Genomic DNA, 57406 nt, shown 5'->3' with positions numbered 1-57406 from the left:
ATAAAATTTTGAATTGAATCGGGAAGAGGAAGATTGAGGGTCATATTTTTTATCCTTCCTGATGTGTGACCTTGGCATATTTTAACCATTATAGGGCTTATGCACGGGTGGTCAGAAACCGGGTTTTTTTGCCCAGAAGACGGGCTACAGACCACAAAAACTGCAAAAAACCCGGTTATGAAGGTTTTGATGCGTCCAGGACTATATTTATAAACCAGGTTGAAACCGCCAAGCCTTAAAAGAAAAATCCTCGCGGGAGACTACTGTACAGCAACGGAAACCGGAGACTAGGCGGAAACCAAAGCCACGCGAAAACCGATGTCTGAGAAACGATCGCCCGCCAAGTTGCTAAGACGATACGCACTGCGACAATTCACCGCAGTGTCGTTCCAGGAACCGCCACACCGCACCCGGCGATCGCTTCGATCGTTGTCGAGATGACTGCACCATTCCCAAACATTTCCGTGCATATCATAAAGTCCAAAAGCATTGGGTGAAAAATTCCCGACCTCAGTTGTTTGTTTGCGGTAAAGTCCCTTCGATGCCCCAGCGTAGGGATTATTGCCATTATAATTAACTAAATCCGGGGTAATTGTTTCACCAAAATAGAAAGGTGTTTTAGTTCCGGCGCGGCAAGCATATTCCCATTCCGCTTCTGAAGGTAAGCGATAAGTCTTGCCTGTTTTTTTAGAAAGCCGCTTGCAGAATTCCACAGCGTCATTCCAGCTTACTTTTTCCACAGGAAGTTTCGCACCTTTGAACTCAGAAGGGTTATTTCCCATCACCGCTTGGTATTGTTCTTGAGTTATCTCATATTTACCCATAAAAAAAGCAGGCATATTCAGGGTAGGCTGCGCCCCTTCATAGCTACTTCGTCCGGCTTCCGTATCCGGGGAACCCATCAGGAAAGTGCCGCCAGGAATTGCTACCATGTCTAGAGTAATACCATTCCCAATATTTTCTATAAAAGCCTGTGCTTTTCCTTGACGGCGGTTGGCGATTTTCCCCGTTGAGTTGACTGTCACTGTTTCAAAAGTAAAGCTTTTTAAAGCATTGGAATATGGCTTAGGTTTTGGAGTTTCTGGTGGGGGTTTTGGAGATGGTTTTGGCGATGGACTTTCTGCTACAGATTGTGGAGATGGTTTTGGGGATGAACTTTTGGCTGTAGTTTTTGGAGATGATTTTTGAGCTGATGATTTAGGAGATGGCGGCTGCTTGTTGGATGAAGGTGGAAGATTCGGTGAAGATGAAGAAGATTTGTTGTTTAACAAACTTTGACTCAGCAGGGCTAATGCAAATCCTCCCCCAGCAAAACCCGCTAATTGCAAGAAACCTCGCCTTGTTGTGTTAGTTGGTAACGGCAAAGAGTGTTGTGGAATCACAGGAATTGTGGGAGGTGGTGTCGGTGCGGGAGTTTGTCTTGACTGACGTTGAAAATCTATTAAAACTTCCTCGGCTGATTGATAGCGCTGTTGGATATCTTTTGCCAACAACTTAGATAAAATCACTTCCAATCCCTTGTCTATGGGACTCTTCAAATGTTGCTGCCAATTTCCTGTCCAGCTATAACCGTGTTCCGTCCACAAACCATAAGGATGTACCGCCGTCAGTAGATGAAAAGCCGTCGCCCCCAAGCTAAACAAATCGCTGGCTGCATAAGCTTCACCCCCTTGCATTTGTTCAAGCGGTGCATAACCATGCGAACCAATTTGCGTTCCCCGTCTTGATATCACTGTTCCCGACAACTGTTTGGAAACTCCGAAATCAATCAGCATTAACACACCGTCCCTGCGACGGCGCATAATATTCTCAGGCTTGATATCTCGGTGAATGATTTTTTGTTCGTGAACAAACTTGAGAACAGGTAGAAGTTCGAGTAATAGTTGCTTAACTTGGTTTTCTTGCCAAATTCCCTGATTGTGGAAAAGCGTCAACAAATTATCCCCATCCACAAACTGCTGTACGAGATACAAATATTTGTTGTCTTCAAAGTAGGCATCTAGTGATGGAATTTGGGGATGTTGTCCTAGCTGTTGCAGTTGTCTGGCTTCTTGCTGAAATAATTCTACCGCTTTGCTAATCGCCCAAGTTCCCTGGACATCTGGTGCTAATTGTTTAACGACACAGGGTTGATTGAGTCGATCAATATCTTCTGCTAAATAAGTTCTGCCGAAGCCACCTTGACCGAGGAGTTTGATCATGCGGAAACGATTTCGCAGGAGGGGTACGAGTTCCAGGCCGCAACTGATGCAATATGTTTGTCCGTCGGGGTTTTCGGGTTTTTGACAGTCGGGATTGATACAGCAAATCATTTGTTTTAGGAATGATATTGTTTATATTGTATAGTGTGCAAGAACCCCGACTTCTGTAATAGGTTTTTGCCAGAATCGTGAATTTTGTAAGAAGTCGGGTATCTCAGGTGTGTCTTTAAACCCGGAGATCCCCCCTAGCCCCCCTCTTAAGAAGGGGGGGACAAGAGTATTCAAAGTTCCCATTTTTAAGGGGGATTTAGGGGGATCGAAACTTCATGTTGTCAAACAGATGCAATCCGACGCTCGATCGCATTATAGAATCGATCGCCCATATCACCCATCGAAACCTCAATTAACGCTTGATTGTCAGCACTCACAACCCGGAAAGGTGATTCAGCACAGCAAACTAAACCAATTTTCTGCCACATTTTTGTCAAATGTTCTTGCAGGTAAGACTCCCAAATTTCTTGATTTTTCGGTGCGACTGAAACTACAATGCAGTTGCCCATTTCACCAAACAAGATTTCATCCCAGCGGCCCACCTTCTCCGAATTGAAACTGAGATGGATTTCGGCACCCATTTTAGCAGAGATACAGCATTCTGCGAGGGCGATCGCAATTCCACCTTCCGCACAATCATGGGCAGAACCTACCCAACCTTGCCGAATTCCATCGCGACAAACCGATTGCACTTTTCTTTCTAACTCAAAATCTATCCTTGGCGGTTTCCCCGCTACAATCCCGTGAATTGCTGCTAAATATTCCGAACCCCCGAGAGTAGGAGAAGTTGCAATTTTTGAGCTTTCAGATGAAAGTTTTGAGTTTTGGGATAATTCCCCCATTCCCAACACATAAATTAAATCACCTTTCTTGAGCCAAGCTTGGCCGCAAATCTTCTTCAAATCGGGAATCAACCCCACCATTCCAATTACCGGAGTCGGATAAATTGGTTGAGGGTTTCCCTCAGCATCAACAGTTTCATTGTAAAGAGAAACATTGCCGCCAGTCACAGGCGTTCCCAACTCGCGACAAGCATCAGCAATCCCGCGACAAGCTGACGCTAACTGCCAATATCCGATCGGCTTTTCAGGACTGCCAAAATTCAAATTATCAGTAACTGCGAGAGGTTCAGCACCCACACAACTTAAGTTTCTCGCTGCTTCCGCTACGACTGCTTTTGCACCTTCATAAGGATCGAGATAAACATAACGAGAATTGCAATCAACCGTTGCAGCAACTCCAGGAATCATCCCCAGGGGCGCTTCCTCCTTGCTAAGGGGGGGAGAAACTTTTGGAGTTTCCCTACCTTGTGCCTTTGTAAATAGAGGAATTACTTCTTCTTCCTGTTTGCTTTCCGAAGCTAGAGAAACAGCATTTTCTCTGAGTAGATCCCCCTTAGCAAGGGGGTGTACTTCTAGCCCGTTACCGAGAGAAGATTGGCAAGGTTCTAGCGGACGCAATCTGACAACCGCAGCATCAGCGCCTCCCGGTAAAACAACAGTATTGTTTTGCACTTGATGATCGTATTGGCGATAAACCCAGCGTTTAGAAGCGATGGTGGGAGTATCTAAAAGCGTCAGCAAAATCTGACTCCAAGTTTGGAAATTGCCGTTAATTTCGATACCTGTAACTGTGGATTGTGGCAGGGAATCCGCCGTCCATTCCCATGCTTTTTTAGCATATCCTGGCGGCTCTGTCAACAGTTCTCGGTGATAAATTGGCGTGTTATCTGCCAAAGCAGTGGCGGTAATTTCGGCAGCGATTTCGCCTTTAAATAGAATTCGGACGATCGGCTGTTCGATCACTGTCCCCGCGACTACCGCGTGCAATCCCCAGCGGTGAAAAATATCGATTAATTCCTGTTCGCGTCCTTTTTGGGCAACAAACAACATCCGTTCTTGGGATTCTGAAAGCAGGTATTCGTAGGGAATCATGCCGCTTTCTCGGACTGGAACTTTGTCTAAATCAAACTCAATGCCAACGCCGCCTTTGGCTGCCATTTCTGATGTGGAACAGGTGATTCCGGCAGCACCCATGTCTTGGGCGGCGACGACTGCACCTGTTTTGAATGCTTCTAAACAAGCTTCAATTAAGGATTTTTCTAAAAATGGATCTCCTACTTGGACTGCGGGGCGATCGTCCATTGATTTGTCGGTCAATTCGGCACTGGCAAAACTTGCTCCTCCCATGCCATCTCTGCCAGTGGTTGAACCGACATAAAGCACGGGATTTCCGATTCCCGAAGCGCCGGATTTGACGATTTCTTGAGTTTCCATTAAACCCAAGGCCATGACGTTAACTAGCGGGTTGCCGGAATAAGCAGGATCGAAGTAAACTTCGCCGCCAACTGTGGGTACTCCGATGCAATTTCCATAATGGGAAATTCCCGATACTACGCCTTTGAACAATCTCTGAGTTTTAGCATCGTCTAAGTTGCCAAAACGCAGGGAATTTAAAAGTGCGATCGGGCGTGCACCCATTGTGAAGATATCGCGGAGAATCCCGCCAACACCGGTTGCCGCACCTTGGAAAGGTTCGACGGCAGACGGGTGGTTGTGCGATTCAATTTTGAAGGCGAGTTGCAAGCCGTATCCCAAGTCTACGACGCCGGCATTTTCTCCAGGCCCGACGAGAATTCGATCGCCCTCTGTGGGAAACTGTTTTAATAGCGGCCGCGAATTTTTGTAACAGCAGTGTTCGCTCCACATAACGCCGAACATTCCCAATTCAGCTTTATTAGGATGGCGACCTAGACGCTGAACGATTTCTTCATATTCTTCAGGTGTGAGTCTTTCACCGGCAATTTGTTCGGGGGAAAATGGGGATTCGGAGAAGGGAGACATGGAAACTCGTTATAAACCACAGGCTTTATTCTAAATGCCCTGTGCTTGGTTAATCTAAAATCTATAATCTAAAATCTATAATCCTAGGTCTTTGGGTTGCTAACCTAAAATCTAAAATCTAAAATCTAAAATCTAAAATCGAATGACTCAACCTCGAAATCTCAATTTTGCTAACCAAAACTTGCGGAACCGTTCTTTTAAAGGCCTTGACTTGTCAGGGGCGAATTTCAGCGGTTGCGACATTCGAGGCTGCAATTTCACCGGGGCGATTTTGAGGGGGGCAAATTTTCAGGGTGTCAGAACCGGACAAAGCCGCAGGCGGGTGAGAAATTTGATTGCTAGGGCTGGGGTGACAGCGGTGACAGTGACGGCGGCTGGGGCTTTGACTGGACTGATAGCCGGGGCGGATGCGGGGGCTGTGGCGGTGGCCGGAACGGCTGCTACGGCGATTGCTGCGACTCGGGGCGAGGCGGGAATTGTGGCGGGGGCTGTGGCTGGGGCTGCTGCTGCGATCGGGGCTAGCGGTATTGTGACATTTTTGGGCGGAGATACTATCAGGGGAATTGTCTTATTTTTGGTTTCTGGGGTAATTCTTGGGTTAACTGCGATCGGCTTTTTTATTGCTGTTGAAGAAATAGAAAAATTGTCGGTAACGTCGTTTAGAAAGGCTGATTTAACTGATGCTGTATTCGATCCTGGGGCGGTTCTAGATGCAGATTTTTCCGATGCGCGAGGAGTGCCGTGGTAGACTACACAATTACTGATTTTTTACCCATTCCCGGAATTCTCGCACTGCTGCGGTTGCGCCTGTAGTTTGACAGCGATTAATAAATTCGTCAACTTTTGCAGTCGGTAGCATCGGGAAAGCCCGGGAAAAATTGCACTCGGCATATTCGCCATTTTGCAATTGATAAAACTTGATGCTTCGTCCGTCGTACCGCCAAATTTCTGGTACGCCTAAATCTGCATATAAATCAAATTGATTTAAGGAACTGCTGGTAATATCAATTTCTAGTGCTAAATCTGGCGGCGGATCTTGAGCAAAGTCTAATTCTGTTCTCCCTCTGACCAGTGCTTCATTCTGGATATAATAACATGAATCGGGTTCTTTTCCGGCTGCTTTTTTGCGTTTCTTAATAGTCATCGATCCAAAGGGGTTGTACTCCAGATTGAGTTCTTCTATGAGAGTTACAATTAAGCGATCGATCAGCCTGTTGCGATTTTCATGTTCCGGTAGCGGCACCATAATTTCTAATTGACCTTGATGATAAGCAATTCTGGTGGAACGTTTGTTGCCCAGTTCCGCTAGCAGGCTTTCATATAAATGCCAACTGATATTTGGCAGTAAAACTCGCTGTTCGGCGGGCGTTGATATTGTTAGCATTTTACTGGGATTTTATAGTTTGAGAATATTTTAGTTTATCCTTTTTTTTTGCGAACACCACAAAAAGTATCTGCCGACAGCTACGGTCATGCGCTACTCTAGTTAATAATAGACTGTGGTCATTAGTCCTTGTTGTATGAAGCTGCGATCGTTCTTTTCTTTCCTCATTGCTGGCGTCTTGGCACTCTTAGGCTTGAGTGCCGGTGGTTTTTACTGGCTGACAACTCAAACTCCCCTGAATTTGCTCGCTGGCGGGCCGACAACTACTCCGGCTGCGGCTGTGTTTGTCTCGAAACAAGCACCTTTGTTAGCATCAATGCTGGTAAATCCCGATCGCCTCGAAGCATTGCGACAAGTTTTTGCCACTCCCGAAGAAAGAAGTCGATCGCACGCAGAATTTGAGCAAATCAAAAATAGTTTCCTCGCCAATACGGGCCTGGATTACAGTCGAGATATCCAACCTTGGATAGGTGACGAAATTACCCTCGCCCTCACAAAGCCAGATTTCGATGGCGACAGCAGCAACGGCCAACAAGCCGGGTTTTTGCTGGCCGTTTCCTCCCAAAATGTCGATCGCAGCCAACAATTTCTCGACTCCTACTGGGGCAAACAAGCTCGTGCCGATAAAACAGTTCATTCGGAAATATATAAAGGCGTGAGAATTAATTATAAACAAGCACCAAGAACCCAGAAAAAATCTGCTTCACTTTCGCCTTTTAACCCGTTTTCTCTGCCGACTTCAAAGTTGCCATCCAGCTTCGCAACAGCAGCCATCGTCGGTAATTTAAATTCTGGGAATAACCAAAATTTTGTTTTATTTTCCAATAGCCCGATTGTGATTCGAGATGCAATTAATAACGTTGAATCAGCAAACCTAAATCTCAACACTACCCCGGAATATCAAAAAGCTTTGCAGCAGCTAACTCAAGGCAGAATCGCTTTAGCATTTGTCAATCTCCCGCAATCAGCAACCGAGCAAAATCCCCAAGTTTCTCTTAATTCCCTCGCAGTTGCTGTCGGAGTCAACCGACGGGGATTGCTGGCTCAAACTGCTTTAGTGACATCGCGAGAAAACACAGCTTCTCCAACACTCTCCGAACCAGTGCAAGCCTTACAATACATTCCCTCAGCCAGTCCTTTCGCCGTCGCCAGCACCGATTTAAGGAATTTTTGGGCTGATTTGTCATCGGCGGTTTCCACTAATGCAGAAGTCTCAAATTTAGTCGATCGCACTCTCGCAGATATTCAGCAAGTTTGGGGCGTCAACCTGCCCCAGGATATATTTGACTGGGTACAAGGAGAATACGCTTTAGCAGTGCTTCCGAATTCGTCAAATAGTGCCGATTGGATTTTTGCCGCCGAAACATCTCCCGATTCCAAAAAGGCGATCGACAAACTCGATGAAATTGCCCGCAGCAAAGAATACAGCATCGGCAGCTTCACTCTCAGAAACCAGAAAATTACCGCTTGGACGCAGTTGACAACGAACCCAAATTATGGAATAGAAAATAAGAGAAAAAGTGCGATCGAAACTGAGGCAAAAGGAGTCCGAGCCACCGTCGGCAAATACGAAATTTTCACCACCTCAGTAGAAGCAATGGACGCAGCACTAGAGGCAGCAGAAACAGGCTCTTTAGTTGCCAATCAAGATTTTCAAACCAGCATTGAACCGCTACCGCCATCTAACGACGGCTATTTTTATTTAGACTGGCCCTCCAGCAGGGCAATTTGGGAAAAACAAATCCCGCTGTTGAGGTTAATTGAACTTTCGGCAAGACCATTGTTCGATCACTTGCGATCGCTCACTGTCACCAGTACGGGAGAAATAACAGGAATTCGCAAAGCTACAATATTTATGCGGCTGAATTAGTCAGAAGGAAGTTCGGCAACGAGCAATGTACGGGATGTAACGGATGTAAAGGATAGAAGGAAGAAGGAAGAAGGAAGAAGGAAGAAACTATCCCCAATTCCCCATTCCTCATGCCCAATGCCCAATGCCCAATAACTAAGGACTTATCACTACTGGCTGCTTCACCTTTTTCGGTTTCCCAAAATAAGCTTGAAATACCTCTTTGGCGATCGGGGCTGCGGCAACAGAACCATAACCGCCATTTTCCACAACCACGGCGATCGCAATTTCCGGCTTGGAGGCAGGCCCGAACGCCACATACAAAGAGTGATCGTTCTGTCCGATGACCTCGGAAGTCCCTGTTTTGCCCGCCGTCAGCGGAATCGTACCGTCATTCATCCCCTGTCCCGTACCCTCGGCAACCACCGCGATCAGTCCTTCCTTAACCACCTGAATTGTTGAAGGTTTCATCCCCGTATGTACCCGTTGAGTCTCCGGCGTGCCGGTCATAGAAGTCAAAAGATGAGGCTTCACCCGATAGCCGCCGTTAGCGATCGAACTCACCATCACCGCCGCCTCCAAAGGAGTCACCAACACCAACCCCTGACCGATCGACATCGTTACCGTATCACCCGCATACCAAGGTTCTTTATAAAGTTTCTCCTTCTCCTCCGGCGTCGGGATTTGACCGTGATCGCCGCCGCCTAGCCCCAAAAGATTCAAATCCGTATCCTTGCCAATTCCCAAGCGGTGTCCCCACTTAGAAATTTGCTCCGGCCCGGTACTAATCCCCACTTGATAAAAAAATGTATTGCTGCTGAAAGCCAAAGCATCCCGAAAGCCGATGTCGCCGTAACCGCCACTGTGTTCGTTAAAATCAATTCCCCCCACAGTAATGTAAGACGAAGTACCGAGAATTGAGTCCGGCGAAAATTTGCCCGACTCCAGGCCCGCGACGGAAGTCACAATTTTAAAGGTGCTGCCGGGGGGATAGCCTTGCATGGCCCGATTCAAAAATGGATTTTCCGGATCTTGAAGAGTTTCCCACTCATCTTTAGTGATTTTTCGCGTAAACAGATTGGGATCAAAAGTCGGGTGGCTGGCCATAACTAATACCGCCCCGGTTTTGACATCCATCGCCACTACTGCTCCCCGGCGGTGCCCCAAGGCTTTTTCGGCTGCTTTTTGCATTTCCAAGTCTATGGTTAGCTGCACCGCCTCACCGGGTTTGGGCGGTGTCTCTCCCATCAGCCGCAATTCTTGATTTTGGGCATTTACCTCGATCAGCCGATCGCCCCAAACTCCGGCAATCTTCTTGTTAGAGCTCGCTTCTATGCCCATTTGACCGACAATCATCCCCATCGGATATTCGGGATGATCTTCCAAGTCTGCTGCGGTAGCTTCGCCAATATATCCGATAACGTGAGCCGCCAAACTGCCTTCGGGATAGTAGCGATTCGCTTCTGGCCGCACTTCCACTCCCCGCATTTGTCCCACCTGTTCTGCTAGTGGCACAAACACCTCTGGCGGCATTGCTTGCTTGAGCCGCACCGGTCTGTAGGATAGAGGATCGACCTCTTTTAATTTTTTTAAAATTTCTGGTGCTGGGATTTTAACCAGCGGACTCAACTTTTCTGCAGTCGCTTTCCACTCTTCCGGCGTTTGTTCTTTCGGCCACAAATATACCGATCGAGCTAAATTGTTTGCCGCTAGCAACTTGCCTTTGCGATCGATAATATGTCCGCGATTCGCCGGCATTGGCACTAGGCGAACGCGATTGTTTTCGGCTCGTTCCCGGTGTTGCTTCCCTTGTATCAGTTGCAATTCCACCAGCCGACTAGCGTGCAGGCCCAGCAAACCTGTTGCCACCAGCATTAACACGATCGCCCGGTGTATCGGACGATCCTGTTTTTTAGGAGTTTCCCCCAGGGTTTTGTCAGAAGAGTGAAATCCTGAGATCGAATAAACTTGTCGTTGCATCATTCTATAGGTAGATGTCAAATCCTAGATTTTAGATTCCTGATTGTCAATTGTGAAGTATACATCATCAAACCGGGGCCGATCGGGCCTTGACCATTGGGGGAAGCGGCATTATTGAGAATTAACTTTTGACTAATAACTAATAACTCCTCACTCATGACTGCTGACTGTTGACTAATCCCCCAAGCACCAAGAAATAGCCAGAAAAATCAAGGCCAGGCTCACCCAATTAGGGATGTGGAGCCAGCCAGATAGACCTATAGGTAACAATACCAAGGCCTGTGTCAATAGGGAACCGATCGCCAACAGCAAGGCTAGGAGTATCAAATTTATCATCTTGACACCGTACCATTTCGGATATGAGTCGAGCGCCTGTGGCAGAAATCCGAGTGGCACAAGCGAGCGCGATCGTACAGGGATTGTCCTGATAGACATAAGGAAGAGAAGCCAGGAGGTTTTGAACTAATTTAAAAATTATTCTTCCTCCAGAGTTTGTATTCGAGGGACTGCGATGGGTAAATTCTGAGTTGTGATTTTAAGTTGTGACCGAGGAGTATTGCCATGTTGTTTAATCAGCGAGCCAATTTCAAAAACGGTGCGCTCTTGGCGGCGATCGCCGCGATCGCCGCCCTACCAGTTTTAGCAGAAACAGCCAATTTCGGCACTTTAACTTTATCGCGAGGTTTTGCAGCCCCAACAGCAGTTTTGAGAGGTTCCACAGGCGGATCGTACTCTCTATCTGTCATAGCCAACGCCGATCGCCACAAAAACAAATGTTTGGGTTTTGCCACCCCAACTCCAGACCACATCATAGTCTTGCAACAAAAATTTTCAAAACTCACACTCCAAGTCAACAGCGGAGGCAAGGACACAACCTTACTCGTACAAGGCCCCGGTAATGCGGTGCGCTGCGGAGACGATATAGGTCAGAATAAAGATGCTGGCATACTTGATTCTGACTGGCAAGCAGGCTCTTACAGGATTTGGGTAGGTACTGTCGAACCCGGAGTCAAGTCTAACTATACAATCTCAGTACAGGAATAGAACGCAGCGACGCTGTGGCCTAACCACAATAAAATGTCGTCAAATTCTACCCCACTCTCCCCCCTCCCGATCAACCGCTCACTTCCCCCATCCAGTAAAATGTAAAATCGAAAGTGGCGTGTTTAACCAAAATAGGTAACTCCGAAAGTGCTAAAGACTCTTAGAGCTGACTTCAGTATAATTTTCGATCGCGACCCTGCCGCTCGCAACTGGCTGGAAGTTTTGTTTTGCTACCCCGGTCTTCAGGCCCTAGTGCTGCACCGCCTCGCACACTGGCTTTATGTGTTGGGGCTTCCCTTCATCCCCCGCTTGATTTCCCACATTGCTCGCTTTTTGACCGGAATTGAAATCCACCCAGGGGCAACCATCGGCAAAAGCGTATTCATCGACCACGGTATGGGGGTTGTGATCGGCGAAACAGCGATTATCGGCGATTTTGCCCTAATTTACCAAGGTGTCACTCTTGGCGGTACTGGCAAACAAAGCGGCAAACGTCACCCTACCGTCGGCGAAAACGTAGTTGTAGGTGCCGGCGCCAAGGTACTCGGCAATCTGCAAATTGGCAATAACGTCCGCATCGGCGCCGGTTCCGTCGTGCTCCGGGACGTACCATCTGACTGTACAGTGGTAGGGATTCCCGGCCGCATCGTCTATCGATCGGGAGTGCGCGTCAATCCCCTAGAACACGGCAGTTTGCCGGATTCGGAAGCTGTGGTAATTCGCTCTTTGCTCGATCGTATCGAGTCCCTCGAACAGCAAGTAAAAAGTTTGCTTCCTCAAGCATCTGTCTCCTTAACTTCTGTTCCCAATTCCCACAATTTCCACTCAGTATCAGAAGCTTTAAACCAAGCCAGCAATGTAGCCTTAGCCGAAAAAACCCAACTAGCTGCAACCCCTAGCTGCAAGTTAAAAGATAAAGCCATTCAAGAATTTTTCGACGGCAGCGGCATCTAAAATTTGAATTGGGCATTGGGCATTGGGCATTGGGCATTGGGCATTGGGAAGAAGGCCCGCGCAGGGCATTGGGCATTGGGCATTGGGCATTGGGCATTGGGCATTGGGCATTGGAACTGACAACAAATAACCAATAACCAATAACTAATAACTAATAACCAATAACTAATAACTAATAACCAATAACTAATGACTACTGACTACTGACTACTGACTTCTTTTTCAAGGATTAACCGATCGCACAGACCAATTTCCCTCCCCGTCGCGCCGATAAAGCGACCGGTTCTGCGGTTCTCCCCGCAACTCCAAAAAATCCACCGTTTCCGGTTCCAACAACAGCAAGCAAAAATTAGGCAGCGGGTCGATCGCATTTGGGGAAGCAGAATCAAAAGCACTAGCCTCGGCTTTGTCATCCCCCGGATGTGGCCAAGCAAACTGTGCTCTAGCCGCCTCAGAAAGCTCCTGCCAAGTTGTGCGCCGGGATAAACAAAACTCTGCCTCTGGATAATCTGCCCCTACCAAAACTAGCTTTCCAGCAATCCGAAATTGTTCGCGAGTTTTCGGGAAATACCAGCAAATTTCCCCCCAAGGATAGAGGTTAATCTCCTCTGCCTTTTGACTGCGAATATCTGTAATAAACTTTAACTGATTAGTATCTGCTAAAAAGCCTCTAAACACCACAGTGCGGTTGGCCGGACGCCCGGTAGCCCGAACAGTCGCTAGTTGCAAGTAGCGAGCAAAAGCAAGACTGCGGTTGCGGTGGAGCGCGCGAGCTAAGGGCGATCGCCAAAGTGCTAAAGACATAATTAATAACCTATCATATGGGTAATTGGTAATGGGTAATTAGTGCATTTTCCCTTCTGCCTCCTGCTTCTCTCCCCTAAACTCACAATTTACAACTTTTAAAATCTTGCTATTGGTAATTTTATGTCAAATTCACTCTCAAAACTCAAAACTATTGAAACTCCCCACAGTGGCTACCACTGGGACGGTAGTTCCCGGCGCTTTTTTGAAGGCTGGTACTACCGAATAACCTTACCGATTCACGGACAATCCTTTGCATTCATGTATTCCATCGAAGACCCCAGAGGCGGTCTACCTTACAGTGGCGGTGCAGCTCAAATTCTCGGCCCGAAAGATAGCTATTTGTGTCGCACCTTCCCCGATGTAAATAAGTTTTGGGCGCACCGAGAAGGCTTGGCTTTCGGACATTGGGGCAAAACAGATTTACAAATTAAACCCGAATATTTAGAGCCGCAAGTATTCGACAGCCGCGTCGAAGAAGGCTATCAAGCTACTGCTACTTTGAATCAAGGTTATCTGCACGATCCGGGAAGTGGCAGCCACTGTTTTTGGCAGTACGAAATTCAACCTATTTATGGCTGGGGAAACTCAGAGGAAATCCAGAGATCTACAGCCGGAATGCTATCTTTTCTGCCCGTATTTGAGCCTGGATGGCAAATTTTAATGGCTCACGGTTTAGCCACGGGCTGGATCGATTGGAATGACCAACGCTACGAATTTAAAGATGCTCCTGCTTACAGCGAAAAAAACTGGGGCGGTGCTTTTCCCCAAAAGTGGTTTTGGATTAATTGCAATTGTTTTCAAGGGGAAAAGGATTTAGCTTTAACTGCTGGCGGCGGGAAGCGGGGCGTGCTGTGGTGGATGGAATCGGTAGCAATGATTTGTCTGCATTACCGAGGAAAATTTTACGAATTTGTGCCTTGGAATTCGCAAGTTAGTTGGACTATTGAGCCTTGGGGAAGCTGGAAAATGCAGGCTAGAAACAGTCAGTTTGAAATAGAGTTAATTGGCACTACAAACAGTTCTGGTACTTATCTGCGAGCTCCTACAGAAAAAGGCATGGCTTTTTGCTGCCGGGATACGACGCACGGCGAATTGCGCTTGCAACTGCGAGAGTTGTTGGGGGGGAATGTCGAAAAAAATGGCAAGCAGCGTTCTAGAATTATCTTAGAGGCTCAAAGTTCTTTATCGGGTTTGGAAGTTGGGGGCGGGCCTTGGGATGAAGTTTGGCGATCGAATTAAACCATTAGTCATTAGTGATTAGTCAGTTAATAGTAGTGAGAACAGCCATGCTCCATTTACTCGGTTGGCAATTAGCCAAATTCTACCCCAGCCAGCGGTTAGAAAAAACTTTCAAGGTGATTTTGGGGCTAATTTTATGTTTTAGTACAATTTTGATGCCGGCGGCAATTGCTAGTGCGGCAGGTGATTTGTCTCGGCAACCTGTCACCGAAATTACTATTAATTTAGGTAACGAAGCTGGGGAACTCAAATTCTTTCCCAATTTGCTAGAATTTGAATCGGGCAAGCGCTATAAATTACTGCTAAAAAATCCCAGTTCGCAGAAACATTATTTTACTGCTAAAAACTTTGCTGATGCGAGTTGGACTCAAAAAGTTGAAGCTGGGAAAGTGGAAATTAAAGGAGCGATTCACGAATTGGAACTTAAACCGGGCGCTATGGCAGAATGGGTGTTTGTGCCAATGAAATCAGGAACCTACAACCTGCGATGTACGGTAGCCGGACATACGGAAGCGGGGATGATTGGCAAAATTACGATCGCCTCTTAAATCCCAGTTAATACATTAACAGATTGACTAATTTTTGTGTAATACGAAAACCAGTCTGACGCTCAAAATGTCTGAACATCGGACTAGGATTTGCCTCTAAAAATACATACTCGCCCGTTGGCTTGAGACGCCAATCAATAGCAGTCCAATCGAGCATAAATGCCTTTAAGATTGCTAAACATTGTTGGTGAACAGAGTCTGGCAAATCTATCGGAATTAACTCGGACTCTAAATCTTCCCGAAAGTCCAAAGCTTGACTGCGAATTTCTGCCGAATAAACTGATTCACCAATCACATAACTGCGAATGTTTGTCCCAGGAATATACTCTTGTATTGTGATTGGAGAAATACTCAAAGCCAAGTCCAGCCGATTAGGTTCTAAATGTGCCTCTGTCACCAACTTGGTATGAGCGCCACCATAAACGGGCTTAAAAATTACTTTTTTATGAGATTGGAAAAACTCCCTAACTTGGTCTGGATTGTTACTGATTAAAGTTGCAGGAATTGTCACTCCTATTTGCTTTGCCAGACTCAGTTGTAGGGGCTTTTCTTTATGAAATTGGTATGCCTGCCAGGAATTAATCCAGCGAGCCGGACAAGCTTGCATTAGCGATCGCACTGTACTCATGGAATCGTTCAATGCAACTTGCTGTTGATTTGCATCTTTTAAAGGTGCAACGCCAACACCGGAAAAATTGCGCCAAAATACACTGTGAATATCTTGAAAATTCAACTGGCGACCTCCGGGTAGCGTCAAGCACCCTACCAGGGTATCAGGTTGCCAAGACAGACGTAACTGTCTTGGAAACTGATAGGTATCTAAATAATCTACTTCTGCACCGGCTTGGGTGAGAGCATCTTTTATATGAGCAGCATGAGCATCTGAATCGTTACCCAGAATTAAAATGTTCATGGGAATTTTGAAAATAAAAAATAGGCTACAATCAAGTACAAATATGAAAAGTCGCATCACTTGTTTTGAGAGTGTTGCAACTTTTTTTTATTGAAAAAAACACTGAAAAAACACACACGAATGAGGCTGAATCTTTGAAAGTCTTATTACAGAAACAAGCGGAATAGTTCAGGAATTAGGCAGAATCTCTACCATTGTCTGCACGAATGAGATTACCAATCAAGAGGTCCTCCACCGCCTTCAAACCAAGCTTTTGTGTAAGGTCCTCCACCCTCTTCACCTATAGCCAGAGTGGTCATTGGAGGGTCAATGGGAATAGGCTTGGGAGGAAATCCTCCTCCTCCTTCACTTCCCGGACAGGGAGCTGAGATACACTGTATCCCACCACCACCTTCTTCACCTAGAGCTAGAGTGGTAGCCCTTAATCCACCTCCGATGCGGGTGGCCTGTTCATCAGTTAGCGTCTCTTCAAAATCCAAATCAATTGCTTCGAGATCAGCAATATCTAGATCAAAAGGATGATTCATAAAATTATCCTACTTGAGTAAAAGATTAGGCTTGTTTACCCATAATCTAAATCAAGAGGATGAAGTGATGTTGCCATTTTGGCAAGTTTCAAAGTAAGTATTGTAACTGTCAGTTAAAAAAAGTTAAGCTGACTCTAGCGGAGCCATTGTCAGCCCCGCACGGCTCAATTGCATATGATAAAGTTCTGCTTGCTCTTGCGGGCCAACCCAGACTGTGGCCTGGCCTTCGTGGTGGATTTGGTTGGCGAGTTTCCAAGCTTGATCGCTCGTCATCCCCGGAATGTATTTCGTCAAACATTCCACAACGTGCTGGAATGTGTTGAAATCGTCGTTAAGAACTATTACCCGATAGTTGGGATAAGGTTTGCGGGTAACTTGACTCGATCGAACGGGTGCTATGGTTGGTGAAGAGGTCATCGCGCGAACAGCCACTAAAACTACAAAATTCGTAAAATAGTTACCTCTAAAATTATAACACAATTTCAAAATGTTTCAACCCCTACTTGGTATTTTAATCCGCTTCGGGGTTTATTTTCACAGCCAGGCCCTGCGTTAGATTTCTCCAGAAACTGTGGGGAGTAGAGGTTAGGCATCCTGTCCCCCATTGACAGGCTTTTCTGGAGAAATCTATTGCACCGCGCCAATTACACCAAGGTTAAGACTCGATTGAGTTCAGAAGTGTCTCCGCCAGAATACGCTTGCAGCAGAAGTTGCTTTAAATCTTCAATCAGCGGATAGCGGGGGTTAGCTCCGGTACACTGATCGTCAAAAGCGCGATCGGCCATTTCCTCCACGCGAGCAAAAAAGAAATCATCACTCATTCCCTGACTGGCAAGAGCCTCCTGAATCGTGCTAGGAAGATCTACCTCACGCTTCAGAGCTTCCACCGCTGCGATCAACTTCTCAACTTTTTCATCTTCTGTATCGCCGCCCAAATTCAGATAGTCCGCAATTCGAGCATAACGCCACTTGCTGTTAGGATACTTGTTTTGAGAAAAAATCGCTTGTTTGAACGGAACATCCGTTGCATTGTAGCGAATTACATGGGAAATCATCAGCGCATTCGCTAAACCGTGAGGAACGTGGCAAGTTGCACCTAATTGGTGAGCTACTGAGTGACAAACCCCCAGAAAAGAGTTGGCAAATGCCATCCCGGCCATCGTAGCAGCATAATGTACTTTCTCCCGCGCTTTCGGATCGTTAGCACCATTTTTGTAAGCGCTGGGCAGGTATTTAAACAGCAAACGAATCGCTTCTAAAGCCAAACCATTTGTATACTCAGAAGCCAACACCGAAACATAAGCTTCTAAAGCGTGAGTTAGCGCATCAATGCCGCCGTAAGCAGTCAGTTTCCGGGGCATATTCAGCGTAAGTTCTGGATCGACGATCGCCATACTCGGAGTCAGAGCATAATCTGCAAGCGGATACTTAATCCCCGATCGTTCATCCGTAACAACCGCAAAAGGCGTGACTTCCGAACCCGTTCCCGAAGTAGTGGGAATTGCCACCATAATTGCCTTCGATCCCAAAGGCGGCAGTTCGTATACCCGCTTGCGAATATCCATAAACCGCATCGCCAATCCTTCAAACTCAATTTCTGGATGCTCGTACATCAGCCACATTACTTTAGCAGCATCCATCGGCGAGCCACCACCAAAGGCAATAATCACATCTGGATGGAAACTATTGCAGATTTCTAAACCTTTGCGAACAGTAGCCAGCGAAGGATCGGGTTCTACATCGTAAAATGTGTAGTGATCGATGCCGATTTCTTCCAAACTATCTGTGACTTCCTTAGTCAATCCCAATTCAAACAAAGGTTTATCCGTCACGATCAAAGCACGTTTCTTACCTGCAAGATCCCTCAAAGCTACAGGAAGACAACCCGACTTAAAATAAATCTTGGGAGGAATGCGGAACCAGAGCATATTCTCGCGGCGTTCTGCTACGGTTTTGATATTAAGCAGGTGATGGGGTGTCACATTGACAGAAATCGAATTATCGCCCCAGCTACCGCAACCGAGGGTAAGGGAGGGATCGAGGCGGAAATTGTACAAATCGCCGATCGCACCTTGAGAAGAAGGCGTATTAATCAGCACCCGCGAAGTCTCTAGTTTACTTTCAAAATAACGAATGTGCTTCTGATTGTGGGGGGCGGTGTAGAGTACAGAAGTATGTCCGTGTCCGCCAAAAATTATCAGCGCTTCAGCTTTGTCTACTGCTTCAGTAAAGTCCTTGGCGCGGTACATTGCGAGAATCGGCGAAAGTTTTTCACAAGCAAAGGGTTCTTCTTTACCGACCCCATCCACTTCTCCAATCAAAACCCTGATGTTTGACGGCACTAAAAAACCCGCAATCTGGGCCACTTTTTGCACCGATTGTCCGACAATTTCGGGATTCAATCGACCATCAATTAATATTACCTGCCGCACTTTTTCCCGTTCTTCAGCATTCAGGAAATAAGCTCCGCGCTTGATAAATTCCAGTTGCACTGCATCGTACACCTCATCCACAACAACCACCGATTGTTCCGAAGCACAAATCGTGCCGTTGTCGAAAGTTTTGCTGAGCAAAATTGAGCTGACAGCCATTTGGATGTGGGCGGTTTCATCGATGATGGCGGGAGTATTTCCTGCGCCGACACCGAGGGACGGATGCCCTGAAGAGTAGGCAGCTTTTACCATTCCCGGCCCGCCAGTTGCCAAAATTAGTTTGATATCGGGGTGCTGCATCAAAGCTTGGGAAAGCGGCACAGTTGGCTCATCAATCCACCCAATAATATCCGGTGGTGCTCCCGCCGCTACAGCAGCATCGAGGATGATTTTTGCCGCCGCAGCCGTGCAGGATTTTGCGCGGGGATGGGGCGAAAATATAATGCCATTTCTCGTCTTGAGCACGATTAAAGACTTGAAGATGGTGGTGGAAGTCGGGTTAGTTACAGGAACGATTCCCGCCAGCACTCCCACGGGTTCGGCAATGCGTTCGTAGCCAAAATGCCGATCGGACTCGATGATACCGCAAGTCTTGTCGTTTTTATATTTGTTGTAAATCATTTCCGAGGCAAAATGATTTTTGATTGCCTTATCTTCGATGACTCCCATTCCCGATTCTTTGACTGCTGCCTTGGCTAAGGGAATGCGGGCGGCATTAGCGGCTAAAGCTGCTTGCTTGAATATGCGATCGACCTGTTCTTGAGTGTAGGTGGCAAATTCAGCTTGGGCTGCTTTCACTTTTTGAATGAGCGCTTCTAATTCATCTACATTGGTAACTTTCATGTTGTTTTTCCTAATGTTTATTTCGGGAAAATTATTGCCTCAATCTTTGATTGTAGGGAACCTGCTGATCGACGCAGATAATTTCAAGATTGTTGGTGAGTTGTGAACGCGGTCTTTTAATTATTATATACCGCTAGCTCCGATCGCATTTACCCCCCGACTGTGAAAAATTTCAACAGTTTGTTGCACGAGTTGCGGTGAAGCTGGAGGTGTATCCTTGAGTTCGTAATCCAGTTTTAATTGTTCCCATTTGTATTCTCCCATTTTATGAAATGGTAATACTTCGACTTTTTCCACATTGTTCAGATTGGCAATAAAATCCGCTAGTTTTTCTACGTTTTCGATGGCATCTGTGAGGTGAGGAACTAGAACGAAGCGAATCCACGTCGGTTTGCCAATTTCGCTGAGATATTTTGCCATTGCTAAAGTTGGCTCGATCGAAACGTTGGTGACTTTGTAATACAGTTCGGGAATGTAGGATTTGATGTCCAATAAAACCAGATCGGTCATTTCCAGAACCGGTTTAGCAACTTCTAAAAGACAGAATCCTGATGTGTCAAGGGCTGTATGCAATCCCATTTGATGACAGCGACTAAAGATTTCTCTGACAAAATCCGGCTGCATCAACGGTTCGCCGCCGCTGACTGTAACGCCTCCTTTCCGCAGGTATGATTTACATTTTGTAATTTGATCGATTAAATAATCAACGGTTACTTCTTTACCATCGTGGGAATTGTGGCAGTCGGGATTGTGACAGTAAAGACAGCGTAACGGACAGCCTTGGGTGAAGACGATAAACCGGATTCCGGGGCCGTCTACGGTACCAAATGTTTCGATTGAATGAATGCGACCAATTCCAGACATTGATTTGGTTTTGAATTTTGCTTGGCTTCAACTCCGCTCAGTCAGCCGTCAAGTTAAAGTTTTAGTTTGGGCTTCGATTCCGCTCAGCCAGCGGTTAAATCGTTAACGGAGCGAAGTCGAAGTTTGAGTTTGGGCTTTGCTCAGACAGCGTTTAGGTTGGTAGCTGAGCGAAGTCGAAGCTATACCCGTTCGTGGAATGTGCGTTTAATCACATCTAATTGCTGTTCGCGGGTAAGCTTGATGAAATTAACCGCATAACCGGAGACGCGAATTGTTAGCTGGGGATAGTTTTCTGGATGTTCCATCGCATCTAGTAATGTTTGCCGATCGAGCGCGTTAACATTAATGTGATGGCCGCCATCGTGGAAGTAACCGTCTATAAGACTAACTAGGTTGTTAGTCCGATCGTCCTCCATTCTGCCCAAGGCCTGCGGTAGAATCGAAAAAGTATTCGATATGCCATCTTGACAATCGCTGTAAGGCAGTTTTGCTACAGAAGATAAGGATGCGATCGCCCCACAGGAATCTCGGCCGTGCATCGGGTTAGCACCGGGAGCAAAGGGTTCGCCTGCTTTACGTCCGTCGGGAGTGCTACCAGTTTTTTTGCCGTACACTACGTTAGAAGTAATCGTGAGTACCGATTGAGTCGCTACAGCGCCGCGGTAGGTTTTGTGCTGGCGAATTTCGTTCATGAACCTTTGCACAAGTTCGATGGCTAGACTGTCAACGCGATCGTCATTATTGCCGTATTTGGGATATTCTCCTTCGATCGAGTAATCTACTGCCAAACCTTGCTCGTTGCGAAGCACCTTAACTTTAGCGTGTTTAATCGCCGAGAGCGAGTCCGCCACCACAGACAATCCGGCAATTCCGCAGGCCATTGTCCGGTAAACATCGCGATCGTGCAATGCCATTTCCAGGCGTTCGTAGCAGTATTTATCGTGCATGTAGTGAATGACATTCAGCGTATTGATATACGTTTTTGCCAACCACGCCATCATTTCCTTGAACCGGGATATTACCTCGTCATAATCGAGATATTCGGTAGTAATCGCTGGGAACTGCGGCGCGATTTGGTCGCCGGACTTCTCATCTTTACCGCCGTTAATCGCATAGAGCAAAGTCTTAGCCAAGTTAACTCGCGCGCCGAAAAACTGCATTTGCTTGCCAATTCGCATGGCAGAAACACAACAGGCGATCGCGTAATCATCGCCGTATTGAGGACGCATCAAGTCGTCGTTTTCGTACTGAATCGAACTCGTCTCGCTGGATACCTTCGCACAGAAGAGTTTGAAGTTTTCCGGCAAGTTTTCCGACCACAACACGGTGAGATTTGGTTCGGGTGCAGTACCGAGGTTGGAGAGAGTGTGCAAGAATCGGAAACTGTTACGAGTTACCAATGTTCTACCGTCAGTGCTTATACCGCCGATCGCCTCTGTTACCCAAGTTGGATCGCCAGAAAACAGATCGTTATAGTCTGGAGTTCGCAAAAACCGCACCATGCGGAGTTTCATTACAAAATGGTCGATCAGTTCTTGCAATTCTTGTTCGGAACTCGCGCCACTTTGCAAATCGCGCTCGAAATAAATGTCTAAGAACGTCGATACGCGGCCGAGAGACATCGCTGCCCCATTTTGTTCTTTCACTGCTCCCAAGTAGCCAAAATACACCCATTGGACAGCTTCTCGTGCGTTTGCCGCCGGACGGCCAATATCAAAGCCGTAGCTAGCAGCCATTTCTTTTAACTCAAACAAGGCCCGAATTTGCTCGGATAACTCTTCGCGCAAACGAATTGTTGCCTCGTCCATTGCGTCTAGTTCGAGCGATTCTTGCTGTGTTTTTTTATCATCAATCAGGCGATCGACACCGTACAAAGCAACGCGCCGATAGTCACCGATGATGCGCCCGCGTCCGTAGGCATCGGGCAAACCTGTGATGATACCAGAACGTCTCGCCAGACGCATCGAGCGCGTGTAGACATCAAATACACCATCGTTATGAGTTTTGCGATATTTAGTAAATATTTCTTCTGTTTGCCGATCCAGTTGATAGCCGTAAGCTTCTAAACCGGCTTTGACCACGCGAATTCCGCCAAAGGGCATAATCGCGCGTTTCAAAGGTCGATCTGTTTGCAAACCTACTATTTGTTCTAAGTCGCGATCGATGTATCCTGCTGCATGAGCCGTGATAGATGTGGGAACTTTTGTATCAACATCCAATACACCTTTTTCGCGCTCTTGCTTCATTAATTCCAGAACTTTTTGCCAAAGCTGCTGGGTTTTTTCGGTTGGTGCTGTGAGAAATTCTGCATTCCCTTCATAGGGGGTGTAATTCTTTTGGATGAAGTCTCTAACGTTGACTTCGTTTGTCCAGTTGCCTTCAGTAAAGCTGTGCCATTCTGCAAACATAGCTTGCTTTCACCTCAATTTTTTGTTAGCGATCGATCTTTTCTTCTTCGACCACTACATCTACTATATATTTAATTTCAATATTTTAACTACCCGGTTCGCTACTTGTTACAAAAATTGACTTGCTAATTTCGTGGGAAGAATTAAGATAGATAGTAGGCAGAACATCCTCGTGAATTGTTGAGGAATATCTGACCAAAGGGGTTCCCGAACTAACACTTTGACAACCGAAATGTTGTTTAAGGGCGGGTGGGTCGGAAACGCGCAATGAGATTTTTTGTCAGGAACCGCGAAGACCCGAAGAAGATGAAGAAAAAGCAGAAAAAAAGTTCGGATCGGATGCGGTAATTGTTATCGAAAGCCGAGCAATATTAATTGCTGATTAATTGAAGTAGGGTATTATGCAGATAAATTCAAGAAATCAAAGCACTGCGAGCGATCCGGCTCACGATATTTGGAAAGAACAGCGTCATCCGCTCGATCGGATTTTTGGGCCTCGCTCCGTGGCTGTAATCGGCGCAACAGAGAGAGAAGGAAGCGTCGGACGTACTCTGCTGTGGAACTTGATTCGGAGTCCGTTTGGCGGCACAGTTTTTCCGGTGAATCCGCAGCGCCGCAGCGTCTTGGGGCTCAAGTCTTATCCTGACATTGCTAGCGTCCCGGAAGTAGTGGATCTGGCGGTGATTGCTACGCCTGCTGCTGGGGTGCCGCAAGTGATCCGCGAATGTATCGCTGCTGGGGTGAAGGGAGCAATTATTGTTTCTGCTGGTTTTAAAGAGATTGGTGCGGCTGGGGAGGCTTTAGAACAGCAAGTTATGGCCGAGGCGCGTCGGGGCGGAATGCGGATTATCGGCCCAAATTGCCTCGGCGTGATGAATCCTGTGCTTGGGCTCAATGCTACTTTTGCAGGTACGATCGCCCGTCCGGGTAATGTCGCTTTCATCAGTCAAAGCGGCGCCCTCTGTACTTCGATCCTAGACTGGAGTTTGGGAGAAAATGTCGGTTTTAGCGCTTTTGTGTCGATCGGCTCTATGCTCGATGTCGGTTGGGGCGATCTGATCGAGTATTTCGGGGACGATCCTCATACCCACAGTATCGTTTTGTACATGGAATCTATGGGCGATGCTCGTTCGTTCCTGTCCGCCGCCCGCCCAGTGGCGATCGACAAACCGATCATCATTCTCAAGGTAGGACGTACCGCAGCAGCAGCAGCCGCCGCCGCTTCCCATACGGGAGCTTTGACCGGCAGCGATGACGTGCTTAACGCTGCTTTCCGCCGCTGTGGCGCCTTGCGGGTACATACGATTTCCGATTTGTTCGACATGGCAGAAATTCTGGCCAAGCAACCGCGACCGCAGGGAAACCGCCTGTCGATCGTCACCAATGCCGGAGGCCCAGGGGCGATCGCCACTGATGCCTTAATTAGCGACGGCGGTGCGCTGGCAGATCTGGCACCGGAGACGGTGCAGCAGCTTGATGAGTTTTTGCCGCCTCAGTGGAGTCATCACAACCCGATCGATATTTTGGGCGATGCTAGTAGCGATCGTTACGCCAAAACTCTAGAAGTGGTCGCTCCCGATCCCAATAGTGACGGATTGCTGGTCATCCTGACGCCACAAGCGATGACAAATCCCACCCAAACCGCAGAAAAACTCAAGTCTTACAGCCAACTCGGAAAGCCCTTATTAGCAAGCTGGATGGGCGGTGTGGAAGTGTCAGCGGGAACGCAAATTCTCAATCAGGCAAATATTCCGACTTTCCCCTATCCCGATACCGCCGTCAGGTTATTCAACTATATGTGGCGGTACACGTACAACCTGCGCGCTATCTACGAAACGCCTTCTCTCTCTGCTGATTGCGATGTCTGGTGTCCCGATCGATCGGCGGCCGCAAACATTGTGGCTTCTGCACGCAAACACGATCGCACTTTGTTAACAGAATACGAATCGAAGCAGTTGCTCGCAGCTTATGGGATTCCCACCATCGCCACATCCATCGCCACCACCGAGCGCGAAGCTGTGGAAATTGCCGAGATCCTCGGTTATCCAGTGGTGCTAAAACTGCATTCTGAGACGATTACTCACAAAACCGATGTGGGGGGCGTAAAACTAAATTTAGGCGATGCTAAGGCTGTAATTAGTGCCTTTGAGGCGATCGCCCAGCGGGTAAGGGCGATCGATCCTGCTGCGTTTCTCGGCGTAACCGTGCAGCCGATGGTGCATTTGGAAGGCTATGAACTAATTTTGGGTAGCAGTATCGACCCACAATTTGGGCCGGTGATGCTGTTTGGTTCCGGCGGACAATTAGTGGAAGTATTTCAAGATCGATCGCTGGCACTTCCGCCTTTAAATACCACCCTAGCGCGGCGGATGATGGAGCAAACGCGCATCTATAAAGCTTTGCAAGGAGTGCGCGGTCGATCGGCAATTGACCTGGTAAAACTCGAACAGTTATTAGTTCGTTTCAGTCAACTGATTGTAGAGCAACCTCAAATTGCCGAGATTGATATTAATCCGCTGCTGGTTTCTCCTGAAGGTGCGATCGCTCTTGATGCCCGCGTTGTTCTGCAAACAACGGAAAACGCCATTTCACCCGCGATTCGCCCGTATCCTACGCAATACGTTCAAACATGGTCAACTAATGGCGATCGTCCCATCACCATCCGTCCGATTCGTCCAGAAGATGAGCCGCTGATGGTGCTGTTCCACGAAGAACTTTCGGAAGAGAGCGTGTATTTGCGCTACGCTCACATGGTAAAGTTAAAGCACCGCATCGCTCACGAACGTTTGACCCGGATTTGTTTTATTGACTACGATCGGGAAATGCTGTTAGTAGCCGATCGTCAAGACCCGGAAACCTCAGAACACCGGATTTTGGGAGTAGCGCGTCTGAGCAAACTCCACGGCAAAAACGAAGCCGAATTTGCCCTGATCGTTAGCGATAGCTATCAGCAGCGCGGTTTAGGAACAGAATTATTGAGGCGGCTGCTGCAAATTGGTCAGGAAGAGAAATTACAGGCGATCGTCGGCTACATTCTCAATAGCAACTACAAGATGCAGAGCCTCTGTAAAAAACTAGGATTTGAACTCCAACCAGACCGAGGCGAAGGAATGTTGAAAGCTGTTTTTGTTTGCTAATAGCAAGTTTTGTTAAATAATATCAATTCCGGCTGCGCTGTAATGATATCAAATCCGCGTTTCATCGTCCAGAAAAAGTCGAATCAAGCTGCCGACAAATAATTCGCGCAATTTTCAGTTTTTTGATTCACCGTCAACCGTCAACCGTCAACCGGAATCAATATAATTCTCATTCATCACAACTTTCGTCCTCACTACAAACTTTATAGGTTTGTAGTGAGGACGAAAGTCCTCAAACTCAGATGCTACTAAGCCGCAGCCAAATTTGCTGCTGCGAAATCCCAGTTAGCCAAATTATCCAAGAAATTAGTAATGTAGTCGGGACGGCGGTTTTGGAAATCCAAATAATAAGCGTGTTCCCACACATCCAAAGTCAGCAACGGAGTTTGGCCGTGTGCAACCGGGGTGTCAGCGTTAGCAGTTTTGGTAACTTTCAAAGTGCCGTTGTCCACAACCAGCCAAGCCCAGCCGCTACCGAACTGAGTTGTCGCAGCAGTCTTGAATTCTTCTTTGAATTTGTCGAAGCTGCCGAAGTCAGCGTTGATTTTGTCAGCTAAAGCTCCTGTCGGAGTGCCGCCGCCGCCCGGTTTGAGGGAATTCCAGAAAAAATTGTGGTTCCAAACTTGACCTGCATTGTTGAAAATGCCTGCTTTGGATGGGTCTTTAGCAGATTCCTTGACAATTTCTTCAAGGGATTTGCTCGCCATTTCCGTTCCTTCAATCAGTTTATTCAGATTGGTCACGTAAGCAGCGTGGTGCTTGTCGTGGTGGAACGAAAACGTGTTGGCCGACATATGAGCTGGTTCTAGGGCGTCAGCGGCGAAGGGTAATGGTGCGAGTTCAAATGCCATTGTGTTCAATCCTCTCTGGATTACTTTTGGTTTTTGGGCTAACTTTCCGGCTTTTTTATGATTAAAGCCGAGAGTCGCTAGCTTGAGTTTATCAAGCTGTGGTCAATAATTCTTTACAATTTTCATATTTTATAGCAGTTGCAGCATTTTAGGATTTTGACTTCTGCTTTTCACGAGTCAAATCTACTAATAGCAGGTATGGAGTATCACAAACTTTGGCAAAATGTCAACCCGCCTGCGCGGTAAATAAAAGTTTATGGCAAATTGTCAACAGAGGGAATTTTTATAATGGTTATAAATAAATTAAACCGATTTTTTGTCAAAGATAAGCTCACTTTAACTTAAGCTGAAAACAAGTCAAACAGATTGCAGGAGCCGTCTATGCAAAACCGTTCAAATAACCAGATCAATCACCCCTCGCAATGGTTGAATCTGAAACTAATAGTCAGCGCTCTGGAAACAGTTCAAGATTTAATTGTAATTTCTTTGTGTATCGGTTTGTTTTGTTTCATGGTACTCGAACTGCGAGAAATGTTTTTCTCGCTGCTGCCTCCTTTGAATTTCCAGCAAGTGACGGCAGACATTCTATTTTTATTAGTTTTAGTGGAATTATTTCGGCTGCTAATTATTTACTTGCAAGAGCAGCGGGTTTCGATAGGTGTGGCTGTGGAAGTCTGTATAGTATCTGTTTTGCGAGAAGTTATCGTGCGGGGAGTGCTGGAAACTCCCTGGGTTCAAATATTATCAACAGGCGCTTTTTTGCTGGTTTTGGGAGTGTTGTTGGTAGTCCGAGTTTGGTTGCCGCCAACCTTCGAGGGAATTGACCCGGAACGCCGCCTTGCTAGCAGAAATAGAAAAATTTCCGAGCAGGAATTTTCTTCCGATTCTGTTGCAATCAAGAACCAGTTTAATTCTCACTGAGTATGGTGGCACAGCCGATTTTAGATTTTAGATTTACAACGTTTGTAGTGAGGACTAAAATCATCTGAAAATACAGAGGACTTTAGTCCTCACTACAAATACAAGCTTCATCAGCCATGCCCAATTATTAAAATCTAAAATCTAAAATCTAAAATCTAAAATTTAAAATGGTATTACCCGTTAGCCTGCAATTCCCCCAAACGAGCCAACACTTCTTTCGAGTGAATCGCCGGATTAATCTTCACAAAAGTTTCCCGTAAAACGCCTTCAGGGTCAATAATAAAACTGTGGCGCGCCGAGATAAAACTCATCCAAGAACCGTAAGCTTTACTCACTTTACCATCCGTATCAGCTAACAGCGGAAACTTCAAACCTTCAGAATCGCAAAATTCCGCATGGGAATCGACATCATCAGCGCTAATACCGATAATTTGAGTATTCTTTGCCAAGTATTTGGGCAAGTCTTCCTGAAATCTCCGCGCTTCGATCGTACAACCTGATGTAAAGTCTTTCGGATAGAAATAGACTACCAGCCACTTACCGCGATAATCCGACAGGGACACTTGTCCGTCGCCGCTGTTTGTCGGCAAACTAAAATCTGGCGCTGGTTGATTTACCGTCGGAAGCTTGCCACCGAGGGCCAATGCAGGTGCGGCAAAATTGAAACTTAGAACAACTAGACAAATGGCCAATAAAGTGCTAAAAAATTTGCGACGGGACATCATAAATTTAGAAGTAGAACTGTACTTAAGACAAGTTTACAGTTTTCTGATTAAATGGGTAGGGGCAATTCGCGGATTGCTTCTAAAACCCAAAGATCACTCACTCAAATAGCAATTTACCCATGAGCGCTGCACTCCCGTTAACAGGCAAAGCTATAGTAGTCCAGGTAATTAACGGTCAACCCGTTACGATCGAAGTAGACGGCACTAATGCCCCGATTACTGGGGGAAATTTTGTTGACTTAGTTGAACGAGGCATTTACGACGGGGTGATGTTTCACCGAGTTGTGCGCCAGCCAGATCCTTTTGTGGTGCAAGGAGGCGATCCGCGCAGCAGAGATACTACAATTCCCGCCAGTCAATTGGGAACGGGTAGTTTTATTGACCCGGATACCAATCAGCCGCGTTTTATTCCTTTGGAAATCAAGCCGCAAGGGGCCGCGCAACCTGTTTACAACCAAATTGTAACCCAGACGCCGCAGTTGCAGCACACTCGCGGGGCTGTGGCAATGGCTCGTTCTAATGCTTTGGATTCGGCTTCTTCCCAGTTTTATTTTGCTTTGGATGAGTTGCCATTTTTGGATGGTAGTTATGCTGTTTTTGGCAATGTTATTCAAGGCTTTGAAACAGTGAATGCGGTGCAGCAGGGCGATCGCATTTCGAGTGCAAAAGTCGTTGACGGCATCGTCCCGAGTCGGGTTTCTAGCATCATTACCGATGTTGATTTCCTTAACGATTCCATTAACATTAGCAATTTGGCAAATCTGCCTTTGCGACCCCTCAGATTGGCCAACACCCCGAACAACTATCAAGTCACTCCCCAAGACTATGAGCAAAATCCCGGCGGTGTAGTGGGAGGTAGCGCAAACGATCGCATCCTCGGTGAAGCCACGTATGGTGATGGAATTAACGGCAGCCAAGGCAACGATACCCTCACGGGCGAAGAAGGCGACGACTTTCTCAGAGGCGGCAAAGGTAACGACTCCATTAGCGGCGGTGTTGACGACGATATTATCAACGGAAATCTCGGCGACGATAATCTCAATGGCGATGCTGATAACGACGTTTTGCGAGGTGGCAGAGGAAACGATGTTTTAATCGGCGGCGATGGTAACGATGTTTTAATCGGCGATAGTGACAGCGATACTCTCATCGGCGGTGGCGGTAGTGATACGTTTGTTCGGGTTACGGGTGAAATTCTGGAGTTGGATGGGACGAGCGATATAATTCTTGATTTTAGGCCGGGAGATGGCGATCGTATTGGCTTGACCAGCCCTTTATCCAACACCTCATTCACCCAATCAGGCAGCAACACACTCATTCAATTTGGAGGAGCTACTTTGGCTGTGGTTCAAAATGCCACTCCTGCAGCAGTTCAAAATGCTGCTTTTGAAATTAACTTTTCTTCTGCTTACCTTGCCGATAACTTGCCCCCCGGAGACGCGGCCTTGAGAATTGGCTAACTTTAACAAGACTCACGCAATAAATATAAGGGTAGGGTGCACCGAAGAGCACCCTACCTGATTATCAATAGCCAATTCCCTATTCCCTATTCCCAATTGCCAAATTCAACTAACACCATAGCTTTGTAATTTGAGAAACTGCCTCTTGATAAGAATCCATTCTCCCCTGCTGCTTAAAAAGCCCTGCCGCCTTCTGAAAATCCTCAAATGCTCCCTGAACCTCTCTCAATTTATATCTAGTCAGTCCTCGGTTAAAGTAAGCTTTAGCAAAATCGCGATCGAGGCGAATTACGGACTCAAAATCAGCTAGTGCTGCCAGGGAATTTTCCATTTGCAGGTGGATAGCACCTCGGTTAAAGTAAGCTTGGGTTAAATTGGGGTTGAGCAGCAGTGCCGAGTTGTAATCTGCGATCGCCGCAGTATAATCTTTTAAACGAGTCAGCATAAACCCCCGATTGCTGTAATACTTTGCTCGGTAAGGATTGAGTTCGATGGCTGTAGTTAAATCTTCGATCGCCGATTGCTTGTAGCCTAATTTGTAGCGGGCCACACCGCGATCGTTGTAAGCTGACGCGAATTGCGGATTAATGTTAATTGTGGCTGTAAAATTTTTAATAGCGCCGTGCAAGTCTTGTTGTTCGAGATTTTTTAAACCCTGAGTGTAAAATTTTTTGGTACTAACTTTTAAATTTGCCTCTTGTCGGGATTCAGCTTGCTCCCCGGAAAATACGCCTGCAATATTAGTGAATCCCAAAGATTCGATCGAATTGAAAATAGTTGTGACAACTAATTGGCTTGGGAGAAGGGGGATAGTAGGCATGGGAGGAGTGGTGTTCAACTGTATGCTCTTATTTTCCTCCATACTTCAGCTACTGACAGTGATATCCGTAGTCTCAGGAACGTGATTAGTTTGATGAGATTTGGTGATGCTGGGGTATTGACTTGTGTGATGAAAGTTGGGCTAAGTTAGTGATGACGATCGCAATTTAGGAAAAATGCGTCTACAACCCTTTAAATATAAGGTTTTCAGGCTAGCTTGGCGGTTTCTTTCTTGCCATATTGACGGGATTGTTTGCAGGTATGCCCCTGGGAAAGCGATCGCAACTGCCTGCAGCAAGTATTACTTTGTAGCGATATTGCACTGGCAAACCTCGATCGAACTTGCGGTTATCTTATACCAGGTTTTTAGGAAAAATATTAGTTTGGCAGCGAGGCATTTGTGAAGCAACCGGGTTTCTACCTCAAAGCGCGTCTAAGACTGACTAAGTTAAGTTTGTACCTGCGTCAGCCCTGATTAACCTTTCACTACACTAATATTTTAGAGTAATCTTGCTGAGGAAAGTTGCAGATTATTTGCTATGCTTGGATTAAACATCAATAATTTATGGCGCAAATTAGTGTCAATGAAAAGAGTTATGAGGTTGAAAACTTTCTTCGCTGCCGTGTTGGCGATCGTCCTGTTCACTCTCTACTTAACTCCTCCTGTGATGGCTGCGAATGGGGAGGATGTGAGTCACCTATTAAAGGATAATTGGTGCGTCAGTTTTTTGTGGAAACAGTGCGATTTGAGCGCCGTCGATTTGCGGGGAGCCAATCTCCAAGAAGCCAATTTGAGCGGCGCTAATTTGAGCGGCGCTAATTTGTCCGGTGCTAACTTAAAAAATGCTGATCTTTCCGACGCAGACCTCACCGGCGCTAATTTAGCAAATGCTGATATTTTAGGCACGGATCTCAGTCGAGCCAATTTGACCGAAGCTAATTTCAACTGCACGAAGTTGTGGGATGCGAATCTGACTTTGGCAAATCTGAGCCGCGCCAATTTAGAAGATGCTAATGTCTTAGATTCTCGACTTTGGGGAAGCAATCTTACCGAAGCTAATTTAACGGATGCGACGCTGCACGGTGCTGACTTGCAATATGCTAATTTGGCCGACACTAATTTAACAGGTGCTGACTTGCACAGCTTCTTTTTCCGAGGTTCCAAACAAGTCACGAATTTGAGCAATGCTAATTTAGAAGGCGCTATTTTAACGGGAGCAAATCTCAGAGGTGCGGTGCTGGCAGGGGCAATAATGCCGGACGGGTCTATTAATGAAGAAAGTGGCTTTAATTTAAAGTAGAGTAAAATTAAGGTCTGCTTGAATAATTTCCACAACAGGCTTTAGGGCCGATTTCGCAGTCAATGAATTATCTGGGGTAGCGGCACCCGTTGCCAACAGCTTGTTGAGGATGCTGTCAAGATATCAATTTAAACCAGGGTGCGATCGACCTTTTAACTCTCAAGCTGCGCCCGTTGCCAACAGCTTGTTGAGGATGCTGTCAAGATATTAATTTAAACCAGGGTGCGATCGACCTTTTAACTCCGAACCAGTAAATTTCGCTGAAATCTTAAATCTCAAACCGAACCTGCGCGCATCTGTTACAATTTTCAACAAAGCCAGAACATCCCCGAACCTGAAGTCACCTGCCTAGGGATACCAGCCCCCGACAGGAGTCGTGAAGAGCAAAAATATTAGATATTTAGTTTAAACTCCCAGATTCATCTGTAGAGTAAATCTAAAATCTAAAATCGATCGGCTGTGGAGTCAATCTAAAATCTAAAATCTAAAATTTAAAATCTAAAATCGATCGGCTGTGGAGTCAATCTAAAATCTAAAATCTAAAATCTAAAATCTAAAATCGACTGATGGAAACCCTGCAAACTCAACTTTACGAACTCGCACAATTTGCTAATAATTTAGTAAATACTCAACTGACAAACCTCAGTCTAGTCAGCGTCGGAGTCATCTTTCTGGCAGGGTTGCTAACGAGCTTAACGCCCTGTATGCTTTCAATGTTGCCGATCACGATCGGCTACATCGGCGGATACGAAGCAAAAAGCCGCCTGCAAGCCGCCGCCCAGTCTGCGTGGTTTTCCCTGGGATTAGCCACCACCCTGGCGGGTTTGGGTATTGTAGCATCATTTGCCGGACAAGTTTATGGGAAAATTGGCCTGGGTTTACCGATTCTTGTCAGCATTATTGCTATTCTAATGGGGCTGAATTTACTCGAAGCTTTACCCTTACAAATGCCGTCTTTCGACGCTGTGGGGTGGGTGCCGAAAGATTTACCGGCGGGCGTGCGATCGTACTTATTGGGCTTAACTTTTGGTTTAGTAGCGTCTCCCTGCAGCACGCCGGTTTTAGCTACACTCTTAGCTTGGGTTTCCAAAACGGGAGATACAGTTTTAGGTGGTGTGTTGCTGCTGTTTTATGCTGCTGGCTACGTCGCTCCGCTGATTATAGCAGGTACTTTTACTGCCAGCATTAAAAAGTTGTTAGAATTACGTCGGTGGTCGAGTTGGATTACGCCTGTTAGCGGCGTTTTGCTAGTAGGATTTGGCGTTTTCTCTCTGCTTTCCCGAATCCTTCCCGCGTAATGCTTGTAGTAAGGACTTCAGTCCTTATTTAGAGATATAGCAATCACTACGGAATGCGTGAATTAAGTTTTTTTTTAAACGAACCGCGCAGACGGGAAGAACACGAAGGAAGAAAGAAAAGAGAAAGACTTCAAAATTGATTGAGACTTTCTCAATAAAAATAATAATATTTTTTCATCTGTTGTTTTTCCGTCCTTTTTCTTCCTTCTCCCTTCTTCCATCCGTTACATTCGTTACACAATCCGTTGCCGAACTTCCTTCCATCCGTTACAAAATCCCTTGCCGAACTTCCTTCATAATTACCAATGACATCAAAAGAAGTATTTCTATCAAAACTCTCAAACTGGGCGACTGCCCCTCAAAGGTTTTTCAAGCGAGAAATCTTGCCGGTGCTAGCAGATTTGCGGCTAGCAATTATCTTGCTGCTGACGATCGCATTTTTCAGCATTTCTGGAACCGTCATCGAACAAGGCCAATCAGTACCCTTTTACCAATCTAACTATCCAGAACACCCCGCTTTGTTCGGCTTCCTAACTTGGAAAGTTGTGCTAATTGCAGGACTTGACCACGTATACCGCACTTGGTGGTTTTTGTCAATCCTAATTTTGTTCGGCAGCAGCTTAACAGCTTGTACATTTACCCGACAATTTCCCGCATTAAAAGCCGCCCGCCGCTGGAAATTTTATGAAGAACCAAAGCAGTTTGAAAAATTAGCTCTGAGTGCGGAATTAGAAACAGTTGCTTTAACTTCATTAGAACCACTTTTGCAGCAAAAAAACTACCGCATATTTCGAGAAGGCGAAAAAGTTTATGCTCGCAAGGGAATAATTGGCAAAGTCGGCCCGATTATTGTTCACGCCAGTATGCTAATTATTTTAGCTGGGTCGATATGGGGCGCAATGACGGGATTTCTAGGTCAAGAAATTGTTCCCAGCGGCGAAACATTTCAGGTGCAGAATATCTTGGATGCGGGGCCTTGGGCCGGGCCGCAAATACCGAAGGATTGGTCGATGCGAGTTAATCGGTTCTGGATTGATTATACTCCCGAGGGCGGAATCGACCAATTTTACTCTGACCTGTCAGTTTTGGACAAAACAGGCCAAGAGGTCGATCGCAAAACTATTCACGTTAACGAGCCCCTCAGATACCGGGGAGTCACATTTTATCAAGCAGATTGGGCAATAGCGGCTGTGCGAGTTCGCCTCAACAAAAGCCCGGTTTTACAATTGCCAATGGCTCAGCTAGACACTCAAGGTAAAGGCCGAATTTGGGGTGCTTGGATTCCCACAAAACCAGATTTGAGTGCGGGAGTTTCTCTGCTAGCAAAAGACTTGCAAGGAACAATGTTAGTGTACGGTACTGATGGCAAATTGTTAACTACAGTTCGCGCCGGCACCGCGGTAGAAGTTAACGGAGTCATGCTGACAATTGACGAAGTTGTAGGCAGTACGGGATTGCAAATTAAAGCCGATCCGGGCATTCCGATCGTTTATACTGGCTTCGGGTTGTTGATGCTTAGCGTGCTGATGAGCTATCTGTCTCACTCGCAGATTTGGGCTTTGGAAAAAAACGGCAAACTATACGTCGGCGGGCGGACAAATCGCGCTCAGGTGACTTTTGAAAGAGAAGTTGTGGAGATTTTGGACAAGTTGGCAGAATCGAAAACCGCAGAGGAAAAAAGTGCGATCGCCCCGACTTCTGTTGCAAGTCAAAGCTAACCGTAGGGTGCGCTAGGCGCACCTTACACTAACGATAAATATCAACAAGATTAGTTGAGTTTGTAGGGTGCGTCTTGCCAGATATGTCGAGGTGGTTAATGTGAAACTTAGAAAAAGCAGAAAACCACTATTTCACGTTCTGATTTTTCAAATTTCAAGTAATAAAAATTACTATACGGAGTTTTGGTTTCAAAATCCAAACGCTGAAACGTCCGTCAATCGGTACTCTCCGGTGGGCGACAAACTCAACCGATGGCCAGTGTACACCCTACAAACTAGGATATTTTCAGCGTTTGAACGACTTTTTGACTACCTTGAGAGGGCTGCCCTGACGCACCCTACCATTACTTACTAATTTTATTAACAATCCTATTTCTTAAAACTATTGTGGGGTGCGCTTCGACGCCACCCCGCAATTAAATCTCAATGACACACCAGCTTAATACCCGCCCTACCCTACTTCTGGTGCCGCACCTCAATCACGGTGTGGACGTTCCCCCGCGGCGAAAAATCGCCCTTAATCGTCGCTTCCAGCGGCGCGCAAGCTGCCACAAAATCGTCTAAAATTTGATTGATCGATTCTTCGTGAGAAATGTAGCGATCGCGATAACTGTTAACGTAAAGTTTCAGCGCCTTTAACTCTACTACCCGCTCGTCTGGCACGTAAGTAACGTGAATTGTCGCAAAATCTGGATAGCCAGAAAATGGGCACTTGCAAGTAAACTCCGGCAACGTAATGTTAATCGAGTAGCGCCGCCCGACTCGCGGATTCGGGAAAGTAATTAACTCCCCTTCCAAAATCTGGCGTTCGCCGTATTTCATTTCCTCGGTGCTTGACTTTTGCGACATAGTTTGTTCCGGTGCGTAGTTGTTCATAGCCATTGACTAAAAACTTGTAACATTAAATTAAATTTACCTTCAATATCTGTAACAAATATCTTGACGAATTGTGTTGCGATCGATCTAATTGCAAATACTCTCAGGCTAAACTAAAACAAGTTCACCCTCGCCATCTACAATTATGCAAAATACTACCTTATCTGACAATACTTCCCCTGAAAACTCAAATAGTTACTCTCCATCAGTACCAATTTCCCTCTATCGAGAAGTCACGGCAGAGCTGCAAGCAGCCCAAGCGATGGTGGACTCCCTCAAAACCCACAATCAGCAATTAGTCCAACAAAATCAACAACTGCGGCGAGAAGTAGAAACAGTAGTTCAAGTATCCCAACAGTTACAGCAAGTAGTCAACTCGGCTCAGAGCGTCACCCAGACAGGGATGCCTCAAATGCCGTCAGTCAAATTCAATTTCAGCGTTCAACCTCCGCCCCCACCACCTGTAACCTCGCAGACTAACTCTGCCATACCTCAACCACCTCAGACAGTGGCTTTCCCCTTCCCATTACCGGAACCGGAGCCAACAGCCGCCTCGATGCCGCAGCCACTTCCCGAAAAATTATTTACAGAGGTGCAGGAAACTCCTTACCGTGTCCGACCTCAACTCAAAAAAACCTCAGATTTAAGTGGATTGTGGTTGGCGATCGCAATTTTTCTGATTGTGATTGCAGCTTTCGGTGCAGGTTATTTAGTTGTCCGCCCTTTATTAATGAAAAAGTAAATTCCAACAAGAATCCCACGACTCCAGCCGTGGGATTTTAAACAAAACCTAGCATAAATTGTTCAAAGTTACGCTAATTGGCCATCATCCTCTGGCAGCAATCGTTTCTACTGAACGAGGGGCATACTGCTCTTCACAAGCAGAACCTACGATTCCCACCCCAGGCTCGAAACCGCGCGTGAACTCAGTGAGTTTTACCTGTTTAGCTTCCAAAGCTGTCTGTAGCACCTTCATGGCTCGGTGAGGGTCGCCGGCTCCGCAGAAAAATAAGTCTGCAGCAAAATAACCGTGTTCAGGCCAAGTATGGATCGCTATATGAGACTCTGCCAAAGTAGCAGTAGCTGTCACTCCGTGAGGACTAAACTGGTGTACGCACAAATCGATGAGAGTAGCTCCTCCGGCTTCGATCGCATCGAGAATAGCGCGGCGGATACGTTCAGGATCGTTGAGCAGGTCTCCAGGAGACTGCCAAGCATCAGCGACCAGATGGGTTCCCAATTGTTTCATTCTGCGGGGTTTTACCTCTATTGATGTTAAGTCTCAAACCTTTTAACGTTAGCACGATGTCAAAAATTTTGCAAGTATCTTTCACAAAGAAAGATGAAGATGAGGAGAAGTACGCATCACCAACCGCTGACGGTATACTGGGGCAAAACTGGGGAAGATCTCAACTTTTGCAGCCAAGCTATAAATTGAAGTTGGGAGTCAGGAGCCAGGAGCCAGGAGGAAAGAGTCAGAAAGAAGGAGCGAGGAGGAAGAACGAAGGAGCCAGAAGAAGTGTTTTTACAAATATTGAGATGCTCCCTCAAACTGTCTCACAGGCACAGGCTACTAATCGAATTCTGGTTATTTCAGCGCTGCCTTGTTCTGAATCAAACAACCTTCTTTGATTAAAGCGATCTCTTGTTTTCCTTGGTGGCTAAAAAACCAAAGCTCGATCGTTCTGGCCGCGGCGGAATTGATATGATATCGAAATGCCACAGATGGACGGCTATGCTCGTAAATTTAGGGGTTTGGGATTGGGGCTGGCGATCGCGCGTCAAATTGTGGAACTGCACGGCTATCGCCCTGACTGCTTATGCTGGAGACTTTAATCAGAAACAAGCTCTTGCTGCTGGGTTTCAACATCATGTTGCAAAACGTGTCGAAGCGAATGAGTTAGTCAAAGCAATGCTGAAATTACCTCTGAGACTGCATAGCTGAGTCCGAATTTTAATAGATTGTCGATCGCAGATAACGTATTAAACCCGCCACCCACAAACGATAACTGAATTCTGACTCCTGACTCCTGAATTCTTTATTGTCAAAAGTTTTGAGTTTTAAATTAAAGATTATTTAACTTAAAACTCAAAACTATTTTCCCTTAATCAACTTATCAATCCCGGCTGTGAGTAGCTCCATTCGGCAAAATCGCCCCGCCCAAAGCTGCTTCATTCAAATTATCAACATTCAAGCTCGCCCCAATCAAATTAGCCTCCGACAAATTAGTTCCTGTCAAATTCGCCCCTGTCAGAGAACTTAGCAGCAAACCCGCTCCCGACAAATTGGCGTGACTCAAATTCGCTCCCCGCAAATCCGCTTCCAGCAAGCTAGCACCTGCCAAATTCGCACCGCTCAAGTTAGCTCCCCGCAAAGAAGCTTTGTTCAAATTCGCAGCCCTCAAATCCGCATTGTGCAGAATCAAACCATTTAAATTAGCTTTACTCAAATTAGCTCCCTGCAAGTCGGCACCGCTCAAATTAGAGCCATTTAGATTGGCCGATTGCAAGTCAGCACCGCTCAAGTCAGCACCGCTCAAATTAGCAGCGCTAATAGAAGCCTCCCGCAGACTTGCTTCGCTCAAAGAGGCCCCAACCAAATTGACGCCGCTGAGATTTCCGCGATTGAGATAAGCCCGAGTTAAAGTTGCTCCGCTCAGGTTCGCTCCGGTCAAATCTACCTCGCTGAGAATCGCTCTCGTCAGATTTGCTCTACTTAAGTCAACCCCGCTCATAATTGCTCGGCTCAGCGTCGCCCCGCTCAAATTAGCCTCAGTTAGTTTTGAGCCACTTAGCAAACAAGCTCCTACTAAACTCGCTCCCGTCATCACAGCTTTGCTCAAGTCAGCCTGAGACAATATTGCTCCGCTGAGATTTGCCCCGCTAAAATCTGCGGAGATCGCCACAGTTCCAGTTAAACTAGAACTCCCGAGGTTAGCTTCAATTAATTTCGCCTTAGACAAATTAGCCCCGCTCAAGTCGGCGGCGTTTAAATTAGATCCAATCAGTTTGCTTCTAATTAAATTGGCACCTTTCAAATTAGCGTTGCTCAAATTTGTTCGACTGAGGTTAGCTTCACTCAAATGAGCTGCAATGAGGTTAGCCCCTCGAAAATCTCGTTCCCCGTTTCTATGTCTAATTAAAAGTTCATCGGCACTTAAAAGTTCAGTGAAATTCATAAAAAAATTGAGTGAGTTTCCTTAATTTCTCGATGTTCTATGTTGTGTGAAAGTTTGTACTATCGTGTTTGCCAGTCAGTTTTTTAAACTAATACTGCCACATTAACAATTGTCGAAACTGCTTGATTTCTACCATCACCCTACTCACGTAGTTATAATTTACCAAAATAAACCTGGTTCTGGTATGATCTGAGGTTTGCTAGCGCGGAAGTTATGAAAAAAACCGCGTTTCTCGCCACATGTAAGTCCTGTAAGTATTATTTTGCTAGTAATTAGTTGGCGGTTGATATTAGTTGTTAATGGTTAGTGGGATTTATACTAACTGCTAACCACTAAATATTACCTGCTAACTCTTTACCAAAATACCGAGAAGTTGTCGATCGATCTTGTCAAAGTCGATCGAATATTTGGGGTATTGCGGGTGGCATCCGCGTCGCCTTCTCACCCGAAAATTTGCCAGTACAGGCGATCGAATTTATGAGTGCAATCAAGAAAGAAGATATCGGAGCTTCAACCCCTAATGCCTTCTAAATAAGTGCTTTCTACCTTCGAGGAACCCGGACGACAGCCCCAGGCCAGCTCAGCTAGTGTCATCTCCCCCCACTGTGCTCCGTGCCAGTGAAAACCAACAGGAAGGCTGTTTCCCTCGGAGTGCTAAGCGAGTCGTCGGCGAAGCAAGCAATACGCTGTGCTGAGCCTGAGATGGCGCGAAAAAATGGATCGCGAGTCGTTCCCGTATTCTCGCGCTGCTGTGCTTGCTGTTAATGTTTTCTCGATCCATGAGCGCTTGCGGTTCTAATTTACAGAACACTCGACACCAGACGCGCTCCCGGACATAAAAGCTGTTCCTGGGCTTCTCAAATGCTTCCCTGAGACATTCCCAGAAAAACTGTATTCATGCCGCAGGTCTTGCCAACAGCAATTGAGCTGCTACAGCCAAGCAATGACCAGCCTAAGTCTTGCGGGAAGGCGACGACAATATTATTCTAATAGTTGCCGACCACTGCAGGCCATACTCGGCGCGCGGGACTGGCTACTTCACGTGTATAAGTTGCTCAAATTAGCTACCCATAATTAAAGATAGTCGCTCTTTGACTAACTGGGCAATATCTGTGGTAATTTAGGTCATTAAATTTGATAATACTGCGAGGTTTAAAATCTAGCAGTAGTGAGTGTTACAGACTAAAAAACCGCTGCGAATTTCTGCTGTAAAATTTCAGGGAGCCGATCGATCCTCGGGCGCAAAGCCCAGCTCACTGATTGAACCCCTAATCAAAATTAAACTTTTGACAGGTAGCTTTTTTAAGTTTCCAGAACAAAACAAAAGCCGGCTTTCAGAGAAAAAGCCGACTTTTGAGATAATTTTACCGACGAAGCGTAAAACCGCTAGCTCGCCTCTGTGGGTTGGATCACTTTCCACAATCCGAGTGCGCCAGTGCTACTACTTTGCAGGAAGTAGAAACCATCCCCAAACAAAGTCTGAAGTATTAAACCCGAGGGTGGTGGGTAACGCCCTGATTGGGGTCGTAAATATCAGCGGTAGTATCAACGCCCGGAGCCCCAGGAGCGCCGTAATCAGCCCGAGCACTATCGACGCTGGGATTATAGTCGTAGGTGTTCCAATGCTGAATGCCTCCCCGGCTCAGGATGGTTTCAGCTCTAGCGACTTCTGCTTCGCTGCCGTCAACCAGTACCAAGTAATCTCCTCTCGCCACGCGATCGTTGTATGCTCTAGCTTCCTCTTCGGGAATTCCCATACCGACTAAAGCTCCGATCAAGCCGCCTGCTGCCGCACCCAAAGCCGTACCGGCGAGTGTAGTGGCGATCGCCGTAGCTGAGGCTCCTGCCAGCATAATCGGCCCGATTCCCGGAATTGCCACTAGGCCCAGACCTACCAACAAGCCTGTCAAACCGCCCAAAGTACCACCTGTGAGTGCGCCCTTTGTGGCCCCTTCATCAGATTTGTTGTCCGCGCTGTCGTGCACGTCAATGCCTGCGATGTCCCCTTTAGAGTCAGCATCCTTAGCGATGACCGAAACCCGATTCATGTCAAAACCGGCAGTTCTCAGTTCTCCCAGTGCGTGTTCCGTCTCGCGGCGGGTTGAAAATACTCCCACGGCGCGCTTCTGGCGGCCCGAAGCTCTGCGGCCAGTGTCTGCCGGCACATCGTAAATGCCCCAATCCTGAATGCCCCGCACGGTCATAATTCCTTCGGCTGTGGCAAGTTCGGCATCTGTTCCTTCTACGAATACCAAATATTCTCCACGCGAAACGCGATCGTTATAAGCTTTAGCTTTTGCTTCGGGAACTCCCAAGCCGACCAAACCGCCGACCAACCCGCCTGCTGCTGCCCCAATCGCGCCACCGACTACAGTATCTGCCAGCAGAGTTGCGATCGCGCCCCCCGCCATCACCGGGCCCACTCCCGGAATCGCCAGCGCTCCAATGCTTCCGAGCAACCCAATCAAACCGCCCGTCACGACTCCCGCTGTCGCACCTGCTTTTGCGCCACCGCCCACTTTGTCGTCGGTACCCTTACCAGTACCAGTGCTAGCGCCCGCAATTTCGCTGCGATCGAGATTTTCGCCAACTACCGAAACTTTATTCATCGGAAACCCGGTACTTTGCAGCTCCATCAGGGCTAGTTCCGTATCTCGGTAATTAGAAAATGCTCCTACAGCTCGCTTATGTTGACCTAAAGCCATTTTTTTTGTCCTCAAAAATATACTACTTTTACACAACCACAGAATTTATGCTCTGCCATCAATCACATTTAGTCATTTTTTCCCAACAATTTTCATCGGTCGGTGGGAATAACTTCCCCCTCTATCTTCAGGTTGGTTTCCCACTAATTCTCGGGGATGGGAAATCGGAAATTGGGAAGGGGAAGTTGCAGGTATTGCGCGAGTTTTGAGTGCGTCAATTTAAAATTCAATTTAAACTCTTTCACTTAAAACCCCGCTGTCCCTAGAGAGTCACCTAAGCCTTGCAATCCGATCCGCCAGCAATCTTACAATGCCAAACTTTTCCCTCTTCCCTCAGACTTCTCTCCTAGATAACTACATCCTTTTCCCTTCTTTGCCTCGGACTTCTTCCTGCTAATTTATTGATTGCTGCTAGGCGATGCGGGTGCAGCGGGGGCGACAACAGCAGTAACATTCACCTGTTTGACACCCTTAATCTCTTTAGCTAGTGGCTCAATTTTAGCTAAATCAGTTTGATTTGGAACTGTGCCACCTACGGTGACAAGCCCATCTTTTGCGTCAACAGTTAGCTGACCTTTAGTGATGTTTACTTCTAACTTGGAGCGCACTTCACTTTGGAGATCCCCATCGGCTCTTATGGCATCGCCACCCGTCACATTGTTGCGCTGTTCTCTGGCCCTGATATCAGAATTTGCTTGGTTTTTGCGAATATCGCTCGTTGCGTCACCCTGAGTTTTTTGAACTGTGTCCGCTGGGGGGGGGCTGGTGGTATTTTCTGTGGTAGAATTAGGAGCATCAGAGCTAGTTTTAGCCCCCTCGCTGCAAGCAGCTCCAAATAATAGGATGCCGCTGAGGAGAATGGGTGTTAGTTTGTTCATAATATGTTAATACCCTCCGGGTAAGCTTTCGATGAGCCTGACTTCCCTGACTTCGTTGAGCCAGAGGGGAGCCAGATGGAGCAAGATAGCATCTTTACTTGTGCTTTCTGCGATTTAAAAATCCTTATATCAAATATATAAACTTGAGGAAGTATCTACATCGCTCCACGGGTGTAAAATTTATCTATGCCGTTAGATAGAGTACAAAAAACAAAATAAGGTATTAAGTCACATTTAACTTAATTAGTTCTGACCGCATTATTCCTCAGAAACCCGGTAGATGGAGCCATTTTTCGTTGCCAAAGCCAATATTTTCCTCTAAACCAAGTTTAAAAAGGTAAGCTTTATTAATAAATTCAATGCCACTCCCAACTAATTTTTGCCTTGCTGCTCGAACCTGGGACTTCTTCCCTCAACATCCATCCATTAAATCCGTTCATCCCATACACTGCTCGTTGCCGAACCTCCGGCTTCAAAACAAACGAAAAGAGTCGAGAAATTTTTGAGCATTTTCTGCTTCAGGGGTAGTGGCAACCAGCCCGTAAACGCGCGTTTCCACCAAAAAAACTTGGCCCACACCTACAGGTTCCGTGGGGGAAAGCGGCTGAAACTCAAACTCTTTTCCCGGATAGCCTCCGAGGGAAATATCCCGCACTTGCAAGACTTTAGCATTCGCTGCCACGACGAAAAAATCTACGGCATTATTTAAAGTTATTCTGATATTATTGATATTATTGTTAGTCAGACGAAAATCTAGGTCAAAGTATTGAAGCAAATAAGTTTCTTTGTTTTTTAAGTTCGATCTGTATGTATGAGCAATAATTTGATTGGAAAAAATTTCGGAATTAATTTTGGGATTTCCCGGCATATCGATCGCAAACTGACCCATCGCTGAGCAAAATGGCTGCCACTCTGGCGTCTGAATTTCTGCCCGCAGCGGGGCTGGTTGAGATGCAGCGGGACGGGCAAACTTGACCGGGTATGAAAGTAATGTAGCAGTAACTAGAAGTAAATACAAAAATTTCATTTGGGTAAAAAATATATTTGCCTGAGCGATCTGCGCTAGCCTAGAAATATATCCGCAAAGGGGGGATTTATGCTGAATATTATATTTACTCAACGGCGAGGCAACTCTCAAGGACGATCTAAAACCAATAAAACCAATAAAACCAATATACTCGCTACTGTAAATACTTGGCTGGCTGTGTGTCTGCTTGCTGCTGTCACAGGTTGTGCAAACAGCCCCAACAGCAAGGCACTCGAAGAATCTTTAGCCGCCGATCCGAAATTAAAACAAAATCCAGTAGTTTTCTCTTCCCCCCCATCAGCGACAGCAATTGAGACAAACTCTACCGCCAAACTTCCTCCCGATTTCCCGACAGAGATTCCACTCTATCCTAATGCTGAGTTAATCGAAGTTGGTGGGCAAACCGATCCGTCGCAAAAAAATGTGCGGCTGCGCTGGGAAAGCACTGATCCTGTTAATTCGATTCAGAACTTTTACTCCACAGAGTTTGGGCGTCGCAACTGGGAAATAGTCAGCCGCCCCACCGCCGAGGGACAAGGTTCTTTGGTAGCAACGCGATATAATTTACGGGTAACTGTGTCGCTTTCTCCTACTCAGAAAGTAGGAGGTTCTACAGAATTTGCGATCGACTACAGCAAAGAAAGCCCCGAAATTGCCGCCAGTCCCCAACCTAACAATTCCGAGTCTAGCGCATCTCCAACCGCTTCACCAACTCCATCTAATTCAGAGGGAACTACTCCAACGCCATCCGCCTCGCCAAAATCAGCACAAGTTAGCCAACTAGATACCCAAATTCCTCAACAGTTGCGGCAGTATATAGCTGATTTAAGTCAGTTGGAAGTGCTGAAAGTGCGATCGGCAGAAAATGCTAATTTAGAAACAGCCAGCACTTTGCCCAAACCCAACAAAATTGTCACTCGCCGCGAATACGCCCGCTGGTTAGTAGCAGCTAACAATCAGATTTATGCTAGCCGTCAAGCCAAACAAATTAGATTAGCAGTAGACTCTAGCGAACCAGCCTTTTCTGACGTACCCAAAACAGACCCCGATTTTTCAGCAATTCAAGGTTTAGCAGAAGCCGGTGTAATTCCAAGTTCGCTTTCGGGTGAAAGTAAAGATGTGAAATTTCGCCCGGATGCACCTTTAACTCGCGAAACAATGATTCTCTGGAAAGTGCCTTTAGATAGTCGTCAAGTTTTACCGACAGCTAACATTGACGGAGTGAAAGAAAAGTGGGGTTTTCAAGATGCTTCTAAGATTGATTCCCAGGCGTCGCGGGCAGTTTTAGCTGATTTTAACAATGGAGACTTGGCGAATATTCGCCGCGTTTTTGGTTTTACTACTCTGTTTCAGCCGAAGAAATCGGTGACTCGCGCCGAAGCTGCTGCTAGTTTGTGGTATTTTGGCGTTCAAGATCAGGGATTGTCTGCTAAAGATGCCCTGGAAGCAAAGTCTCAACCTGCTGAGTAGAGTTCTTTGGGGTGGTTAAAAGTTTTGAACACACCATCTACTTACCAATACCCAGGAAACCGGGTTTTTTCTCTGTAAGCAAACCCGGTTTCTGCGTCCAAGACTGCCGAAATTTTACCAATTTTTGATTAATCGGCGTGCGATCGTCCGCCACAAAAATTGCAGCTTGAGTTTCTAGGAGTTCGGTGAATATGGCTTACCCAGAAACCGACTTTTATCTACGAAAATGCCCTGTAAAACGCGAGGCATATCCGGTGAAGAACCCCGTTTCTTTAATTCCTCTGGAGGAGTTCTCGTAAAAAATCCTTTCAAGAAAAATACATCGGCTTTTCTGTCCTTGTGGCCTACGCTAGGGGATAGATTTTTTTTTCTTTAATCTTAATTTCTGTATCCTGCCATACAACTGCTGCATTTAGCCGGCAAATTTTATACACATTTTACCTAACACTTTGTTCAAAACTCTCAGTAGGATTCCGGATGCGGTAGCGGCCTTAACGATAAATGAACAAGAGTGTTTGAGCTCTTAGAGAGCATTTTTTCATGTACGATATTACCTTATTTACCCCGCAAGACATGGCTAAATGCAGCTTAGTCCTGCGCCACTTAGGTAGAAATACTGCTAGTATGGAAGCCACCAGCCAGAAGATTGTTAACTATATTTACCAACATTTTTGCGATTCGCAAACTGGAGAAAATACCTGTGCCTTAGTGCGTTTGTTCAAAACTCATCCCTACGGGGAATTAGAAGACTCATTGCAACAATCCGCCCGCCGCTTGATGAAGGGCAATTCCCCCGCCGCCGACATGAAATGTTGGACTCTGCTAGCAGCCGCAGGCACAGAACCGCAGTGGAATTCTCGGCACACAGCAGCACAAAATACAGCTATTCCATTAGTTTGCACAAAATTAGTGGCTCAAATGCCGGCGATTTCGGAAATAATCCGGCAGTTTGGTTTAGACATTCCTACATTCCTCGGAATTGAGCCAGAAAGGTTCCTGCAATTAGAGCCGGCAGTATTAAATATTTTTTATGTATCAGAGGCAAAAGGCAGCCCCTTTATTCCTGAGCAAAATTCTTTAATTATTCCCTACAATGTCAAGTCTGTCTTGGGGTTTGGGGGACTTCTGCCGTCAGGAAGTTTGTTTGCGGTAATGATGTTCCTGAAAGTTAAAATTCCCCAAAGCAGGGCTGAAATGTTTAAAAATTTGGCACTTAGTGTCAAAACAGCATTGTCCCTTCCCGACGAAAAGAGTGTTTTTGAATATTCAGAAAACCCTACCACCTTTGTTACAAATAACAATAATTGCGAAACCCAATTACTGGAATATCAAGTGGCTACTCTGATGCAATTGCTGGACTTTTCAGAACAAGAAATGCTGAGACAAGCCGCTTGGTTTCAACAGACTATTGACAATTTACAGCGAGAACTTGCCGAACACAAAAATAAGGAACAAGCTTTGAAAATAAGTCAAAATTCATTTACAGGCCTCCTCAATATTCCCAATGATGCTATTTTACAAGTCGAGGAAAATCACGGAATTCAGCGTTTTAATCAAGGGGAAGAACAGATTTAAACTAAGGTCTGTATTTAGCAACCCGGTTTATCCATGAAACCGAGTTGTTGCGGTGTTTGCGGATACGAATTTACGATCGCACATTTTCCCTATCGAGTTTTTCGCTATCAGCAAATTTACAAATGGCTAGCGGGGCACCTTGCTGCAGGAAATTGGTCGCACTAGCGAGAAGGGCTAAACGCTTTGAGCATAACTTTTGTAGCATTTGCTATGTTTTTAAGTGTTAGTTCGTTTTTGCTTCCGGCTCCCTATGGAAGCGCCAGATTAGATTATTATTTATTAAGGAAAAGTCTATTTGGGTTGAGGCTAAGTATCATGCCAACAATATTTTTTATTGGGCCGGCTTACCCCTACAAATATGACTGTAAAATTCAACATCCGAAAAGCCTGAGTCGTAAGTTTTTGGCAGGGGAAAATTGATGGGGCTCTACACAAAAGCGCAGTTACAATAGGAAAAGAAAATAACTGCTGAGACTAACGTGCGGCGCGATGGGGATACTGAGTGAACGAAGGCTACAAATCTCCCCGATTTGAAGCCTTATATTTGTCAATAAGAATTTTTGACAGCAACAACGCGAATTCGGCGATAATCTGCAATCCAATTACCATCGCGGTACAGCGCCGGCCGCAAACGCTCTTCAACGGAGTTCATTACCTGCGATCGCACATCATCAGACAACCCCGACAAAAACTCGCCAGCAAACATTTCAATCCAATTTACCATACCCGCGCTGCCGCCTTCTAGGGAAGTCGGGCGATCGAACAAAACGGCATAACTAACCTCAAATCCCTGCTTTTCCAAAAGCCCAGCATACTCGCCAATACTCGGAAAATACCAAGGATTAAGCGCTTCAGGCTCCTGGCAGCCAATTTCTGACAAAACACTCAAAAGTGCGCGGACGATCGCCCCTACGTTCCCCTTACCGCCAAACTCAGCAACAAAACGCCCTCCCGGCTTCAGCGCTTTTTCCACACAATTAATCACAGCATCCGGCTGTTTAATCCAATGCAAAACCGCATTAGAAAACACAGCATCTAACGGCTCTTCTACTTTAAAATTCCTCGCATCCGCTGTATCGAAGTTGATGTGAGGATAGTTAACTTTTGCCGTGGAAATCATCGACAAAGATGAATCAATACCTTGCACCAAAGCACCACTTTGAGCAATCTTTTCAGTTAACTGTCCCGTACCGCAGCCCAAATCTAGAATACGTTCTCCAGATTGAGGAACAAGTAACTCCAAAAGCGATTCGCCGTACTGCCACACAAAAGCGTGCTGTTGTTCGTAAAGACTTGTATTCCAAGAATCTTGTGCCATGATAACTACCCTGAACCTTTGTTCTCTTTCTCTGTGTTCTCTGCGTCTCTGCGGTTAATTAAAAAAAATCCTTCTTCACAAAACCAACCAACTTATTTCTTGGCTAGTTGGGCTATCGCACTTCCCTCGATTCGGCAAACCCTAATATTTTCCAAAATGCGCGCTCCCTGCTTTTCATAAAAAGCAATTCCCGGCGCATTGCCAGTATTAACAGTCCATTCCATACGCCCGCAATTTGTGGACTGAGCAATTTGTGCCAAATATTTTAACAGCGCTGTACCGACTCCCATTCCGCGCATAGGAGCTTGCACAAATAAATCATCAAGCCAAAGGCAAGGCTGCGCCAACAGGCTTGAATAGGAAGCATAAAACATCGCAAACCCTACCGCTGTGTCGGCAACTTCCGCCAACAATACTCGCACTAGCGGAGGCTGGAAAAACAACGTTTGCTGCAATTTATCTGCTGTTGCTTCTAAAAGATGTGGAACTCGATCGAATTCTGATTTTTGCGAAGTAAAAGCAAGAATTAGTTCCAAATCTGCCAGCTCTGCTTCTCTAATTTTGATATCCAAATTAGCCATTGTTTAATTCTCAATGTCGCCTATTAATCACTGTATGAAATATCATCATTAATGTCCAATATATGTTTAACTAACCACTTATACTTTTAAAATATAAATGATTGGGGAGCTATGGAACTTCGGCATTTGCGTTATTTCATTGCAGTTGCAGAGGAACTGAATTTCACTCGCGCAGCCGAAAAACTGCATATTGCCCAACCTCCGCTGAGCCAACAAATACAGCATTTGGAGACACAGTTGGGGTTTCAACTGTTTCGCCGCACCAAGCGGACGGTGCATTTAACGGCTGCGGGACAGGTTTTTTTCGAGGAGGCCGGGAAAATTCTGCAGCAAGTCGATCGAGCAATTGAACTCGGCCGACAAACCAGTCGGGGCGAACTCGGACAATTGACGATCGGCTTTGTGAGTTCGGCAGCACACAACGTGGTTCCAGCGATTTTGCAGGCGTTTCGCACTCGGTGTCCCGCCGTTAAGCTCGAACTGCACGAACTGACGACAAACGAACAGTTGCAGCGGCTGCGGTTCGGACAAATTGATATCGGCTTCGTGCGCCCTCCGGTTGAGGAAGAGGGGATAAATTCTGAAATCGTTTTTCGAGAACCGCTGATCGTGGCATTGCCAGAAACGCATCCGGCGGCCGATCGCACGCATCTTGAATTACGCGAACTTTCCACGGAACCGTTCATTTTATTTCCCCGTTCCCAGGCTCCGGGGTTGTACGATGCGATCGTCAGTCTTTGTCAACAAGCAGGTTTTAGCCCGATCGCAGCTCAAGAAGCCATTCAAATGCAAACCATTGTGAGTCTGGTAGCCGCCGAGATGGGAGTGGCGATAGTCCCGGCGTCGATGCAAAATTTCCAGCGCAGCGGGGTTGTTTACAAAGCGTTACCAGAATCAACCTGCATTGTGGCGATCGCCCTAATTTGGCGCAGCGATCCAACGGCGGCGGTGCAGCGGTTTTTGGAAGTCGCCAGACAAATCAGCGGATTTGAGATTTGAGATTGTAAATTTTAGATTGACTGGCAATTTGACAAAGTTATCAAAACTCAAAGATTTTCTGTGCAACAACACCCGTAGAATGATTAATTGATGCTCGGAGTTCGAGCAACTACTGCCGTAAAAGTCGGCACGATGCGACCTGAACGGCTCACAATATCCCACATAACTATTCAGTACAAGAGAGCAAGGGATGGTATTGGCAACAGAAATGGGTTCGTCCCAACCGGAATCCTCTTTCGACCTATCTACTTATCTAGTCAATCGAAAAGAGGCGATCGAGGTAGCTCTCGACAGTGCACTCCCGGTCATCTACCCAGAGAAAATTTACGAAGCAATGCGCTACTCGCTGCTAGCGGGGGGCAAGCGCCTGCGTCCGATCCTGTGTCTGGCTAGCTGCGAACTGGCCGGCGGCACTACATCTATGGCAATTCCGACAGCTTGCGCTTTGGAAATGATCCACACGATGTCGCTGATTCACGACGATTTGCCAGCAATGGACAATGACGACTACCGGCGTGGCAAACTGACGAACCACAAAGTCTACGGCGAGGATATCGCCATTTTGGCTGGCGATGGTTTGTTGACCTATGCTTTTGAATTTATCGCCACTAAAACTCAGAACGTACCCCCCCAGCAGGTGTTGCAGACGATCGCCCATTTAGCGCGGGCATCGGGTGCTGCTGGACTCGTAGGCGGTCAAGTGGTTGATTTGGAATCGGAAGGAAAGACAGATGTTTCGCTGGACACTTTAAATTACATTCACGCTCACAAAACAGGGGCGCTGTTAGAGGCTTGCGTAGTTTGTGGGGGAATTCTAGCTGGGGCCTCGGCTGCGGATTTGCAGCGGCTGTCTCGTTTCGCTCAAAATATTGGGCTGGCTTTCCAGATCATTGACGACATTCTGGATATTACTGCTACCCAAGAAGAACTGGGCAAAACTGCTGGCAAAGATGTTCAAGCAGGAAAAGTCACTTATCCGAGTTTGTGGGGAATTGAGGAGTCTCGGCGCCAAGCTTCGCAGCTTGTTGCTGATGCTAAGGCTCAATTGGCAGTGTTTGGGAGCAAAGCTCTACCGCTGCTGGCGATCGCCGATTTTATTACCAGCCGCAGTAACTAGAAATACCAAATACTATGCAGGAAATTTGCAGCGGCATCTTAAACAATCATATACTCGTGGTTGCTTTGCTTGCTTGTCTGGCGGCTCAGATCATGAAGCTGCCGATCGAGTTGGTCAAAAATCGCAAGTTTAATCTTCGGTATTTGGTAACAACGGGGGGAATGCCCAGCGCTCACTCGTCTTTTGTGGGCGCTTTGGCTGCAGGAGTGGGACAAACGATGGGATGGGAAAGTCCGGACTTTGCGATCGCTGCGATCTTTGCAATTATTGTGATGTACGACGCAGCAGGCGTCCGCCAAGCCGCAGGCAAGCAAGCTCGCATCCTCAACCAAATTATTGACGAGTTTTTTGAGGAAGATCACAACCTTAATGAGGCTCGCCTGAAAGAGTTGCTGGGACACACTCCTTTTCAAGTGCTTGTAGGTTTGGGGCTGGGAATCACTATTGCTTGGATCGCCGGGCCTGCATATTAGTTAACTGTTAACTTTTAACTGTTAGTTGTTGACTGTTAACTGTTAACTAATGACTACTGACCGAATTCTGCTTGCAGTACGTCGTCGTTGTCATCGGCGATGGTGGCGACAATAGTAATAACCCGGGAAATTTCCCCGGTCGAGATTTCGGCGATCGTCCGAGTCGATACTACCGCAACTTTATTGTCAACAATGGCAAAATGAGATTCCAAAGTAGACAGCCAATTCATTTCTAGGATTTTCCGCATTAATTGAGCTTCATTCTTCGCTGGCAACTGCAGTACAAAAGCCCAAACAGTCAAAGTATCATCTTCGGTTTCGCCCGTGAGTTGCACGAACACTTCAACACTGCCGTACTTGAACTTCCAAAGATGTCCGCCAGCTTCACTTTGACCGACCATCACTTTTTGGTCTACAGCCATGCTGGCGATGACAGTTTCAATTTCTTCTGCATAGGTGACGGCTGTGGCTTTTTCGACCTGCTCGGAGGCGATCGCACTTTCACTTGAGAGGCTTTCTGCGGAAGCTGTTTGTATGTTCGGCTCGCTGGTAGTCATAATTATATTTAGATGGAAAACTATTCCAATAATCAGTTTACTTGCTAAAGCTTAAAATTATGATTTTAAATAACTGGTTCCGAGGCTATGCCAAGGAACCAGTATATCTCGCTTGTTTGCGGAGGCAGACGCAAGTTTGACTTGCAAAGCGGTTTCAACCAGGTTCGCGATCGTTTTTAAGTCTTGGGCTTAGCCGTCGCCGGCTTCTTCTCAATGGTATTCAAGCCGTTGAGGAACATGGGAACCAATTTCTCCACAAATGCCTGCGGGTCGCGGTTCCAGGCGCGCTGAGCTACATCGACTCTAGTCATTTGCAGATCCGGGGCCAGCAGGGTTCTGGGTAAGCGTTCCATCAGGTATTGCGGGCGTTCCCACATCGGCATGGTGTTGGCAATATCCACGAGGCGGGTGACGCGGCGGAGTTCTGCCCCCAGCATGATATCCATTCCTGATTCAAAAGCTGCTTGTTCGATCGCCATATACTTGCGCTTTGCCTGTTCCACCTTTTGGCGGTGTTCCGGGCTTTTGTCGGCGATTTGGGCCAGCCAGCGATTGCCCCAGCGGACGTGACCAGCTTCTTCTGGAAAAATCTTTTCGATTGTTTCGCGGATTTTGATGTTTTCTGCGGTTTGGGGAGCCTGTTTGAGGGCGTGGATGTGCGCGCCGAAATACTCGCATCCTCGCTTCTCGGTGACGTTAATCGCCGCGAGGGAAGAAATTACAAAGTCTTCGCGGTTTTTGGTAGGGTCTTGTTGTTCGCTGTCATACAACCTTTCAAATTCGTCAATGTAGGAGACTCCTGGCGGCGTTCCCACATTTTGGCCGAGGTCTACCAGCAAGTCGGTGAGCCACATGGCGTGCCGCGCTTCGTCGGAAATGTGCCGAGAAAGGTCGCGCACGAGTTCGGCTGGTTGCCCGTTTAGCTGTTCGATCACGTCGGTGAGGTCTTTGCAACTGCGCTGTTCGCTAAATCGGTAGCGGTTGAGGGTGATCAGGTGAATTTCGCGATCGCGCACTACATTAGCTAAAATTTCGCGCGCTCCCATTGCGTTGCGAAGCTTGCGGGGATAGGCAACAGTCATGCTTTTGTGTTGTTTTGTAAAGATACTTATATAAGTGTAACGCACTTTTTTCGACAACCAATTACCTCGCAAGGCAGAAAGTTATTGTTTAGCACGGAGATTCAATTTTATACAGATAATTTTTTTACTAGCTCAACAAATGACAATAGTTTTGAGTTGCGAGCCATACCATTTTAGATTTTAGATTTTAGATTAAAAATGACTGATGACTATCAGGGTTTGGAGCTTTTCTACAGTTACGTTATTTTTTTAAACTGCTATCACGCAAGGCTTGCGGGGATCACAGACAGCAACCTCATACACTCAAAACTTTTCAGTTTCCGTCGAGTCGGAAGCCTCAACACTAGCAGACTCTTGTTGAAATTTTCGCGCCTCTTCTACTTCCAACCTAGCCAGAGTTGTCGCCACATCGGCTAACTGTAAAGCCAGATTCATCCGACAAACCGGGTTTTTTTCCCTCCAGAGGTCTTTTGCCAAGAAATGTACTCGATAGCGAAACATTTTAATTGAATTTGGCGGAGTAACTTTCACAGTCATAGTCTTTCTTCGGTTGAAGTTTGAATGCGGAGCAGCACCCGTTCTAGCTCCAAGTAAACAAATGTCAGCATGATTACTTTATCTTCATCGGTGATTGTAACACTACAGGTTGCCGATCGAGGTTCAACGCCTTCGTGCCTGACAACTACAGTATATTTTCCCTGCTTCAAGTTATCAAAATTCACATCGGCCTCAAACAGATCAACTATCTCCTCGGCCAGCACTCGTCCTTCTTGAGTCAGTAAAGTGACAAACGCAATACCATCAACTGAAGTCATGGCGACGTTACTCTGATTGCGGATCATCACAAAAATATCGGACATCGTTTGGTCATTGTTAATTGCTAATTGCTAATTTAGAATGAGTGCAGCACCTCACAAACAAAGGAGCATAAATACAGTGAATCATTTCAAGCTTTTGCTAACTTTGACGGCTTTTGCAGCGGTTCTCGGTTTGGAAAGAAGTGGGGCGCTAGCTGCTGTCTCAAATATCTCTGAGACTGACCCTGGTTTGCAGATTCACAGCGTGCGGGTTGCTCAAAGGGACGATCGCAATTTAAGCAACTCAAAAGGTACATTAAAAGAAGGCAGTGCCATCTCTATCGATCCTGATGAAGTTACGGGCATACCAAAAGCTGAGGCGCGACAGCGTTTCATTTTGAATAAGATATATCGGGTTCAGGAAGGCACTACCTCTGACGATTTGTTTATTGTTGATGAGAAAGCAACTAAATGGGCTGTAGAAGATGTCTCTGACGCTACAATGGGTGCTACTACTAACAGCGTTGCCCAGATAGTGTCGGGTAACGGGAGAGTGTGGGCGTTGATCCAGAAGTTCTAAACTCGAAAAAAACGCCGCTTTTAAAGGCGGCGTTCTTATTAATTAAAAATCACAGGTTAAAAATGGTATAATTACCAGTTTTAACTTTTAATTTTTAATTATTAATTTTCTAACAGTCGTAGTAGAGAGCAAACTCGTAGGGGTGAGGACGCAGCCGCATCGGGTTGACTTCATTGTCTAGTTTGTAGGAAATCCAGGTTTGGATGAAGTCTTCGGTAAATACGCCGGTTTCAGTTAAGAAACTGTGGTCTTTTTCTAAAGCTTCTAAAGCGCCTTCCAAGGAACCGGGAGTCGAAGGAATCTTGCTCAATTCTTCAGGGGAAAGGTCGTAGATATCTACGTCCAAAGGTTCGCCCGGATCGATTTGATTTTTGATGCCGTCAATGCCGGCGCACAGCATAGCTGCAAATGCTAAATAGGGGTTGGATGTCGCATCGGGACAGCGGAATTCTAACCGCTTAGCTTTGGGGTTGGTTCCCGACAACGGAATCCGCACTGATGCCGATCGATTCCCTTGAGAGTAAGCTAAGTTTACAGGCGCTTCAAAGCCCGGAACTAAACGCTTGTAGGAATTGGTCGTGGGGTTGGTGATTGCCAAAAGTGCCGGTGCGTGCTTGAGAATGCCGCCGATGTAATGCAGTCCCATTTGACTGAAACCAGCATATTGATCGCCTGCAAATAGAGGTTGACCGTCTTTCCAAATCGACTGGTGAACGTGCATCCCGGAACCGTTGTCGTTAAACAGCGGTTTGGGCATGAAGGTGATGGTTTTGCCGTATTTTTTGCCGACGTTTTTGATGACGTATTTGTAAGTCAGCAAGTAGTCGGCGGCTTGTACTAAAGTGGCAAAGCGGAAACCGAGTTCGCATTGACCGCCGGTGGCGACTTCGTGGTGGTGTTTTTCGATGGGTACGCCGCATTTTGCCATTGTCAGCAGCATTTCCGTTCTCATGTCTTGAGAGGTATCGGTTGGTGCTACTGGGAAATAACCTTCTTTGTAACGCGGTTTGTAACCGAGGTTGCCGCCTGCTTCTTCTTTGCCGGAATTCCAGCGACCTTCGATCGAATCTACGTAATAGTAGCCGGAATTTTGGGTTTGGTCGAAGCGAACGTCATCAAAAATAAAGAATTCTGCTTCCGGGCCAAAGAATGCTGTATCGCCGAGACCGGTCGAAAGCAAGTAGTCTATGGCTTTTTGGGCAATGGTGCGCGGACAGCGACTGTACGGTTCGCCGGTTCGAGGTTCTTTGATGCTGCAAATGAAGCTGATGGTCGGTTCTGCCATGAACGGGTCCATCCAAGCGGTGGTCGGATCGATGACCATCGTCATGTCTGATTCGTTGATGGCTTTCCAGCCCCGAATGCTGGAACCGTCGAAGGGTACGCCGTCTGTGAATGCGGTTTCGTCGATTTGGTCGTGGTACAGGGAAAGGTGTTGCCAGATCCCCGGCATATCGATGAACTTTAGGTCAACGATCTGGATTTGATTTTCTTTTATGTAGTTTAAGGCTTCTTGGGGTGTCTGGAACATGACTTACTCCTGATATTGGTTGTGTCTTGGCGATCGGCCGATTTCAGACTGTTTGGGCGATCGTAGGCCTTCAGTATCCACTATTTTGTATCTATGGCTACAAAATTTTGAAATAGCGGCCCACTGCGGCCGGGCAGTTTGAGATTCTTGCCCTGTGGATTATTTTTCGGCTGAAGATACCAGGCAAACGGCTAAATTTTACGACAGTTTGCCGCGGATAGACTACCCTTCGTGAAAATCCTATCTCAAATCTTAATCAAACGCCGATTTGTAGTAGTCTACAATAGGCGGTCTGTCTCAGATAGCAAAGTATTGATAAAGATTTTTGGGAGAGAAACTTATGCGCGATGCAGTGACTAGCCTGATTGAAAACTATGATGTTGCTGGTAGGTATTTAGACCGAGATGGTATCGATCGGTTGAAATCTTATTTTGCAACGGGCACGGCACGGGTACAGGCGGCGGCTGCGATTAACAGCAATGCTGCGGCAATTGTCAAGCAAGCTGGTATCCAGCTATTTGCTGAACAGCCGGAACTGATCCGTCCGGGCGGAAATGCCTACACGACTCGCCGTTACGCGGCTTGTTTGCGGGATATGGACTACTACTTGCGCTATGCTACTTACGCCCTAGTGGCTGGAAGTACCGACGTGCTCGACGAGCGCGTGCTGCAAGGTTTGCGGGAAACTTACAATTCTCTAAGCGTTCCCATTGGCCCGACGGTGATGGGGATTAGCATTATGAAGGAGATGGTTAAGGCTCAGGTGGCCGCTGCTGGCTTGTCTGTGGGGCCTTTTTTGGATCAGCCTTTTGATTACATGATTCGCGAATTGAGCGAACAAGATATTTAAGTCAATTTGCTAATTGTTTTAACAGCAAATTGCACTTGTGGCTGGCACTTAGCAGCAGTTAGATCGATCGCTTTTTTTGGCCTCACAGCCTCCAAGCGATCTTTTTTTATGGGTTATACAATTTGAGATTAAAGATTGCAGATTAAAAATTATAGATTAAAAATTTGAATAATTGGGAATGACTTATGAATTAAGGGTTTGGAGCTTCCCTATAATTCCATTCTTGTTTGAAACTGGTACTAAAAATCGTCAACCCATCCCCAGACGAGGCATTTGTCAAGGGGATTTTTGGTTTGGCGCAGAGCGATTTGTGCGACGGTTGTTGCTTCTACTTCGCCATTGGGGTAAAGAATGTGGATGATGTCACCGCTGACGAAGGCGAGGGGATTTTCTTGACAATTGCCAGGATTTCTGATAGGAAAGTTAATTGTTTTCATGGTCGATCGCCCTGATGGTATTTGTAGCGCTTTTAGCTGCATATAAATCATCCGCTAGTCACAAAAATTATTGTGTGATTCTATGAATGTTTATCTGTGATAAAACTACACACTCACAGCGAGCTCAGTCACATCATGTGAGCTGGGGGCGATCGCCCCGCGACAATCGCAAAACCAAAATAACCCTCTTTTGTCACTCTACGCAGAGGAAAACTTGCCATAAGGGATATTGAGGTTTTGAAAAATTGAACGAGTTA

General features: G+C 46.4%; 50 protein-coding genes and 1 pseudogene (1 of these 51 cut by a window edge). 22 read left to right on the top strand and 29 right to left on the bottom strand.

Features of this window, described 5'->3' with window-relative positions; all coding sequences use genetic code 11:
* The 3 genes from QUB25_RS22745 to purL form a co-directional block, all read right to left on the bottom strand.
* Window positions 1-44, bottom strand: the 5' portion of a protein-coding gene (locus QUB25_RS22745; RefSeq protein ID WP_333186357.1) for a type II toxin-antitoxin system ParD family antitoxin. 205 nt of this gene lie to the left of the window's left edge; the window shows 44 of its 249 coding nt (coding positions 1-44); its start codon is at window positions 42-44; its stop codon lies beyond the left edge, outside the window.
* Window positions 45-287: 243 nt separating this feature from the next.
* Window positions 288-2312 (bottom strand): bifunctional serine/threonine-protein kinase/formylglycine-generating enzyme family protein, encoded by a 2025-nt coding sequence (locus QUB25_RS22740; RefSeq protein ID WP_333186354.1) that lies wholly within the window; start codon window positions 2310-2312, stop codon window positions 288-290.
* Window positions 2313-2533: 221 nt separating this feature from the next.
* Window positions 2534-5095 carry a phosphoribosylformylglycinamidine synthase subunit PurL gene (purL, locus tag QUB25_RS22735; RefSeq protein ID WP_333186350.1) on the bottom strand — a complete coding sequence of 854 codons (2562 nt, stop codon included), beginning with the start codon at window positions 5093-5095 and terminating at the stop codon, window positions 2534-2536.
* A 142-nt stretch (window positions 5096-5237) separates the two neighbouring features.
* Here purL and QUB25_RS22730 point away from each other — a divergent pair, with 142 nt between their 5' ends.
* A complete protein-coding gene (locus QUB25_RS22730) occupies window positions 5238-5843 on the top strand; it encodes a pentapeptide repeat-containing protein (RefSeq protein WP_333035987.1) in 606 nt (201 codons plus the stop codon).
* A gap of 9 nt (window positions 5844-5852) precedes the next feature.
* Here QUB25_RS22730 and QUB25_RS22725 read toward each other — a convergent pair whose 3' ends face one another.
* The gene (locus tag QUB25_RS22725) at window positions 5853-6479 is read right to left on the bottom strand and encodes a Uma2 family endonuclease (RefSeq protein ID WP_333186347.1); all 627 of its coding nucleotides are present in this window, start codon (window positions 6477-6479) and stop codon (window positions 5853-5855) included.
* A gap of 136 nt (window positions 6480-6615) precedes the next feature.
* Here QUB25_RS22725 and QUB25_RS22720 point away from each other — a divergent pair, with 136 nt between their 5' ends.
* Complete coding sequence (locus QUB25_RS22720; RefSeq protein WP_333186344.1) at window positions 6616-8349, top strand: DUF3352 domain-containing protein; 1734 nt, start codon at window positions 6616-6618, stop codon at window positions 8347-8349.
* A 135-nt stretch (window positions 8350-8484) separates the two neighbouring features.
* Here QUB25_RS22720 and mrdA read toward each other — a convergent pair whose 3' ends face one another.
* A complete protein-coding gene (gene mrdA / locus QUB25_RS22715; protein ID WP_333186343.1) occupies window positions 8485-10311 on the bottom strand; it encodes a penicillin-binding protein 2 in 1827 nt (608 codons plus the stop codon).
* Window positions 10312-10869: 558 nt separating this feature from the next.
* Between mrdA and QUB25_RS22710 the strand changes: the two genes are divergently transcribed.
* Together QUB25_RS22710 and cysE are read left to right on the top strand one after the other, a co-directional pair.
* Window positions 10870-11352, top strand: coding sequence for a hypothetical protein (locus QUB25_RS22710; RefSeq protein ID WP_333035992.1), 483 nt, complete (start codon window positions 10870-10872; stop codon window positions 11350-11352).
* Window positions 11353-11499: 147 nt separating this feature from the next.
* The gene (gene cysE / locus QUB25_RS22705; RefSeq protein WP_333186340.1) at window positions 11500-12306 is read left to right on the top strand and encodes a serine O-acetyltransferase; all 807 of its coding nucleotides are present in this window, start codon (window positions 11500-11502) and stop codon (window positions 12304-12306) included.
* 222 nt (window positions 12307-12528) lie between these two features.
* Here the strand turns inward: cysE and QUB25_RS22700 are convergent, their stop codons facing one another.
* Window positions 12529-13110 (bottom strand): Npun_F5749 family FMN-dependent PPOX-type flavoprotein, encoded by a 582-nt coding sequence (locus QUB25_RS22700; protein WP_333035995.1) that lies wholly within the window; start codon window positions 13108-13110, stop codon window positions 12529-12531.
* A 123-nt stretch (window positions 13111-13233) separates the two neighbouring features.
* Between QUB25_RS22700 and QUB25_RS22695 the strand changes: the two genes are divergently transcribed.
* Window positions 13234-14352 (top strand): tocopherol cyclase family protein, encoded by a 1119-nt coding sequence (locus tag QUB25_RS22695; RefSeq protein WP_333186336.1) that lies wholly within the window; start codon window positions 13234-13236, stop codon window positions 14350-14352.
* Between the two features lie 47 nt (window positions 14353-14399).
* Complete coding sequence (locus QUB25_RS22690) at window positions 14400-14900, top strand: plastocyanin/azurin family copper-binding protein (protein WP_333186334.1); 501 nt, start codon at window positions 14400-14402, stop codon at window positions 14898-14900.
* 7 nt (window positions 14901-14907) lie between these two features.
* Here the strand turns inward: QUB25_RS22690 and QUB25_RS22685 are convergent, their stop codons facing one another.
* The 6 genes from QUB25_RS22685 to pflB all read right to left on the bottom strand — a co-directional run bounded on the left by QUB25_RS22685 (window position 14908) and on the right by pflB (window position 22887).
* Window positions 14908-15813, bottom strand: coding sequence for an MvdC/MvdD family ATP grasp protein (locus tag QUB25_RS22685; RefSeq protein WP_333186332.1), 906 nt, complete (start codon window positions 15811-15813; stop codon window positions 14908-14910).
* 212 nt (window positions 15814-16025) lie between these two features.
* Window positions 16026-16340 (bottom strand): hypothetical protein, encoded by a 315-nt coding sequence (locus QUB25_RS22680; protein WP_333186328.1) that lies wholly within the window; start codon window positions 16338-16340, stop codon window positions 16026-16028.
* Window positions 16341-16463: 123 nt separating this feature from the next.
* On the bottom strand, window positions 16464-16757 hold the full coding sequence (gene clpS / locus QUB25_RS22675; protein WP_190743461.1) for an ATP-dependent Clp protease adapter ClpS: 294 nt from the start codon (window positions 16755-16757) through the stop codon (window positions 16464-16466).
* Window positions 16758-16984: 227 nt separating this feature from the next.
* Window positions 16985-19615 carry a bifunctional acetaldehyde-CoA/alcohol dehydrogenase gene (adhE, locus tag QUB25_RS22670; protein WP_333186327.1) on the bottom strand — a complete coding sequence of 877 codons (2631 nt, stop codon included), beginning with the start codon at window positions 19613-19615 and terminating at the stop codon, window positions 16985-16987.
* A gap of 123 nt (window positions 19616-19738) precedes the next feature.
* Window positions 19739-20479, bottom strand: a complete 741-nt coding sequence (gene pflA, locus QUB25_RS22665; protein ID WP_333186325.1) for a pyruvate formate-lyase-activating protein — start codon at window positions 20477-20479, stop codon at window positions 19739-19741.
* Window positions 20480-20658: 179 nt separating this feature from the next.
* On the bottom strand, window positions 20659-22887 hold the full coding sequence (gene pflB, locus QUB25_RS22660; protein WP_333186322.1) for a formate C-acetyltransferase: 2229 nt from the start codon (window positions 22885-22887) through the stop codon (window positions 20659-20661).
* 401 nt (window positions 22888-23288) lie between these two features.
* Between pflB and QUB25_RS22655 the strand changes: the two genes are divergently transcribed.
* Window positions 23289-26024, top strand: a complete 2736-nt coding sequence (locus tag QUB25_RS22655; RefSeq protein WP_333186320.1) for a bifunctional acetate--CoA ligase family protein/GNAT family N-acetyltransferase — start codon at window positions 23289-23291, stop codon at window positions 26022-26024.
* A 248-nt stretch (window positions 26025-26272) separates the two neighbouring features.
* Here QUB25_RS22655 and QUB25_RS22650 read toward each other — a convergent pair whose 3' ends face one another.
* The gene (locus QUB25_RS22650) at window positions 26273-26875 is read right to left on the bottom strand and encodes a superoxide dismutase (protein ID WP_333063623.1); all 603 of its coding nucleotides are present in this window, start codon (window positions 26873-26875) and stop codon (window positions 26273-26275) included.
* 381 nt (window positions 26876-27256) lie between these two features.
* Here QUB25_RS22650 and QUB25_RS22645 point away from each other — a divergent pair, with 381 nt between their 5' ends.
* The gene (locus tag QUB25_RS22645; RefSeq protein ID WP_333186317.1) at window positions 27257-27796 is read left to right on the top strand and encodes a phosphate-starvation-inducible PsiE family protein; all 540 of its coding nucleotides are present in this window, start codon (window positions 27257-27259) and stop codon (window positions 27794-27796) included.
* 173 nt (window positions 27797-27969) lie between these two features.
* Here QUB25_RS22645 and QUB25_RS22640 read toward each other — a convergent pair whose 3' ends face one another.
* Window positions 27970-28521 (bottom strand): peroxiredoxin, encoded by a 552-nt coding sequence (locus QUB25_RS22640; protein ID WP_333063620.1) that lies wholly within the window; start codon window positions 28519-28521, stop codon window positions 27970-27972.
* A gap of 119 nt (window positions 28522-28640) precedes the next feature.
* Here QUB25_RS22640 and QUB25_RS22635 point away from each other — a divergent pair, with 119 nt between their 5' ends.
* A complete protein-coding gene (locus QUB25_RS22635) occupies window positions 28641-29981 on the top strand; it encodes a peptidylprolyl isomerase (RefSeq protein ID WP_333186316.1) in 1341 nt (446 codons plus the stop codon).
* A 109-nt stretch (window positions 29982-30090) separates the two neighbouring features.
* Here QUB25_RS22635 and QUB25_RS22630 read toward each other — a convergent pair whose 3' ends face one another.
* The gene (locus QUB25_RS22630; protein ID WP_333186315.1) at window positions 30091-30801 is read right to left on the bottom strand and encodes a tetratricopeptide repeat protein; all 711 of its coding nucleotides are present in this window, start codon (window positions 30799-30801) and stop codon (window positions 30091-30093) included.
* A 583-nt stretch (window positions 30802-31384) separates the two neighbouring features.
* Between QUB25_RS22630 and QUB25_RS22625 the strand changes: the two genes are divergently transcribed.
* From QUB25_RS22625 to QUB25_RS22615, 3 genes are all read left to right on the top strand, one after another.
* Window positions 31385-32101, top strand: a complete 717-nt coding sequence (locus QUB25_RS22625; protein WP_333186312.1) for a pentapeptide repeat-containing protein — start codon at window positions 31385-31387, stop codon at window positions 32099-32101.
* A gap of 566 nt (window positions 32102-32667) precedes the next feature.
* Window positions 32668-33399, top strand: a complete 732-nt coding sequence (locus QUB25_RS22620) for a cytochrome c biogenesis protein CcdA (protein WP_333233091.1) — start codon at window positions 32668-32670, stop codon at window positions 33397-33399.
* 305 nt (window positions 33400-33704) lie between these two features.
* Window positions 33705-35117 (top strand): cytochrome c biogenesis protein, encoded by a 1413-nt coding sequence (locus QUB25_RS22615; protein WP_333186309.1) that lies wholly within the window; start codon window positions 33705-33707, stop codon window positions 35115-35117.
* A 456-nt stretch (window positions 35118-35573) separates the two neighbouring features.
* Here QUB25_RS22615 and queF read toward each other — a convergent pair whose 3' ends face one another.
* Window positions 35574-35993 carry a preQ(1) synthase gene (gene queF, locus QUB25_RS22610; protein WP_333036027.1) on the bottom strand — a complete coding sequence of 140 codons (420 nt, stop codon included), beginning with the start codon at window positions 35991-35993 and terminating at the stop codon, window positions 35574-35576.
* 145 nt (window positions 35994-36138) lie between these two features.
* Between queF and QUB25_RS22605 the strand changes: the two genes are divergently transcribed.
* Window positions 36139-36735, top strand: coding sequence for a hypothetical protein (locus QUB25_RS22605; protein ID WP_333063615.1), 597 nt, complete (start codon window positions 36139-36141; stop codon window positions 36733-36735).
* 84 nt (window positions 36736-36819) lie between these two features.
* Here QUB25_RS22605 and speD read toward each other — a convergent pair whose 3' ends face one another.
* Window positions 36820-37242: an adenosylmethionine decarboxylase gene (speD, locus tag QUB25_RS22600; protein WP_190743421.1), complete on the bottom strand. Its 423-nt coding sequence runs from the start codon at window positions 37240-37242 to the stop codon at window positions 36820-36822.
* 56 nt (window positions 37243-37298) lie between these two features.
* Between speD and QUB25_RS22595 the strand changes: the two genes are divergently transcribed.
* On the top strand, window positions 37299-37625 hold the full coding sequence (locus QUB25_RS22595) for a hypothetical protein (protein WP_333186305.1): 327 nt from the start codon (window positions 37299-37301) through the stop codon (window positions 37623-37625).
* 103 nt (window positions 37626-37728) lie between these two features.
* Complete coding sequence (locus QUB25_RS22590) at window positions 37729-37938, top strand: hypothetical protein (protein WP_333063614.1); 210 nt, start codon at window positions 37729-37731, stop codon at window positions 37936-37938.
* Between the two features lie 172 nt (window positions 37939-38110).
* Here QUB25_RS22590 and QUB25_RS22585 read toward each other — a convergent pair whose 3' ends face one another.
* From QUB25_RS22585 to QUB25_RS22570, 4 genes are all read right to left on the bottom strand, one after another.
* Window positions 38111-39172 carry a pentapeptide repeat-containing protein gene (locus QUB25_RS22585; RefSeq protein WP_333063613.1) on the bottom strand — a complete coding sequence of 354 codons (1062 nt, stop codon included), beginning with the start codon at window positions 39170-39172 and terminating at the stop codon, window positions 38111-38113.
* A gap of 1487 nt (window positions 39173-40659) precedes the next feature.
* A complete protein-coding gene (locus QUB25_RS22580; protein WP_333063612.1) occupies window positions 40660-41877 on the bottom strand; it encodes a histidine kinase in 1218 nt (405 codons plus the stop codon).
* Window positions 41878-42275: 398 nt separating this feature from the next.
* Window positions 42276-42755, bottom strand: a complete 480-nt coding sequence (locus QUB25_RS22575; protein ID WP_333186303.1) for a BON domain-containing protein — start codon at window positions 42753-42755, stop codon at window positions 42276-42278.
* A gap of 472 nt (window positions 42756-43227) precedes the next feature.
* Window positions 43228-43782 (bottom strand): hypothetical protein, encoded by a 555-nt coding sequence (locus QUB25_RS22570; RefSeq protein ID WP_333036036.1) that lies wholly within the window; start codon window positions 43780-43782, stop codon window positions 43228-43230.
* 69 nt (window positions 43783-43851) lie between these two features.
* Between QUB25_RS22570 and QUB25_RS22565 the strand changes: the two genes are divergently transcribed.
* Window positions 43852-45252 carry an S-layer homology domain-containing protein gene (locus QUB25_RS22565; protein ID WP_333186300.1) on the top strand — a complete coding sequence of 467 codons (1401 nt, stop codon included), beginning with the start codon at window positions 43852-43854 and terminating at the stop codon, window positions 45250-45252.
* 540 nt (window positions 45253-45792) lie between these two features.
* Complete coding sequence (locus QUB25_RS22560) at window positions 45793-46827, top strand: histidine kinase (protein WP_333186297.1); 1035 nt, start codon at window positions 45793-45795, stop codon at window positions 46825-46827.
* A gap of 547 nt (window positions 46828-47374) precedes the next feature.
* Here the strand turns inward: QUB25_RS22560 and QUB25_RS22555 are convergent.
* Window positions 47375-48154: pseudogene (locus tag QUB25_RS22555) on the bottom strand (class I SAM-dependent methyltransferase); the annotation flags it as partial.
* An 83-nt stretch (window positions 48155-48237) separates the two neighbouring features.
* Window positions 48238-48726 (bottom strand): GNAT family N-acetyltransferase, encoded by a 489-nt coding sequence (locus QUB25_RS22550; protein ID WP_333186294.1) that lies wholly within the window; start codon window positions 48724-48726, stop codon window positions 48238-48240.
* Between the two features lie 111 nt (window positions 48727-48837).
* Here QUB25_RS22550 and QUB25_RS22545 point away from each other — a divergent pair, with 111 nt between their 5' ends.
* The 3 genes from QUB25_RS22545 to QUB25_RS22535 all read left to right on the top strand — a co-directional run bounded on the left by QUB25_RS22545 (window position 48838) and on the right by QUB25_RS22535 (window position 51315).
* Window positions 48838-49725 carry a LysR family transcriptional regulator gene (locus tag QUB25_RS22545; RefSeq protein WP_333186291.1) on the top strand — a complete coding sequence of 296 codons (888 nt, stop codon included), beginning with the start codon at window positions 48838-48840 and terminating at the stop codon, window positions 49723-49725.
* Window positions 49726-49915: 190 nt separating this feature from the next.
* Complete coding sequence (gene crtE / locus QUB25_RS22540) at window positions 49916-50842, top strand: geranylgeranyl diphosphate synthase CrtE (RefSeq protein WP_333186288.1); 927 nt, start codon at window positions 49916-49918, stop codon at window positions 50840-50842.
* Window positions 50843-50856: 14 nt separating this feature from the next.
* Complete coding sequence (locus QUB25_RS22535) at window positions 50857-51315, top strand: divergent PAP2 family protein (RefSeq protein ID WP_333064375.1); 459 nt, start codon at window positions 50857-50859, stop codon at window positions 51313-51315.
* 53 nt (window positions 51316-51368) lie between these two features.
* On the opposite strand, the gene QUB25_RS22530 is transcribed toward QUB25_RS22535, so the two are convergent.
* The 4 genes from QUB25_RS22530 to QUB25_RS22515 form a co-directional block, all read right to left on the bottom strand.
* Window positions 51369-51872 (bottom strand): YbjN domain-containing protein, encoded by a 504-nt coding sequence (locus QUB25_RS22530; protein WP_333064373.1) that lies wholly within the window; start codon window positions 51870-51872, stop codon window positions 51369-51371.
* Window positions 51873-52048: 176 nt separating this feature from the next.
* A complete protein-coding gene (locus tag QUB25_RS22525; protein WP_333064372.1) occupies window positions 52049-52954 on the bottom strand; it encodes a ferritin-like domain-containing protein in 906 nt (301 codons plus the stop codon).
* Between the two features lie 303 nt (window positions 52955-53257).
* A complete protein-coding gene (locus QUB25_RS22520) occupies window positions 53258-53491 on the bottom strand; it encodes a hypothetical protein (protein ID WP_333064370.1) in 234 nt (77 codons plus the stop codon).
* A complete protein-coding gene (locus QUB25_RS22515) occupies window positions 53488-53814 on the bottom strand; it encodes a hypothetical protein (protein WP_333064369.1) in 327 nt (108 codons plus the stop codon). Before QUB25_RS22515 ends, QUB25_RS22520 begins: the two co-directional genes overlap by 4 nt.
* A 76-nt stretch (window positions 53815-53890) precedes the next feature.
* Here QUB25_RS22515 and QUB25_RS22510 point away from each other — a divergent pair, with 76 nt between their 5' ends.
* Window positions 53891-54331, top strand: a complete 441-nt coding sequence (locus QUB25_RS22510; protein WP_333186285.1) for a hypothetical protein — start codon at window positions 53891-53893, stop codon at window positions 54329-54331.
* 109 nt (window positions 54332-54440) lie between these two features.
* On the opposite strand, the gene glnA is transcribed toward QUB25_RS22510, so the two are convergent.
* Window positions 54441-55862: a type I glutamate--ammonia ligase gene (glnA, locus tag QUB25_RS22505; protein WP_333036059.1), complete on the bottom strand. Its 1422-nt coding sequence runs from the start codon at window positions 55860-55862 to the stop codon at window positions 54441-54443.
* Window positions 55863-56202: 340 nt separating this feature from the next.
* Here glnA and apcB point away from each other — a divergent pair, with 340 nt between their 5' ends.
* Window positions 56203-56712 (top strand): allophycocyanin subunit beta, encoded by a 510-nt coding sequence (gene apcB / locus QUB25_RS22500; RefSeq protein ID WP_333064367.1) that lies wholly within the window; start codon window positions 56203-56205, stop codon window positions 56710-56712.
* Between the two features lie 239 nt (window positions 56713-56951).
* On the opposite strand, the gene QUB25_RS22495 is transcribed toward apcB, so the two are convergent.
* Window positions 56952-57191, bottom strand: coding sequence for a hypothetical protein (locus QUB25_RS22495; protein ID WP_333186281.1), 240 nt, complete (start codon window positions 57189-57191; stop codon window positions 56952-56954).
* Between the last annotated feature and the right edge of the window lie 215 nt (window positions 57192-57406).

Source organism: Microcoleus sp. B3-D7, from assembly GCF_036705305.1.
Lineage (GTDB): Bacteria > Cyanobacteriota > Cyanobacteriia > Cyanobacteriales > Microcoleaceae > Microcoleus.
The sequence above is the reverse complement of the archived record's forward strand: the minus strand, read 5'-3'. Positions and strand labels throughout refer to the sequence as shown.

What these genes read in the sequence shown, in the direction of transcription:
- QUB25_RS22710 (WP_333035992.1), top strand. Translation starts at nt 10,870, where the DNA reads ATGTTGTTTAATCAGCGAGCCAATTTCAAAAACGGTGCGCTCTTGGCG.
- QUB25_RS22515 (WP_333064369.1), bottom strand. Translation starts at nt 53,814, where the DNA reads ATGTCCGATATTTTTGTGATGATCCGCAATCAGAGTAACGTCGCCATG.
- clpS (WP_190743461.1), bottom strand. Translation starts at nt 16,757, where the DNA reads ATGACCTCTTCACCAACCATAGCACCCGTTCGATCGAGTCAAGTTACC.
- mrdA (WP_333186343.1), bottom strand. Translation starts at nt 10,311, where the DNA reads ATGATGCAACGACAAGTTTATTCGATCTCAGGATTTCACTCTTCTGAC.
- QUB25_RS22680 (WP_333186328.1), bottom strand. Translation starts at nt 16,340, where the DNA reads ATGAATCATCCTTTTGATCTAGATATTGCTGATCTCGAAGCAATTGAT.
- QUB25_RS22580 (WP_333063612.1), bottom strand. Translation starts at nt 41,877, where the DNA reads ATGGCTTTAGGTCAACATAAGCGAGCTGTAGGAGCATTTTCTAATTAC.
- QUB25_RS22590 (WP_333063614.1), top strand. Translation starts at nt 37,729, where the DNA reads ATGCTCGTAAATTTAGGGGTTTGGGATTGGGGCTGGCGATCGCGCGTC.
- QUB25_RS22545 (WP_333186291.1), top strand. Translation starts at nt 48,838, where the DNA reads ATGGAACTTCGGCATTTGCGTTATTTCATTGCAGTTGCAGAGGAACTG.
- QUB25_RS22605 (WP_333063615.1), top strand. Translation starts at nt 36,139, where the DNA reads ATGCAAAATACTACCTTATCTGACAATACTTCCCCTGAAAACTCAAAT.
- QUB25_RS22740 (WP_333186354.1), bottom strand. Translation starts at nt 2,312, where the DNA reads ATGATTTGCTGTATCAATCCCGACTGTCAAAAACCCGAAAACCCCGAC.
- QUB25_RS22730 (WP_333035987.1), top strand. Translation starts at nt 5,238, where the DNA reads ATGACTCAACCTCGAAATCTCAATTTTGCTAACCAAAACTTGCGGAAC.
- QUB25_RS22695 (WP_333186336.1), top strand. Translation starts at nt 13,234, where the DNA reads ATGTCAAATTCACTCTCAAAACTCAAAACTATTGAAACTCCCCACAGT.
- QUB25_RS22645 (WP_333186317.1), top strand. Translation starts at nt 27,257, where the DNA reads ATGCAAAACCGTTCAAATAACCAGATCAATCACCCCTCGCAATGGTTG.
- speD (WP_190743421.1), bottom strand. Translation starts at nt 37,242, where the DNA reads ATGAAACAATTGGGAACCCATCTGGTCGCTGATGCTTGGCAGTCTCCT.
- QUB25_RS22530 (WP_333064373.1), bottom strand. Translation starts at nt 51,872, where the DNA reads ATGACTACCAGCGAGCCGAACATACAAACAGCTTCCGCAGAAAGCCTC.
- QUB25_RS22725 (WP_333186347.1), bottom strand. Translation starts at nt 6,479, where the DNA reads ATGCTAACAATATCAACGCCCGCCGAACAGCGAGTTTTACTGCCAAAT.
- QUB25_RS22565 (WP_333186300.1), top strand. Translation starts at nt 43,852, where the DNA reads ATGCTGAATATTATATTTACTCAACGGCGAGGCAACTCTCAAGGACGA.
- QUB25_RS22630 (WP_333186315.1), bottom strand. Translation starts at nt 30,801, where the DNA reads ATGCCTACTATCCCCCTTCTCCCAAGCCAATTAGTTGTCACAACTATT.
- QUB25_RS22655 (WP_333186320.1), top strand. Translation starts at nt 23,289, where the DNA reads ATGCAGATAAATTCAAGAAATCAAAGCACTGCGAGCGATCCGGCTCAC.
- QUB25_RS22520 (WP_333064370.1), bottom strand. Translation starts at nt 53,491, where the DNA reads ATGACTGTGAAAGTTACTCCGCCAAATTCAATTAAAATGTTTCGCTAT.
- QUB25_RS22525 (WP_333064372.1), bottom strand. Translation starts at nt 52,954, where the DNA reads ATGACTGTTGCCTATCCCCGCAAGCTTCGCAACGCAATGGGAGCGCGC.
- crtE (WP_333186288.1), top strand. Translation starts at nt 49,916, where the DNA reads ATGGTATTGGCAACAGAAATGGGTTCGTCCCAACCGGAATCCTCTTTC.
- QUB25_RS22640 (WP_333063620.1), bottom strand. Translation starts at nt 28,521, where the DNA reads ATGATGTCCCGTCGCAAATTTTTTAGCACTTTATTGGCCATTTGTCTA.
- QUB25_RS22560 (WP_333186297.1), top strand. Translation starts at nt 45,793, where the DNA reads ATGTACGATATTACCTTATTTACCCCGCAAGACATGGCTAAATGCAGC.
- adhE (WP_333186327.1), bottom strand. Translation starts at nt 19,615, where the DNA reads ATGAAAGTTACCAATGTAGATGAATTAGAAGCGCTCATTCAAAAAGTG.
- QUB25_RS22595 (WP_333186305.1), top strand. Translation starts at nt 37,299, where the DNA reads ATGTCAAAAATTTTGCAAGTATCTTTCACAAAGAAAGATGAAGATGAG.
- pflB (WP_333186322.1), bottom strand. Translation starts at nt 22,887, where the DNA reads ATGTTTGCAGAATGGCACAGCTTTACTGAAGGCAACTGGACAAACGAA.
- QUB25_RS22685 (WP_333186332.1), bottom strand. Translation starts at nt 15,813, where the DNA reads ATGAACATTTTAATTCTGGGTAACGATTCAGATGCTCATGCTGCTCAT.
- QUB25_RS22585 (WP_333063613.1), bottom strand. Translation starts at nt 39,172, where the DNA reads ATGAATTTCACTGAACTTTTAAGTGCCGATGAACTTTTAATTAGACAT.
- QUB25_RS22720 (WP_333186344.1), top strand. Translation starts at nt 6,616, where the DNA reads ATGAAGCTGCGATCGTTCTTTTCTTTCCTCATTGCTGGCGTCTTGGCA.
- QUB25_RS22690 (WP_333186334.1), top strand. Translation starts at nt 14,400, where the DNA reads ATGCTCCATTTACTCGGTTGGCAATTAGCCAAATTCTACCCCAGCCAG.
- purL (WP_333186350.1), bottom strand. Translation starts at nt 5,095, where the DNA reads ATGTCTCCCTTCTCCGAATCCCCATTTTCCCCCGAACAAATTGCCGGT.
- QUB25_RS22635 (WP_333186316.1), top strand. Translation starts at nt 28,641, where the DNA reads ATGAGCGCTGCACTCCCGTTAACAGGCAAAGCTATAGTAGTCCAGGTA.
- QUB25_RS22650 (WP_333063623.1), bottom strand. Translation starts at nt 26,875, where the DNA reads ATGGCATTTGAACTCGCACCATTACCCTTCGCCGCTGACGCCCTAGAA.
- QUB25_RS22625 (WP_333186312.1), top strand. Translation starts at nt 31,385, where the DNA reads ATGAAAAGAGTTATGAGGTTGAAAACTTTCTTCGCTGCCGTGTTGGCG.
- queF (WP_333036027.1), bottom strand. Translation starts at nt 35,993, where the DNA reads ATGAACAACTACGCACCGGAACAAACTATGTCGCAAAAGTCAAGCACC.
- QUB25_RS22575 (WP_333186303.1), bottom strand. Translation starts at nt 42,755, where the DNA reads ATGAACAAACTAACACCCATTCTCCTCAGCGGCATCCTATTATTTGGA.
- QUB25_RS22535 (WP_333064375.1), top strand. Translation starts at nt 50,857, where the DNA reads ATGCAGGAAATTTGCAGCGGCATCTTAAACAATCATATACTCGTGGTT.
- glnA (WP_333036059.1), bottom strand. Translation starts at nt 55,862, where the DNA reads ATGTTCCAGACACCCCAAGAAGCCTTAAACTACATAAAAGAAAATCAA.
- pflA (WP_333186325.1), bottom strand. Translation starts at nt 20,479, where the DNA reads ATGTCTGGAATTGGTCGCATTCATTCAATCGAAACATTTGGTACCGTA.
- apcB (WP_333064367.1), top strand. Translation starts at nt 56,203, where the DNA reads ATGCGCGATGCAGTGACTAGCCTGATTGAAAACTATGATGTTGCTGGT.
- QUB25_RS22495 (WP_333186281.1), bottom strand. Translation starts at nt 57,191, where the DNA reads ATGCAGCTAAAAGCGCTACAAATACCATCAGGGCGATCGACCATGAAA.
- QUB25_RS22620 (WP_333233091.1), top strand. Translation starts at nt 32,668, where the DNA reads ATGGAAACCCTGCAAACTCAACTTTACGAACTCGCACAATTTGCTAAT.
- QUB25_RS22700 (WP_333035995.1), bottom strand. Translation starts at nt 13,110, where the DNA reads ATGTCTTTAGCACTTTGGCGATCGCCCTTAGCTCGCGCGCTCCACCGC.
- QUB25_RS22615 (WP_333186309.1), top strand. Translation starts at nt 33,705, where the DNA reads ATGACATCAAAAGAAGTATTTCTATCAAAACTCTCAAACTGGGCGACT.
- QUB25_RS22550 (WP_333186294.1), bottom strand. Translation starts at nt 48,726, where the DNA reads ATGGCTAATTTGGATATCAAAATTAGAGAAGCAGAGCTGGCAGATTTG.
- QUB25_RS22570 (WP_333036036.1), bottom strand. Translation starts at nt 43,782, where the DNA reads ATGAAATTTTTGTATTTACTTCTAGTTACTGCTACATTACTTTCATAC.